Raw genomic sequence first — 56,851 nt, forward strand, 5'->3', positions numbered from 1 at the left:
ACCGCGCGCCTAGCGTGAGTACGACCGTCTACGACGACGACAGGTACGAGACGAGGAGTCGATCGATCATGTCTGAGTTCCCCGAGGGCGCTCCCTGCTGGGTGGACGCGATGTTCGCCGACGTGGAGGGGGCCAAGACCTTCTACGCGGACGTGCTGGGCTGGACCTTCGGCGAGTCGAGCAGCGAGTACGGCAACTACACGCAGGCCTACTCCGACGGCAAGGCCGTCGCGGCCGTCGTCCCGCCGATGCCTGGCGCCGACGCCCCCTCGCAGTGGTGTCTGTACTTCGCCTCGCCCGACGCGGCGGCCACCGCCGAGAAGGTCACGGCGAACGGCGGCGAGGTCCTGATGGGCCCGATGCAGGTGGGCACCTTCGGCACGATGCTGATCGCGAAGGAGCCGAGCGGCGCGGTCTTCGGCGTCTGGCAGCCGGGCGAGCACAAGGGCTTCGAGAAGACGGGCGAGGCGGGCGCGTACGCGTGGGCGGAGGTCTTCACCCGGGAACCGGCCAAGGCGGACGCGTTCCTGCCGAAGGTCTTCCCGTACGGCGCGCAGCAGATGGACGCGGGCGACGACCCGGAGACGGCCGGCATGGACTTCAAGGTCTTCAGTGTCGGCGGCGGCGGGAACCCGGTGCTGGGCCGGATGAGCATGGGCGAGGAGTTCCCGCCCGAGATCCCGTCGTACGTCCAGATCTACTTCGGGGTACCGGACTGCGACGAGGCGGTGGCGAAGACGCAGAAGCACGGCGGGAAGCTGCACTTCGGCCCGATGGACAGCCCGTTCGGCCGCTTCGCAGCGGTCACGGACCCGCAGGGCGCGGCCTTCGCCGTGATCGACATGTCGACAACAGTGGGCGAGATGCCGAACTTCGGCTGAGCCCGGCCGCCGGCATCCGACGGCCGCGCCGAACTGCTGGACGCGAGCGATCCGGACGGCGCGGGCGGCGCGGGGCGGGAAACGACGAAGGGCCCCGCTGCAAGCAGCGGGGCCCTTCGTCGTATTGCCCGGTGAGAGCAATGGCGGAGGATACGAGATTCGAACTCGTGAGGGGTTGCCCCCAACACGCTTTCCAAATGTTCGTCCGAGGGTCCAGCGAGGGTCGTGGGCGTCCTGACCTGCGGCGGAGTGTTTGCTGTGGCCCCGTACGGATGGGGCTGGACGGGCGCGAATGAGACCCGAACCGAGACCAGAGGCAGCCACTGCGCCGCTGACCACCGACAACCTTTCAGCCTCCTGCCGCACGGTTGCCCAGCAGGACCGTGCTTTCTATCCGATCTTCTGCAGGTTTGCAGTCGGAGGTCTGAAAAGCCTTAGCACTTGGGCCGGACTCGTGGGCTTGTCACCGCTCATGCCATCAGGTTGCGCCCCGCACCCTTGATCCGCATGACAATGCCTCCTGCCGGCGCCGTTGCAGGTTTCGACGCACGCCGGCAGCCCGTCTGATCTCTGCCCCTCCTCCAGCAGGCCGAGCGAACGACATCGGCCATTAGTTGGACAGCGCCCCGCTCGCTGGGCGGCCTGGACAGGCCTGATTGCGCTACGTAACCGAGGGACGTCTGACAGACGCCCCGCGGACGGCTCCGGCCAGTTCAGTTCGCCTGCACCGGCAGAGACCAGCTGATGCCACCCAACGACGACAGCCGGATGCCCGACAGCTCCTCCACGACCTCCTCCCCAGGCACCTGCCCCCGGGTCTTCACCAGGTGCGCGAGGACCGACAGAAGGTGGTCGGGCTCCAGGAACCGGGCTACCAGGCCCTGCGCGGCCAGTGCCTCCTGGACCCCCGGTCGCCGCCCCCGGACCACGACCAGGGTGCGCTCCTCCCGGACGTCCGCGACCATTCCGGCGGTGAGGTCCGACACCGGCACCCGGACGGTCACCGCTACGCCGGCCTCCCCGGCGCTCCATTCCGCGACGTAGAACGACCCGTCGACCATCGCGTCGGTGACCTCCAGGCCCAGGCATACGGCGAGCTTGCCGAGCCGCTCCAGGTACGCGGCGGCCCCGTTGGCCTTCTCCAGGTCCTCCGACACGTCGTCGAAGATCTGGCCCTCGCCGTCGGGGATCGGCACGTCGGCCCACTCGCGGGCGATCCGCTCGCGGTGCGCCTGCTCCTGAGCCAGCCGGCTGTCGATGATCCGCCGGGCGTCGGTGCGTTCGGCGTCGGTCAGGCCCTCCTTCAGCGGGTCCATGTCCACCAGCAGGGACGGCGGGTCGGGTTGCTGTTCGTCGGGCAGGTCCGCCAGCTTCGCCAGCCGCTCGCGGTGCAGACCTGTGATCCGCATCTTGGACACCTTCGCCAGCCACGCCGGCAGCCCGGACTCCACCTGCTGGGCGATCAACTGCATCCGTGCCGAGTGGTCGACCCCGTCCTCGGTGAAGCTGATGTCTGCGGCAGCCCGGATGTAGCCGGCCATTTGTTCGCAGAGCTGCTCGACATCGGAGTAGTACAGCGACAGGGACGGTGCTTTGAACTGCCCCTTGTCCGCCTCCTCCTCCGACTTGATCGCCCCCGAGAACCGCCGCTGCATCTCGGCGAACGGCACCCCGTGCAGCCACTCGTACGCCACCAGCGCCCGCAGCAGAGCGTTGACCTCGTCGGTGGCGGCGGCGTCCTCGTCGCTGGCCAGCAGGTCCTGGAGCTCCCGCGAGACCACCGGTCGCCCGGCCTCGCGCAGCAGCCGTTCCGGCAGCGGGGCGCCCTCGGCGGCAACCCAGTCCGCGCAGTCCTGGCGCATCTGCTCGTGCTCAGCGCAGTACGTCAGGGTCATGGTGAGGACCGCCCCGTTCAGGGACGGCAGATGGCGATTGCTCCCCTCGACCGGGAGCGACACCCAGGCCGTGACCTGTTTGATGGATCGGGCCCGGGAGGCATGCCACAGAAGCTCTATCGTTCCGGCGCCGTTTCGGACGAGCCAGGCCAGCCGTTCCAGGTCGGGGGCGTCGTCCAGCTCCAGGCCGGACCGCCCGAGGGCCTGGCCCAGATCGGTGAGCTTCAGGCTCTTCGCCGCGCCGGGGCGGCTGTTCGGGCTCGCCTCGTGGATCAGCTTGCGGCGCTGCAACTCCTTCAGGATGTCCTTGGGTTCAGGTAGTGCGGGGTGGTCCGGCTCGTAGCTGATCAGCAGGTTGTCGAGGATCACCCGGACCCGCGCCAGCCATTTGTTCTCGGCGAGCTTCCGGTTGTCCTGGCAGAGCACCTGGAGCACCAGGCCGCTGATTGCCTCCAGGTCGCGGTACTGCGACCGGACGGCCAGGGACCGGTGCTTGCTCCGCACGAACTTCTTGGACACCCCCTCGACCGTGGCCAGCTCCTTGATCTCGACGGTGGTCAGCCCGTCGACGTTCTGCAGCTCAAGGTCGGAGGGAACCAGGATGTAGAACTGGCCGCGCTCGGCCACCGTCTTGCCCCGGCGGCCCGCTCGACCGCCCTTGTTGTCCAGGTCCGCGGGCAGCAGCAGCTGCCGGGCACGTTGCGGACCGGCGCCCGACAGGCCGGAGATGCTGGTCGCGACGACGGTGTCGGCGGGGAGGTTGAGGCCTACGGCGAGGGTGTCGGTGGCCACCAGCACGCGCAGCAGTCCGTCCTCGGCCCGGAATTCCTCCTCCAGCAGCCGTCGCATCGGGGGCGCCAGCGCGGCCGAGTGCGCGGCCACGCCCGTGCGCAGGCCGCGGATCACCAGCTCGTAACCGGGGATGTCCGAGGTCAGGAGCCGGTCGTACAGGTCACCCTCCCGGTCGCGGCGGGCGGACTCCGCGCTCTTGTACCGGCCGTTGGCCCAAGGCGAGCCGCCCTTGGGGCGCTGGAAGGCGGCGTCCAGGACCTGTCGGATGCCGCCCGCCAGCTGGTCGGCGGCCGTCCGGGTCGGGACGAAGCAGATGATCCGGCGCTTGTCGTTCTGCTGGAGGATGCTGAGGACGAGGGTGGCGGCGAGCTCGGCCGTGGACAGCTTGCGCTGGAGGCCGTTGAGGCCCTTGGACAGAGCCTGGGAGTACCGGCTGCGCAGGGCGGGCAGCCGGTGCTGCTCCCGCACCGGTTCCGGCGGCGTCCGGCTGCCCGGCATGTTCATGCTCAGCAAGTGGGCGTCGCGCTGGACCAGCCAGGCCCCCTGGTCCACGACATAGGTGTCGAGTGGGACGGGCCGCTCGTTGCTGCTCGGAGTGAAGGTGGTGCGTTGGTCGCCCAGCCACCGCTTCAGCGTGTCGCCCGCCTCGGGACTGAGGGCGGCCGACAGGCCGAGCAGGGCCGGCCGGTCACCGGGCCGCAGTTTGATCAGAGTGAGCAGGGCCTCCAGCTTGGCCGCGCGGGCGCTGGTCTCCGAAAGCATCTGGAGCTCGTCGACGACCACCAGGCGGGTGCGGTCCAGCGGGCGCATCCCGTTGACCAGGTATACGCCGAGCTTCTCGTAGATCGCCACGGCGACCTTGTAGTGGCCGTTGCCCACCGGCCGGTCGCTCTCCGGATAGTCGCGGGACACCCCGTACACCTGCCCCTGGAGCCGCTCCAGCGCCTCGTGGCCGCCGAGCCAGCCCTGCCACTCGGCCTCCTCCTGCGCCACCAGCGCCTTGATCGGCAGCAGCATCATGGCCGACTCGTCGTTGTTGAGGGCCATCGTCATGCCGACGCGGGCGATGGTGGTCTTGCCGCTGTTGGTCACCGCGTACACCAGGGCCACGCCGCGATCATCGATGATCTTCCGGCAGACCTGGACCAGGTCCTGCTGGAACTGGTTGAGCCCCTCCCAAGGGCCCAGCCGCTGCTCCCACACCGCCAGAATCGCCTCACGGAGGTCGGGGCGGTGGGACTTGGGCAGCAGCTCGCCGTAACCGCCAACGGTTGGCAGGCGCTCGTCGCGGGCATAGGCGGGCACGGTGGCGTACAGCTCGCCTGCCTTCCCTGTGGCGTCGGCCTCGGGACTGATCGAGGTCCGGGGCGGGATGACGGCGGTGACGGTCACTCTTTCGGGGGCGGGCACCGGCCCGGTCGCCGGCAGGGCGTCAGGGGTGAAGAGCGCGCCCAGACCGTGCTTGCCTACGAGATGTTTGATGTCCTGGTTGTGCTGGACACGGTCGTCCGTGCCCAGATACCGGACGATCCTCCGCCAGTCCCAAGGGACCGCGCCTTGCTCGGCGCGTGTGCGCACGAGGAACCAGAAGTCCTTCGCGCTCTTGGGATCGATGGGGATCTCGGACTCCGGGTATTTGAGCTCGATGAGGATCCGTCGCCACTCGTCGTGATCGAACGCCGAGCAGAGGCGGCCGGAGAGAACCTTCCAGTCCTCGAGCGGGATGTCCCAGGGGCCGGCTTTGTTGCCGTCCTCGCCGTTCAGATCTGGTTCAGGCAGGTGGGAAAGCGTCACTGCGTCTCCTTGGCCTCAGGAGGTGCGGGTCAGGACGATCAGGTCGGTACTGATGGATCGGCACACCCCGGCGCGGTTCACCACGTCTTGGGCGGCCACGTGCGCGGCGGCGACGAGCGCCTTCCGGGTCAACGGATCGGGCAATGCGGCGAGTTCCTCGTAGAAGGCGGCGGCGAAGAGCGTCGAGCAGTCCGCGTCGAGCCGGCCGCGGTGGGCGATCACCACGTCGGCCAGCTCCGTGAACCGCCCGGCGATCACGTCGCTGTCGCACGAGCGCAGGACCAGCGCCCGCAGGTGGTGGCCGTAGTGCTCGGTGGCCAGCTGGAGCGTGCGGGCGAGTTCGGCCGCGGGCAGGGTGTGGGGCTCGCCGTCCTGGTCCTCCAGCAGCAGCCCCTCCTCAGTGCCGTGGCAGGCCAGGTGCAGGATGTCGGGCAGCTCCCGCCGGATCCGGACAAGGTCCGCGGAGGTGGCCGCGGGGCCGGGGACGACCTGCAGGCGGTCGCGGGCCGCCTGCAGGATCTCGCGCAGCTCGGCGGCGGCCCGTACGGCGCCCCGCCGAGCCGGTTCGGAACCGAGCACCATGACCTTGGGTACTCCGGTGCCGGTGCCGGTGCCGGTGCCGGTGGCGGTGGCGGTGGCGGGCGCGGTAGCGGCAACCTCCAGGCCCGGGCCGGGGGCCGCCGCGAACACCGGGTTGAACGGGCGTCTCTCCCGGGCCTCGGCCAGGATCCGGCGGCGGCCGTCGGCCATGACGCCCGTCGCGAGGTTCGCTGACACCGTCTCCCAGTACTCCCGGGGCGACTTCGGCGCGTACGGCATCGCGTCGGCCGGGTAGCCGGCGGCCAGCAGCAGTACCTCAGCTGGCCCGGGGGCGTTGTAGACGGTGGCCAGTTCGACGATCTCCTCTCGAAGTAGCGGCTCAGGCTCGGCGTCGGCGCTGCTCCCGCTCACAGAGCTGCTTCCAGGCGCAGCGGACGGGGAAGGGCGCGGGTGTAGCGACGCAGCAGGGGGATCTTGACGCCGGCGGTGACCGTGCACCCCAGGTCCGTGACGGAGCCGGCGGCGGTACGGATGACGAGGCGCAGCACATGGCAGCCGGTCAGCTCGGTGGCGACGGTCCGACGGAACTCCCAGCCGGGCGTGGACTCGTGCAGCCCCAGGGCCTGGGCGAAGGGCTGGTGCGTGGTGAACTCCTGGCTCCGTCCGACCTCGCCCAGTGAGGCGTCAGCGCCGAGGAGGGAGAGCTGCGGGCCTAGCCGCCGTGTCTGGGTGACCTGGACGGCGTCCGTCAGCCGCATCGGGTCCATGGAGTGGGCCACCGGTGGCGGGGTCTCAGGCTTGGCCGAGAGGTCCAGGGCCAGGTGGGCGAATTCGAGCCGGGGCCGCTGGGGCGTGGGGGCGAAGGTGAGGGAGAGGCGGACCAGGTAGTACTCGTACATGCCGGCCTGGGCGGTGACGTAGTCGGCCAGGTCGGGATCGCCGGCCAATTGATCGTGTGTGAGGCGCTGGGCGAGGGGGCCGCCCAGTCGGACCCGGCCGCGCAGCGGTGGAGGAGCGTCGGGATTCTGACCGGCGCCGGGGTGTTCGTCGCCCCGTAAGGCCTCGTCGGGCAGGAGGACCAGGTCCTGTTCGGGCAATTGGGGGTCGTCGAATTCGATCATCCGTCACCTCTCGGGCAGTGCGAGCCACCGAGGAACCGGCCGGAAGGTATCAGGCGCGTCCCCATGGCAGCCTGTGCATCGGAAGGCTAGCGACTGCCGAGCCCCCGGAACCAGCGGGAACGCGAACTTCCACCCGACACGTGACCATGTCGCGTCCGGGCCCGCCCGTTAGTGGCTCGTCGCGCAGTCGTGGCGGGGTAGTCGGTCCAGGGCCGGATCGGTGAGTCTGGCGCGAAGGTCGCAGCCGATCACGGAACGACGAAGGCCCCGCCGCTGGGCGGTCGGGGCCTCCGTTTCGGCTGGTGAGCCGTGGCGGAGGATGCGAGATTCGAACTCGTGAGGGGTTGCCCCCGATGCGCTTTCCAAATGTCCGTATGCCTGTCCGGCGGAAGTCGTACCTGTCCTGACCTGCGGCGGAGCGTTCGGGTTGGCCTCGTCTGAGCCCCGGACGGAGGCGAACGGGACCAGAACTGAGACCAGCCTGCCCCCGCTGCCGATGATCACTGCGAGACGGTCGGAAACTGTCAGGTGAGTGAGGAATCCCCGCCCTGGAGAGCCGGCGGATGGGTCCGTCAAAGCTCGGATCCGGGTCGTTTTCGGCCCTGTGCAGGGTCACCAGGCCTAGGGTGGTCTTCAGGCATGGGCCCGTGGACCACAGCGTGGAGGAGCCGATCATGAGCACTGCCCCGAATCTGCCGCTCCCGCCGCGCAGACCTGAGGAGCCCCATCCGCTCCGGACGATCCGGGAGATCCGGGAGTCTCTGCCCGAGCAGCAGCTCGGGCACTTCGATGCCGAGCTCGCCGACACCGACATCGATGCTCTGCCCGACATGCTTCACCGCTGGGCGACCCTGGGCAGCGACGGGTTTCTCGATCGGCTCACGGCGGCTCCGTTCGAGGGGTTGGAGTTCGGGCAGCGGTCCTACGACGACGAGGCGGACGGCGGGTGATCTATCTACTCGACACCAACGTGGTCGCAGAGATCACCACCCGGCCGAAGCCTGCCCCGGCTGTTGTCGCCTGGGCTCGGTCGGTTCCGGCTCCTGCCCTCTACTTGAGCGTCATCACGGTCGCGGAGATCGAAGCGGGCATTGAGGGAACACCTGATCCGGTGCGGCGTACCGTTTTCGAGCTGGCGCTCATGGACATCCGTGATCAGTACCGCTACCGGATCGCCGCCGTTGGAGAGCGGGAGGCACTCGCCTACCTCGCTCTTCACCGGAGGCTCAAGAGTGCCGGGACCAGCATCGATCCCCCCGATGCGCTGATCGCTGCCACCGCCCTGGCGAACGGCTGGACGCTGGTGAGCCGGAACATCAAGCATCTGGCGCGATCAGGCGCACTCCTGCTGAACCCATGGGAGTACGAGGGATAGGCCATCGAGGCCGTGATCTGGTGGATCGCCCGGTTATGTGGCAAATAAATGAGACTGGAACTGAGACCATGGAACGCGAAGAGCCCCACCGCAAGCGGTGGGGCTCTTCAACGTATTGCCCGGTGAGAGCAATGGCGGAGGATACGAGATTCGAACTCGTGAGGGGTTGCCCCCAACACGCTTTCCAACTGTCCGCGTGGCTGTACGGGGGCGTCCGTGGGGGTTCGTGCGGCAGGTCAGCGAGGGTGCTCGTACGGCGGTGAACGGTGGCGGCCGTCGGTGCACTGGACAAAGACCCGGACAACGAGCGGTGCCGATGCGGCCAGGTGACAGCACATCTTCCGCAGGGGCCGGGTCTCGATAAGGACTGCGACGTCGCCCCCTTCTACGGGGGAGCGCTGTCAGCGCTGTCTGCTCGACTAGGGATGGCACCCCTCCCCTGGTGGCCTGCGCCACAGACGCATAGGCACGTGGCTTATGCCGATCCATCAACTTGCTGCCGGGACACTTCCCTATTGCGTAACAGTCGTGTCTTCAATAGCAATAGCTTCGCTGTCGTTGACCCGTCAGGTGTAATGCTGGGAGCTCATCCGCACGAGGGGGGATCGTGTCCAGGCGAAACAAGATCACTATCTGGGCTGCAGCGATTGCGGCTTCCGGCGCGATCATCGCTGCCGTGATCACGGGCTTCATGAAGGAGTCGGGCGGTGTAAAGGTAGATCAAAAAGTCGGCCGGGATGGCGAAGTGTGCGTAGGGACCTGCCGCTAGTCATGGACATGTCTTTCGCGTGCAGGAGAACGCGATCCGTCGGGACTTGCGCGGCAATCTTGCTGATCGCAGCCGTTTCCACGGCCTGTGGAGGAAAGACAACGAACGTCCATCAAGACGCAGGCCGGGACGGGGACATCTGCGTCGAATGTGTGGTGCAACCAACAAAAGAAGGAAAGTCGCTAAACCCTACTGCCACGCCGAGCAGTAGTGAGCTCATCGGAACCACTCCTTCCGTCTCGCCATCACCCACGCGTAAGCCCTCACCCTCTAGTCTCGAACCGCACGCCCCGCAACCTCCCGCCTCTCTGTCTGTCTCATCCACAAGGAAGCTGGATGTCCGTCCTGACGAGTATGTGGACCTTGACAAGCCCGAAACGGCACACAGGACCGAGGCAGGTTCATACAGCAGCGAGTTTTACGTGACCGTAGCCGGACAATCCTTTCAGTTCGATTCGGCAGAAGGCGGTCCCGGGACTGCTCCTGTCAAGTTCGGACTGCTCGATAGGAGCGACGTTCCTAACTGCGCGGCTTACGAGAGGGCTGAGCCGTACGTCCCCGTCGATGCCATATCCAACACAGGCGGGCTTTGCGTGCAAAGTAATGAAGGCCGCTGGGTGCTGATTACGATCCGCAGTAGCGACCCGTACGACAACATGGTTCGACTGGAGCTCCGTTACCTGAAACGCTGATCTCCCATGAAATCGCTTCGATTGTTCAGGCCGTCGCCGAAGATTGAACCCGCGCCCCGTTCGGCCGCTTCTGCGGACCGACCCAAATCGCCGGAAGCAATGGCCGATCTCGGCTGCAAGCTCCACTTCATCGAAGTATGCGATGTACGGAGGATCGCTGGCCGACTTCCGCGCCCTGCGCGAGGAACTGCGGCGGCGCACGAAGGTGATCCGGTCTTTTCCCCGGGACATCTGCCCCGAGTCCAAGGTGACCAGCACCCTTGCCGACAAGCGCTCGCTCGGTCTGCATCCGATCATGATCGGGGTGGATGAGTGCCAGGTGCTGTTCGAGCATGCCGAGCACGGCAAGAGTTCGAGGCGACCGCGACCGACCTGGTCAAGCGCGGCCCGGCCACCGGGATCGTGCTGCTGCTGGCCACCCAGCGGCCCGACGCCAAGTCCCTGCCCACCGGCATACCCGCGAACGCCAGTACGCGGTTCTGCCTGAAGGTCATGGGCCAGACCGAGAACGACATGGTGCTCGGTACGTCCTCCTGCAACTGTCCGCATGGCCGTACGAGGGCGTTCGTAGGAGTTCGTCGGGCAGGCCAGAGGGGGTGCTCGTACGGCAGTGAACGGTGGCGGCCGTGGCTGTACTGGACAAGAACCAGGACGACGAGCAGCGCGAAGACAGCCCCGCTAGGGCGAATCGATCAGCTTTGTAGATCTGGGCCCGTTGAAGCGCGCCTCGCGCGATGATGAGCAGGCCCGACAAGAACCGGAGGAGCAGGAACATGTATGACTGCGTGGGATGCGAACGGCCCCGGCAGGGGCTGATGTTCGGCTCCGGGATGGGGGAAACGAAGTGGTTGTGCGTGCGCTGCCGGAGCGCTGACCAGAAGGGGCTGGTCAGCTCCCTGGATGAGCGCGCCCGGGGCGTACTCAACCGGGATGCCGACGGCGTGCACTGGCCGTACGGCCCGAACATCTACGTGCAGATGCGGGCGGATCTGCTGGACTGGGCAGAGCAGCACGACCTCAAGAGCGGCAACACTGGGTGCTCGTCCGGGCTCCACTGGCTCGACAAGGGCCGCTGCGCCAAGAGGGAGTGCCACGGTAGGCCGCAGTTCTACGACCACACGACCACGTGGCTTTCCCGGACAACCGGAAGCCCCGCGTTGGTCTTCAACCAGCCGTACGGCCAGGTAGACCAGGCCAAGGTTTGGGAGTCCATCAGCGAGTACCCGTCTCTCACGGCCGAGGTCGGGCCGGAGAGCTGGTACGGCGCAGGCACCACCGGTGTTTACATCTGGAACAACGGCAACCGCTCCCGTTAACCGCGCGACACTAGCTGTCGAAGGGTCCCGCCTCGTGGTGGGGCCCTTCCATGTCTTGCCCGGTGAGGCACTGGCGGAGAACACGAGATTCGAACTCGTGAGGGGTCTTTGAGGGGTTCAGCCATGACCGTTGCACCACCCGCGTCGTCCCTATGCACCAGGTGCGGCGCGAAATTAAGCCGAAGCAACACCGACACCGTGTGCAGCCCCTGCCGCAGGGCTATCGGCCCTGCGGCCTCTGGCGGCCACCCGCAGGCTGTTTTGCCCGACCCCTCCTCGCCGCACTGGCTTGCCGGGGATACGGAGCGGAGCGCGCCTCCCGACGGCTCGAACCTCGCCGAAGTGCTAAAGGCGTATCGGGCGCTCCACAAGCTCAAGCAACAGCATCTTGCCGACCTGCTCGGTTACGACCAGTCGTACGTGTCCTTGCTCGAACGTGGCAAGCGGACCATCCGGGACATGGTTGAGCTTCGCCGGCTTGCTACCGCCCTCGCTCTGCCTGAGGAAGAGCTCGGCTTACTCCCGCCTGCCGAAGCGGTGGTCACGGTCGCCTCCGTTCATGAGACGGGCGAGCGGAGCCCACTTGCCGCTGTCGATGACCAACGTCGCTGGCGCATGACGCGTCGCGAGCTCAACCGGAACCGGGCCGAGCTGACTCAGGCCGCCGCGCGCCTGTACCCGGACGTACCCCGCGCCGGAAACAGCCCGGTGCTCACCCGTGAGTCTTGGATGTGGCCCGAGCCAGTCGACTTCGCGGACATCGAGCTGTCCTGGCTCACCCAGACGCGTCCGCCTGAGGTGAGCGGGCGGGAGAAGGAGACGGAGGGCGTTCGGCCGCTCGCGGCGAACGGCGCCAAGTTCGATCGCTACACCCAAGCCATCAGGATGATCGACCGACCGTCTCTGTTCGTGAACCGTCCGAGCTTCCGCCTGCTCGATGTCGCCCAAGCGGACGGTCGGCCGAAGTTGTCGTTCGGGTACACGACGTACTTCGACATGGCCGACGTCTGCGAGGGAGTGGCGCACGAGCTGGCGAGCGCCTGGCTGAAGACCGGCAGCGATCCTGCGTGGATTGGCGATCCAAGTTGGGCGGAACTTCCCTTCCGGGCTCTGGTCGGAGACCCCTTTGACCTGGCTCACCGGTCGTTGCTGCCGTCGATCGACACCCTGACCATCCGGCTGGGCCCCGAGGGGGCATCGTTCCCACTCCATCACCGGTCCGCGAGCAACGTTGCGTTGGCCGGCGGGAACTACCACGTCATGCCAGCGGGGGTGTTCCAGCCGTCTTCGGTGATGCCCTGGGACCAGTCGAACGACTTCAACCTCTGGCGCAACGTGCTTCGCGAGTACGCGGAGGAGTTCCTTGGCGACCCCGAAGCCGACGGCAGTAGCGGCGAGCCGATCGACTACGACGGTACGGAGCCGTTCCGAACGCTCAACCAGGCTCGCCGAGAGGGCAAGGTGCGCCCGTTCTGCTTCGGGATCGGCCTGGACCCGCTCACGCTGGCGGGCGAGATTCTGAGCGTGGTGGTCATTGACGCCGACGTTTACGACTCCGTCTTCTCGGGCATGGTGTCGCGGAACTCCGAAGGCGCGGTCGTGGCTGGCCGGGCCGGTAGCAACAGTGCCGGGATTGAGTTCACCGAGCCCAACATCCGGCGCCTGCTGGACAATGAACCTCTGGCATCCGCCGCCGCCGCGTGCCTCGACCTGGCGTGGCAGCATCGCGGGCTCATCCTGGGCTGAGAGGCAGATCAGTGCGCGTACTTGTGACCGGCGCCTACGGGTTCGTAGGCAACGCGGTTGTACGACGGCTCGCCGAAGTGGGACACGAGGTCGTGGCGCTCACGCATCGGCCAGCGGGTGCTCCCCTCCCGGAGCTGCCGGTTTTGGAGGTCGTCCGCGGCGATATCCGGGACAAGACGGCTCTTGCGGCAGCGCTCGACGGTGTCGAGGGCGTGTGCCACCTCGCGGCTCTCACCCGGGTTCGTGAATCCTTCGACCGTCCGGAGGAGTACCAGGACGTGAACGCCGGCGGCACCGTGGCACTGCTTGACGCACTGGCCGCCGCTTCCCCGAATCTGACCCCGAGGGTCATCCTGGGTTCCACCGCGGCGGTCTACGGCGCACCCGAGCGGCAGCCCATCAGTGAGGACACGGTGCCCGCGCCGAGCAACCCTTACGGCGTTTCGAAGCTGGCCGCAGACGATGCGCTTCGGGTCCGAGCCGAGGCGGGCGAGGTCGAGGCCGTGAGCCTGCGCTGCTTCAACATCTCGGGGGCTGTGTCGGGGGTGGGGGACGCGGATGAAAGCCGGATCATCCCGAAGGCCGTGGCGGTGGCGGCCGGCCGCTACCCGCACCTTGAAATGAACGGCGGCGGCGACGCGGTCCGGGATTTCGTCCACGTCGACGACTTGGCTCGTGCTTACGTGCTGGCCCTTGAGGCCAGCACGTCGGCCCCGTACCGGCTCTACAACGTCGGGGCCACTGCGGCGAGCATGCGCGAGATCGTGGCCACCGTTGAACGGGTAACCGGAAAGCCGGTGCCGGTAGTGCACCGCCCGCCTCAGCCTGAGCCTCCGCGGCTGGTCGCCGACATCTCCCGGATCACGACTGACCTGGGATGGAAGCCCGAACGGTCGAGCCTTGAAGCACTGGTCGCCGACGCTTGGTCGGTGGTCTCAAACAGCGATCGCTAAGGCTTGGTCAAGCGGCCCTTGACGCTCGCGGGCAGGCTATCGAAGGCCTCCCGCCAGTGCTCAAGGGCCGCCTCGCCGTCTGCCGAACCGGTGCCGCCCTTGCCCAGCGACTGGCGTAGCGCTGCCTCGACCTCCAGGCCTGCAAGCAGAAGCGGCAGGGCCCAATCCGCCGTACCGCGCGAGTGATCCGCGAGTCGAGGCGGAAATTGAGCGAAGACCCCCTTGCCCTGGTGGCCCACGACGTATCCCTCCGCTCGAAGCAGAGACACAGCGTTCTTCACCACGGTGCTTGAGGCGCCAGAACTTGAGATCAACTCCTGTGCCGATGGCAGCGCGGCGCCCGTGGCGAGCTTGCCGCTGCGAATCCGTTCACGCAGGTCATCGGCCAGCTGAAGGTACGCCGGCTGTCCTCGAAACTCGGTCATCGGGATAGTCCTCCAGTCAGGGTTGTCGTACCTAGTACACCAGTCTCCCCGCATCCATTCCCTTCAGGTAGGCCGAGCCCCTTGCCAACATGGTGCACTAGGTGCACCATGTTTGTCGTGAGGCCAACACATCTGTGGTGGGCCTCATATGACAAGCCGTCATTCGATTTCGGCACCCAACGCGGAGAGGCTTGTCAACAAGCACGGCGCCCCGGAAACGGCGGCCCAAGTGCTGATCAACGACTCCAGAGGGGCCTTCTTTGGGCTGCTCTGAGCTGCGCGAATGCACCGCTGACAACTCCACAGCGTGATCCACCGCAGCACGACGGCCGTGACCGCACCAGCCGAGGCGAGTGGAGACCAGCCGACCGAGAACGGGCCCGCGTCACAACCGGGCCCCACACCCCAGCAGGGGGACACGCCATCGGCTCTAAAGAACCACCCGGCCGACATTGGGCCGCCACGACATCCGGAGACAGGGACCGCCTCCGGATCGAGCGGAACCGGGTGAAGCCCGCTCCCACAGACATTGGCCACCTACAGAGGAGCTGCCGTGAGCCGCTTAAGACCCTCGGCGGTCGCCGCACTGGACCGGTGCGGCGGCCTTGCCCTTCGCGTCACCGCTCAACCGCCACGCGAGGCGGCCCCGGACTTCCGTCCGGTGCCGCTCGCTCGGCCTCTCCACCTTCCGCGGCGTTCGCGCTGCGGCCGGTTGCCCGCCCTGCCCGTCCAGTACGGGCGGGGTTGAGGGGAGCCGCGAGTACGGGCTTCACCCCCGGGGCCGGTCGCCTCTCTCCAAAGACCGCGACCGCCCCGGTTCCCTTCGCTGATCAGGAGAGATCCACATGCGTTCGTACATCGGTAACCACCAGATCGTGAACCCCGCCGAGTTCGAGGAGCTGGCCCTCGGCTTCGACGAACTGCCGCTCGGGCTGGACCGGGACCTGTTCCGGGGCCCGCTCGCCCCGGAGACGGCCCAGGAGCGTGCGGCCCGTGAGACGGTGGCCCGCGAGGTCATCGCCGAGTTGGCGGCCCTCGGTGAGGGCGGCGATGAGATCGCCGCGTGGGACGCGCTCTACGCCGACGCGCTCACCCGCACCATCCCCTTCCTGCGGGGCGCTGCCCGTGACGCCGGCCGTTCCTCCTGGATGGGGGAAGCGGCATGAGGAACCAGGCCCCGGAGCAGGAAGAGCTGTTGGACCACAAGGGCAACCCGCGTGCCGTGGTCGAGATGGCATTGAGCTACGGGCAGTCCCGTCTGAACACGGCCTTTCACGAGGCCGGGCACGCGGTGCTGTCGATGGCGTGCGGCATGCACATCGTCAAAAGTGAGGTGATCGCCTGGGAGCGGCCCGGCGGTTGGTCGGTGACCGGCCGGACCGACCACGAGGCGCACGACGTCGACCCGTGGGAGTTCGCGGCTGAGTGCGCGGCTGGGGAGCTGGCGAGCCTGCATTTCCTGCGGGTTGAGGGGCTGTGGACCCCGGAGCGGGCTGCGGCCTGCGCCGCTGACCATGACCGTGAGCTGGCCATCGACGTGCTCGCCGCCAACGGCTACCACCTCGGACGAGACCACACGCCCGAGGGCGGTAAGTCCTGGGCTGCCGTGCAGGCCATGGCCGTGGCCCGGATGCACCGGCTGTGGGATGAGATCACCACCGTGGCGAAGGCCATGGACGAGCGGGACGCTCTGACCGGGGCCGAGATTGCCGACCTGACCGGTCTGACCAACCGCCCGATGCCGGGCGGTGCGGCATGAGTCACACCATGGCGGCCTTGTCCGCAGCGCTTCCCCTGGCATCCGGCTGGTCCGTTCACAGCCTGTGGATGTGGCACCGGATCGCGGCTGCACGCCGCGACCCGCTCACCGGGCTGCTGACCCGGGACGGATTCACCGAGGCGGCCCGGCGCTGGCTGTCGACGATCAGGCCGAGGGCGGTCTGCCTGATCGACCTCAACAAGTTCAAGCAGATCAACGACACCTACGGCCACGCCGCCGGGGACGCGGTCATCCGCGCCGTTGGCGAGCGGCTGCGCGAGTGGGCGCTCAACAACTCGGCTGTTGTCGGGCGCTTGGGGGGCGACGAGTTCGCCGCCGTGGCTCCCGCCTACAGCGAGAGCCAGCTCACCGAGACGCTCAGCAGCCTGACCGCTCGGCTGGAGCAGCCGGTAGACGTCGGGGGACACTCGCTGACCATCAGCGCTGCGATCGGCGTGGTCCGCTTCAACCCGCGTACGGACCGGGCGGACCTGCCCGAGCTGCTGCGTGTGGCCGATGAGCAGATGTACCGGGCCAAGCGCACCGGCACCCCATGGATGCAAGCCCTCGGCTGCGCCCCGGAACGGGCGACGGTCAACGGTCGCCGCGACGGCCGCCCCGGCACCCGTGGGGAGGCGGCGTGATGGAGACCCGCAAGGCCCTGACCACGGTGCAGAAGGTCGTGTTGACGGCCGCGTTTGTGCCCATGCTCGCCACCGGCGTTGCCGGTGGGGTGGGTACTTACAGCAACATCAGCCGCGCGTACGGCTCGGGCACGGCGCTGGGCGCGGTGGCGGCCGGTGAGGGTGCGACCGCCGTTCTGGCCCTCGTGCTGCTCGGGCTGACGATGCTGGGGCAGTCCTCACCCCGTGTCATCCGGCTCGGGTTGTGGGCTCTGCCGGCCGCCGCATCGGTGATGGCGGCGATGGCTGCCGATGACCCGGGCCGCACCGTCATCTACGCCGTGACCCCGATGGGCATGTGCGTCGCAGCCGAGGGCATAGCGTTCCTGGCCCGGCGGATCGTCGTCCACCAGGACGGCCACGACGCCGAGGCAGAAGCCAAAGCGGCGAACGTGGTTCGGGCGCTGGCCTACCACCGGGCCCGCGCCGCGAACCACCCGTGGTCGTGGGTCCGCAAGCGGTCCGACCAGACGTCGTGGCGACTGGCCCGGAAAGTCGGCCTGGGGGACGCCTCACTGGGCGCCCGACTCCTGGACGTCCAGCGCGAGCGTCTCACCAGCGGCGCAGATGCCGCCCTGGCCGCCATGTTCACCACATCCACAAACCAGCATGAAACATCAGAGTTCACCATAGATCGGTTGGGGTCTGACCTGCACGAGTCGACCGCCGAGGCCCCGACCGCGACGGCCGAACTCATGGCTGCCGAGTCGGCCGACCCGATGCCGGTCATCGCGCCGGTGAAGCTGCCCGAGTCGGTTCCGGTAGTCGACCCGGTCGAGCTTCCTCAGTTGGCTCCGGTGAAGGCGGTTGCTGCTGTGGAGTCGGCTCCGCGTCGGGCGACCGGTCGGGTGCCGAAGTCGGCCCGCACGGACCGGCCGACGCGCGGTTCGGATGAGCTGCTCGATGAGGCCCGGTCGGTCACGAGCAACTGGTCCGACGCCGAGCTGACAGCTGAGGCGATCCGTAAGGCGGTCCGTACATCGTCCGCCAACGGCCGTCTCCTGCGAGACACGCTCAAGGCTGAGCGCGCCGAACAGGCGGCCGCCTGATGGGGGCTCTGACGTACGGCAAATGCTTCGACCCGGACGGGGCCCGGTTCGGGATACCCACCTACCCGTGGCGCCTGGCCCCTGAGGGCATGGCCACCCGCCGGCAGCTTCGCGCAGAAGGGCTGCGGCCCGGTGGCCAGCCGATCGCGGCGCAGCTGCTGCGGGCCCGGTTCCGGCGTGGGCCGCTGGTGGCCTACCTCTACCTGATCGAGCTGGCCAAGCCCGTGCGGCCCATGACCTCCCGCAAGTGGAGCGCGCTCGCTCTGGCGATGCTCGCCCGCCGTACCTGCCCCGAGTGCTCCACCGACGCCGGATACGTCATCCCGGCCTCGCTCGGCATGTGCGTGCCCTGCGCCTACCCCGAAGAACAGCGCGTCGCCTGAACCTCCATCAGCCCACCGCTACAAGGGAGCAGACCACCGTGTCTGACATCTACGCCACAGACCAGGCCGAAGACCTTGAGCGCCCCGGCGCCGAAGTCTTCGACATCACCACCAAGCGCCCCACCGTCCCGGCACCGGCCGCCCCGCCGGCCGACCGGTACGACGACGAAGAGGAGTCGCCGCGGCTGCGGCCGGTCGACTCCCCGGACCTGCCGCCCCCCGGCATCACGACCTACAAGCGGCTCCCGATCATCCCTTCCTGGCTGAAGTCGAAGCCGGGGTTCGTCTCCACCACGCAGCGCGCCACGAGCAACGCGTTCTACGCCACCGCCTTCCACGGCATCCGCACCCCCTGGTACGCGCTGCAGCTCGGTCTCCATGCCCCGCGCGGCATGGCCCGGCTGGTCCGCGACACCAACAGTTGGGTGTGGGACGCCGAAGCGGCCCCGCTCCGCGCGTACGAGGTCTACAGGGAGAACACCGCCGAGTACCTGAAGCTGTCGCGCCAGCGCGACAGCCGAGTACGCCTGAGGACGCTGGTCACCGTGGTCGCGCTGATCTTCGGTACCGGCTTCGCGCTGACTATGTACGTCATGGCCCCCGGCTGGCTCACGGTCCTGGCTTCGGCTGCTGTGCTCGCCGCCGGTTTCTGGGGAGCCCCGAAGGATCAGCCCGTGATCGGGCCGGCCGTCCTCAAGACGGAACTCCAGAAGCTGACCGGGACGCTGGTGCTCCGGGCACTGGACAACATCGGCAACGCGAAGCTGTCGGCCGCCATCAAGAAGGGCGGCGACATGAACGGCCTGCGCTTCACCTCGGAGATCACCCGGGACGGGCCCGGCTACCGCGCCGACCTCGACCTTCCCTGGGGCGTCACCCCGGAAGACATCATGGAGGCCCGCAAGCCGCTCGCCTCCGGCCTGCGCCGCAAAGTCGGCTCGGTGTGGCCCTCGGCCGACCCGACCGAGCACGAAGGACGACTCATCTTGTGGGTGGGCGACAAGCCCATGAACGAGACGAAGAAGCCCGCGTGGCCGCTGCTGAAGTCGGGGCAGGTGGACCTGTTCAGGCCGGTCGTCTTCGGCAACGACCAGCGCATGGCCGACGTCGCAGTCACCCTCATGTTCGCCTCGGTCGTCGTCGGCTCGATTCCCCGTATGGGCAAGACGTTCCTGATGCGGTTGTTCCTGCTCATCGCAGCACTCGACCCGCGTGCACAGCTGTACGCGTTCGACTTCAAGGGCACCGGCGACTTCGGCGCGCTGGAACCGGTCTGCCACCGCTACCGGGCCGGAGACGAGGACGAGGACATCCTCTACGTCCTCGAATCGCTGCGGGAACTGCGCCTGGAGCTGCGCCGCCGGGCGAAGGTCATCAAATCGCTGCCGCGCTCGCGCTGCCCGGAGTCGAAGGTGACCGCTGACCTGGCCAACGACAAGTCCCTCGGGCTGCACCCGATCGTCGCCGGATTCGATGAGTGTCAAGTCCCCTTCGAACACGAGAAGTACGGCAAGGAACTCGAAGAGATCGCAACCGACCTGTGCAAGCGTGGCCCCGCCCTCGGCATGGTCACCCTGTTCGGCACCCAGCGCCCCGACGCGAAGTCCCTGCCCACCGGCATCTCCGCCAACGCGGTGCTGCGGTTCTGCCTCAAGGTCATGGGCCAGCCCGCCAACGACATGGTCCTCGGTACCTCGATGTACAAGGCGGGGTACCGGGCCACGATGTTCTCCCGCACCGACCGGGGCATCTGCTGGATGGCCGGTGAGGGCGATGACCCGCGCATCGTGGCCTCGGCGTTCGTGGACGCGCTCGGAGCCGAACAGGTCGTCGTGCGGGCCCGGCGGATGCGCGAGGAGTACGGCAACGTCACCGGCCACGCCATCGGCCAAGAACCCGAGAGCGGCGAAGCATCCTTCGACCTCCTCGCCGACATCCTCAGGGTCGTGCCGGCCGATGAGGACAAGGTCTGGAACGAGAAAGTCGCCGCCCGCCTCGCCTCGCTCCGCCCCGAGGTCTACACCGGCTGGAAAGCCGAAACGGTCACCACCAACCTGAAGCCGCACGGCATCACGGCGCAGGACGTGTGGGGCTCCACCACTGCCGGCAAGGGCACCACCCGCCGCGGTATCGCCCGCGCCGACATCAGCACCGCCATCACCCTCCGTGACAGCAGGTGGTCCGGGAGCTGACGCGCACCGCTGCTAGACCTAGCGGCCATCGCTGCTAGGTCTAGCACCCTCGCTAGCACCCCGAACCGCTCCCCATCAGCGATCTCGCACCTAGCAGCCGACCTGCGAAAACACCGGAAACCCTGCCCGGAAGGCACCCCATGAGCTCCATCCTCCTTGCTAGTGCCTGCCTGCTCATCATCACTCTCGGTTACGTCAGCAAGTGTGCGTCCAGCCCGTTCGGGACCTGCCGCAAGTGCAAGGGCTTCGGCTACGCGATGAAGACCGACCGCAAGGGCCGTCTCAAGCGCGGCAAGCACTGCCGCCGCTGCGACGGCCACGGCAAGCGGATCCGCACCGGCCGCCAGCTCTACAACCTCTGGCTTCGCACTTACCGCGACGCCACCCCCGCCCCGCGCAAGACGTTCGTCCCGAAGGGATAACCCCATGGCCATCACCGTCTCGCTCGTCTTCCTGTTCGGCCTGGTCCTGTTCTTCCTGCTCCGTTCCAAGACCCTCGGCTACGGCTCCGCGTTCATCGCCATGATGTTCGGCTTCTTCCTCGCCTCCACCGGAGCGTCGGGCCCCATCAACGAACTCACCACCGCTGTCGTCAACGCTGTTACGGACCTGGGGAGCCAGTCATGAGCGAGCCCATCACCTACCGGCACTGGGCCCTCGACCTTGCCCCCAAGGCAGCCCCCGCCCTCGCCACCACGACGGTCCTGATCCTGGGCCGGATCTGGAACGCCAACGGCGCCGAACACTCCGTCGGAAATGCGGCCCTCATGGTCGTGCTCGCCGCCGGGGCCGCGACGGCCGGCGCCTTCTCGGCTGGCAACCACTCCGGCGGCAGCGTCATCGCCGGAACTGCCTTCGCCGCGTCCGGCGGGCTGGCCCTGGCCGGAGTCGCCGGATACGCCGATGGCCTCTCCCTCCCCGTGCTGCTGTGGGCCCTGGCCACCGCCGTGGCCTACGGCCTGGCCGCCCGCTACTGGCGCACCGACCGCCGCGAGGAAGTCGCGCACGAGTGGCAGACCGACGGCCGCCGCGAAGTCCACGCGCACGTCGAGCGTGTCGAAGCGCTGCGTGCCGGAGCACAGATCGAGGTAGCCCGCTCCGGCGCCGTCTACGCCGAGCAGCTCGCCAGCGCGCTCATCACCCGCGCCGGCCTCCCCGGCTTCAGCCCGCAGGCCCTCACGGACGCGGGACTGCCCGAACTCCCCTCGGTCGAGGGGAGGGGCTGGTGACCGGGCCCGAGGCGGCATACGCCACCGCGCCGAGCGTCATGAGCGAGATCGGTTGGACCGTGCGCGGGGCCCGCGACTGCCACAGCGGCATCCGCGTCCGGGAGTTCTGGCTCCGTAAGGCCGCGCTCCTGGACCGCATCGCCCTCACCGACGACGACCCCGTCGGCGGCGACGCGGGGACCTGCGCGACCGAAGCGGCCCGGCGGCTCATCGAGATCGACCACGTGGATGGCCCCCGCGCCGCAGACCCCCGCGGCTACGTCCGCCAGGAATACGCCCTCTGGCTCCACCACCACTGAGGAGAGACACCTTGAGTTCCAGTCCCGCCTTGAGCACCACGCAGCACCCGACGATGCACACGCAGGTCGACGGTCTCAGCTACCGGCCCGAGCGCGTCAGCGTGGTCGCGGCCCTGTCCCACATCCGCAGCGCCCGCAAGAGCCCCAAGAACGTAGACGCGGTCAACGTCTACGCCTTCATCGGCCGTGACGGAATCCCGCTGCACGTCGCCTACATCCACTACACCCCGGGCCGCTGGCACGGCGTGAAGGACGTCATCGACGTCTACGAAATCCCCACCGCCGCGCTCACCGACTTGTAGCTGTGCCCGGGGCGGTCGCCTCTCTCCAAAGACCGCGACCGCCCCGGTTGCCCAGTCCCTTCGCAGAAACAGGAGCACCCCAGCATGACACCAACCCCCACCCCCCGACTGCTCAGCGCAGCTCTAGCCGCCGCCGAGCGCGGCTGGCCCGTCTTCCCGCTCCGCCCCGGAGACAAGCGGCCCGCCGGACACCCCGAACGCAACTGCCCCCGTACGGGCCGCTGCACGGATGGTCACCGCACCCCCGAACAGCGCGCCACCCTCGACCCCGAGAGCATCACCGCGTGCTGGCAGGCGGCCCCCTACAACGTTGGCATCGCCACCGGCCCCGCCGGACTCCTCGTGGTGGACCTCGACCTTCCCAAGGACGACGACGGACCCGCGCCCCGGGAATGGGCGGGGGCGACCGATGGCCTGGACGTGTTCGCGATGATCTGCGAGCGCGCCGGTGAGCGGATGCCGACCGAGACGTTCACGGTGCGTACCCGCCGCGGCGGACAGCACCTGTACTTCACCGCCCCCGCCGAAAAGCAGCTACGTGGGAGTGCAGGACGCCTGGGCTGGAAGGTTGATACGCGAGCCTGGGGCGGGTACGTGGTCGCGGCCGGCAGCACCGTGGGCACCGGCTCGTACGAGATCATTCACGACGCGCCCCCGGCTGGTCTCCCCACGTGGCTCTGTGACCTGCTCGTCACGCCGTCCGCACCCGCCCCGGTCCCCGTTGCCGTGCTCCGCGCCCGCATCGGCAAGGCGGACCGGTATGCCACGGCCGCGCTGAACGGTGAGGTGGCCAAGGTTGAGGCTGCTGCCACCGGCGCCCAGAACACGACCCTCTACAACGCGGCCTACGCCCTCGGCCGCCTCATCACCGCAGGGGCTCTCACGGAGACGGAAGTCACCGACGCGCTCACCGCCGCCGCGCCGGAAGGCCTCGCGCCTTCCCGCGTCGCGGCCAGCATCCGCGACGGCATCCAGCGCAGCGCCCGCAACACCCTGGGAGGGGCTGCATGACCACTCAGCCCGTGGACAGCAGCGAGCTGTGGGCGGGGTTCGAGGCTCTGGACGCTCAGCAGGCAGCCGCAGCACCGTGGGAGGAGCCGGTCCCGCTCATCGCCCGCCGCGAACTGCCGACGTTCCCCACCGAGGTCTTCCCGGCCTGGCTCGGTGACTTCGTGCGGGGTGTGGCGGAGGAGACGCAGACGTCCGTGGACGCTGCCGCCTCGCTGGCCCTGGCGGTTCTTTCCACGGCCGCCGGGGGCCGCGCGGTGGTTCACGTCCGAGGCCGGTGGCGCGAGCCGGTCAACGTGTTCGTCGTCATGGCCCTGCCCCCGGGCAGCCGGAAGTCAGCGGTGTTCGCCCTGATGACCAACCCGCTCTATAAGTGCGAGGCGCTGCTTGCGGCAGCGTCGGCCGGAGCGATCATCGAGGCCGAGCTCACCGCGAAGCTTGCCAAGGAAGTCGCGGACAGCGCAGCCGCGAAAGCGGCCCGCGCGGAGTCGGACAAGCGTGAGCAGCTCGTGGCGGAGGCCATCGGCCTCGCGCAGGTCGCGGAGTCCATCGTCGTGCCCACCAAACCCCGTCTGCTGGCGGATGACGCCACGCCCGAGGTCATCGCCTCACTGCTGGCGGAACAGGGCGGCAGGCTCTCGGTCATGTCCGCCGAGGGCGGCATCTTCGACATCATCGCCGGACGCTACTCCGGCACCCCCAACATGGAAGTCTTCCTCAAGGGCCAGGCCGGCGACCGGCTGCGCGTCGACCGCCGGGGGCGCGAAGAGTTCATCGAAGCCCCCGCCCTCACCATGGGGCAGACGGTCCAGCCCTCGGTTCTGGAGGACATCAGCCGCATCAAAGGCGCTGGGGACAGGGGACTGCTGGGGCGGTTCCTGTACTCCCTGCCCGAAGACCTTGTGGGCTACCGGGAAGTCCTCCCCGAACCCCTCTCCGAGGACGTAGCCGACACCTACGAGGAACGCGTCACCGCACTGACGATGTCCCTCGCGGGCTGGACCGATCCGGCCGTTCTCCAGCTCACCCCGGAGGCGAACGAAGGGCTGGCCGCCTACGAGCGGCGACAGGAACCGCGGCTGCGCAAGCGCGGCGGGGACCTCGGGCACATCAGGAACTGGGCCGCGAAACTCGGCGGTGCGACCTGCCGCCTCGCGGGACTGCTGCACCTGGCCACGCACACCGAGAACGGGCACACCCAGCCCATCACCGCCGACACCATGCACGACGCGGTCAAGCTCTCGGACTACTTCACCGTCCACGCCCTCGCAGTCTTCGACCTCATGGGCGCTGACCACACCGCCTCCCGCGCGCACTCCGTACTGGAGCTGCTGCGCACCCAGAAGTGGAGCGAGGTCAGCAAGCGCGACCTCATGGTGAAACTCTCCCGCTCCGAGTTCCCCACCGTCGCTGATCTGGACCCCGCGCTGGACCTGTTGGAAGACCACGGGTACGTCCGCTGCCAGGCCACCCAGCGCACCGGAGGCAGGGGCCGGCCGCCGTCCCCGCGCTACCTCATCCACCCCCAGCTGAGCGAACCCACCCTCTGAACCCCGCCACAGAAACCACAGAATCACAGAAATAGCCCCACCAGGGCCCTGACCTGCGTGAACGCCCTCAACGAGCACGCCCAGGCGGCCGCCACAGAAACCCGCAGAAGAACCACAGAAATAGGCGCCCACCCCGGCCCCCTTATTTCTGTGGGACTTCCCGCCCTTTCTGTGGCAGCCCACCCACGGGCCTCAACCCCACCGTTCGAGCAGGTCAGCGGCCCTGCCCCGTCTTTCTGTGTATTTCGTGGTTTCTGTGGCGGCCCGCCAAGGAGCGAGCCCATGCACGACACCCATGTCGCCGCGTCCCACGCGGCAGATCCAACGCTGGTGCTGCTGACCGTCGAAGAAGCTGCCCGCCGACTCCGCGTCGGCAGAACCACCTGCTTTGCGCTCATCCGCACCGGCGCACTGGAGTCCGTCTTGATCGGCGGACTCCGCAGGGTCCCGGTTGATGCGCCGGCCAAGTACGTGACTCGTCTCCGCACCACCCAGCACGCGGCTTGACGACGTCGAGACGGTGGCGCCGCGTAGGGCAGCCCGCCGTCCCGACCCACCTGAGACAGGAGTCTGCCTGTGGCAGAGAAGAGCAAGAAGGGCACCCGCCGAGCCAACGGCGAAACCTCGATCTACTTCGGGAAGGACGGCCGCTGGCACGCCAGAGTCCCGATGGGCTACCGGGACAACGGCGAGCCGTACCGGAGGCACATCACCCGGACTACAGAGGATCTCCTCATGGAGGAGGTAAAGCGGCTGGAGAAGCAGCGCGACCAGGGGACTGCCCAGCAGCCCGGGAAGCTGTGGACGGTCGAAAAGTGGCTGTGGCACTGGGTCGAGAACATCGCCAAGGAAGTCGTCAGCGAGAACACCTACGACGGCTACGAGGTGGCCGTCCGGGTGCACCTCGTTCCCGGTATCGGCAGGCACAGGATTGACCGCTTGGAGCCGGAACACCTGGAGAGCCTCTACCGCCGGATGAAGGCGAAGGGCAGCAAGCCCGCCACGGCGCACCAGGCCCATCGGACCGCGCGTACGGCCCTCGGCGAGGCGGTACGGCGCGGCCACGCGGCAAAGAACGCCGCCGCGCTGGCCAAGCCGCCGAGGGTGGAGGAGGCCGAAGACGAGATCGAGCCGTATTCGGTCGAGGAGATCCAAAGCCTGCTGATCGAGGTGAACAAGCGCCGCAACAGCGCCCGCTGGATGCTCGCCCTCGCGCTCGGCCTGCGGCAGGGGGAGACGCTGGGGCTCCGATGGGCCGACGTGGATTTGGAGAACGAGTACCTGAAGCTGCGCCGGAACCGGCTGCGGCCGAAGTACGCGCACGGATGCAAGGAAGCCGATCCGTGCGGCCGGAAGGCCGGGTACTGCCCCCTGCGCAGCCAGGTGCGGCGCGAGACGAAGAACACCAAGTCGCGCGCGGGGCGGCGTGCGGTGCCCCTGCCGGGCCCTCTGGTTCGGATGCTCCGGGCGCACAAGGTGGTGCAGGCACGCGAGCGGAAGGCGGCCGGCGACCTGTGGACTGAGTCCGAGTACGTGTTCACCAAGCCGCTCGGCGGTCCGCTCAGCCCGAACACGGACTACCACGACTGGAAGAAGCTCATCGGAGATGCGGGGGTGAGGGATGCGCGCCTGCACGACGCACGGCACACCGCCGCGACCGTGCTCATGCTGCTGGGGGTTCCGGACCGGGTCATCGACCAGATCATGGGCTGGGAGCCGGGGACGTCTGCACGGATGCGCGCACGGTACCTGCACGTGCCCGACGCCATGCTGAAGGACGTGGCGCAGAAGATCGCTGAGGCCATCTGGGGCCCCTCGGAGAGGGTCCTTGTGGACAAAGACCAGGACAACGAGGTCTGAGGAACGAAGAAGAGCCCCACCGCAAGCGGTGGGGCTCTTCGACGTATTGCCCGGTGAGAGCAATGGCGGAGGATACGAGATTCGAACTCGTGAGGGGTTGCCCCCAACACGCTTTCCAAGCGTGCGCCCTAGGCCACTAGGCGAATCCTCCGCCGCAAACAATACAAGACGTTGAGGGGTGCTCGCGAACGTGATCGTCGGGCGGAGGTCGGGTCGGGGTCCGGCTCGATTCCGGGGGCTTCCATCCGCTAGGGTGGGGCCAGCCCCTCACGTGGCGCTATCTCACCCAATTCCCCCAGGGCCGGAAGGCAGCAAGGGTAAGTGGGCTCTGGCGGGTGCGTGGGGGGCGCTTTGCGTTCCGGGCGGTCTCCTGGGGCATCGGCGGGCCGCTGATGTCGGTGGGCCCGGATAACCTCGTATACGTGTCGTCCCTTGCGCTGTACCGCCGCTATCGCCCCGAGTCGTTCGCCGAGGTCATCGGGCAGGAGCATGTCACTGCACCGCTGATGCAGGCCCTGCGAAACAACCGGGTCAATCACGCGTACCTGTTCAGCGGGCCGCGCGGCTGCGGCAAGACCACCAGTGCGCGCATCCTCGCCCGGTGCCTGAACTGTGAGCAGGGTCCCACCCCCACTCCCTGCGGGGAGTGCCAGTCCTGCCGCGACCTGGCCAGGAACGGGCCCGGGTCCATCGACGTCATCGAGATCGACGCCGCCTCGCACGGTGGTGTGGACGACGCCCGTGACCTGCGCGAGAAGGCCTTCTTCGGGCCGGCGGCCAGCCGCTACAAGATCTACATCATCGACGAGGCCCACATGGTCACCTCGGCGGGCTTCAACGCCCTGCTGAAGGTGGTCGAGGAGCCGCCGGAGCACCTCAAGTTCATCTTCGCCACCACGGAGCCGGAGAAGGTGATCGGGACCATCCGGTCCAGGACGCACCACTACCCCTTCCGGCTCGTGCCGCCCGGCACCCTGCGGGACTACCTGGGCGAGGTCTGCGGCCGCGAGGGCGCCAAGGTCGAGGACGGCGTGCTGCCGCTCGTCGTGCGCGCCGGCGCCGGCTCCGTGCGTGACTCGATGTCCGTCATGGACCAGCTGCTCGCCGGCGCCGCCGACGACGGTGTGACGTATGCCATGGCCACCTCCCTGCTCGGCTACACCGACGGTTCGCTGCTCGACTCCGTCGTGGACGCCTTCGCCGCCGGGGACGGGGCGGCCGCGTTCGAGGTCGTCGACCGGGTCGTCGAGGGCGGGAACGACCCGCGCCGGTTCGTCGCCGACCTGCTGGAGCGGCTGCGCGACCTGGTGATCCTGGCCGCCGTGCCGGACGCCGGGGAGAAGGGGCTGATCGACGCCCCCGCCGACGTCGTGGAGCGGATGCAGGCCCAGGCGTCCGTGTTCGGGGCCGCGGAGCTCTCGCGCGCCGCCGATCTGGTCAACACCGGTCTCACCGAGATGCGCGGGGCGACCTCGCCCCGGCTGCAGCTGGAGCTGATCTGCGCCCGGGTGCTGCTGCCCGCCGCCTTCGACGACGAGCGGTCCTTCCAGGCCCGGCTCGACCGCCTGGAGCGCAGCGGCGCCGCCGCGGCCTTCGCCGCGCCGCCGGTCGCGGGGCCCGCCCTGGGCTACGTACCCGGGCCCGAGGCGCATCCCATGGCGCCCGCCGGTCCCGGTGGGGGTGTGGCTGCCGTGCGCGCCGCCGCCGGGGTGCCGGCTGCCGAGCCGGTTCAGGCCGCGCCCGCGCCCACTCCTGCCGCGCCCGTGGCCCCCGCGCCTGCTCCGGCCGCCGGGCCTGCGGCTCCTTCGGCTCCCGCCCCCGGCGCCTGGCCCGGGGCCGCGCAGCCCGGCAGCGGTTCCCCCGGCGCCTGGCCGGGAGCCGTGGCCGCCGCGGCTCCGGCGCCCGCTCAGGCCCCCGCGGCTCCTGCCGCCGGTGCCTGGCCCAGTGCGTCCGCACCGACGTCCGCCCCCGCTCCTGCCGCCCCGGCCGCCGCGCCCGCGCCGGCTCCCGCGGCCGCCGCCCCCTCCCCCGGTATGGCCGCCGGAGCCGGGCAGGTGCAGGCGATGTGGCCCGGCGTGCTGGAGGCCGTCAAGAACCGTCGCCGCTTCACCTGGATCCTGCTCAGTCAGAACGCCCAGGTCACCGGCTTCGACGGAACCACCCTCCAGCTGGGCTTCCCCAATGTCGGTGCCCGCGACAACTTCGCCAGCAGCGGCAGTGAGGACGTGCTGAAGGCGGTTCTGGCCGAGCAGTTCCAGGTCAACTGGAGGATCGAGGCGGTCATCGGCGGCGGATCCCCGGCCCCGATCCAGACCGCGCCGTACGGTTCCTCGTACGGGGCCCCGGCCGCGCCCGCCCCCGCCTACAGCCCGCCGCCCCCTGCGCAGCAGCAGTCCTCCGCCCCGCAGGCCCCGCCGGCCCAGCAGTACCCGGCGCAGCAGCACTCCCAGCAGTCGCCTCCCGCCCCGCAGCCCCCCGCCCAGCAGGCGCCCCCGCCGGTGGCCCCCGAGGACGACTTCGCGGAGGAGGACGATCCCGACCTCGTCGAGAGCGCCCTGACCGGACACGACCTGATCGTGCGTGAGCTCGGAGCGACGGTTGTAGAGGAATATCCAAATGAGTAGCAGGCCCTGATTGGGTGGCCGCACGAAGGTGAGCGCGCCGTCCCGGCTAGGCTGAGCAGCGTGAAGGTCCTCGTCATCGGCGGCGGCGCCCGCGAACATGCCCTGTGCCGCTCTCTGTCCCTCGACTCCGCCGTCTCCGCGCTGTACTGCGCTCCCGGCAACGCCGGCATCGCCGACGTGGCCACGCTGCGCCCAATCGACCCCCTCGACGGCGACGCCGTCGCCACTCTCGCCACCGAACTCGCCGCCGACCTGGTCGTCGTCGGCCCTGAGGCCCCGCTGGTCGCCGGTGTCGCCGACGCCGTGCGCGCGGCCGGAATCCCCGTCTTCGGCCCGTCCGCCGAGGCGGCGCAGCTCGAGGGCTCCAAGGCCTTCGCCAAGGATGTGATGGCCGCGGCCGGGGTACCGACCGCGCGCAGCTACGTCTGCACGACCCCCGAAGAGGTGGACGAGGCCCTCGACGCCTTCGGCGCCCCGTACGTGGTCAAGGACGACGGCCTCGCGGCCGGCAAGGGGGTCGTGGTCACCGACGACCTGGCCGCCGCCCGTACGCACGCGCTCGCCTGCGACCGCGTGGTCATCGAGGAGTACCTCGACGGCCCCGAGGTCTCCCTCTTCGCCATCACCGACGGCGTCACCGTGGTCCCGCTCCAGCCGGCGCAGGACTTCAAGCGCGCCCTGGACGGCGACCGGGGGCCCAACACCGGCGGCATGGGCGCGTACTCGCCACTGCCGTGGGCCGACCCGAAGCTGGTCGACGAGGTCATGGAGCTGGTCCTCCAGCCGACCGTCGACGAGCTCCGCCGGCGCGGCACCCCCTTCTCCGGGCTGCTCTACGCCGGCCTCGCGATCACCGGCCGCGGTACCCGGGTCATCGAGTTCAACGCCCGCTTCGGCGACCCCGAGACCCAGGTGGTCCTGGCCCGGCTGCGCACCCCCCTCGCGGGCGTCCTGCTGAACGCGGCCAACGGCACCCTGGACGTCGTCCCCCCGCTCGTCTGGCGCGAGGACGCGGCCGTCACGGTGGTCATCGCCTCCCACAACTACCCCGAGACCCCCCGCACCGGGGACCCGATCGAGGGTCTGCTCGAGGTGGCCGCCGAGGACGAGCCCGATGCCTACGTGCTGCACGCCGGGACCCGCCGCGAGGGCAACACAGTGGTCAGCGCGGGCGGCCGCGTGCTGTCGGTGACGGCGACCGGATCCGATCTGGCGCAGGCCCGAGCGAAGGCGTATAAGGCGGTGGCGCGCATCCGCCTCGACGGCTCGCAGCACCGTACGGATATTGCCGCCAAGGCGGCCCAGGGCCGCTGACCAGCAGCTCCGCAGACCCGCGGGCCCGGTGCGCACCTCGTGCGCCCGGGCCCGCGGGCGTGTCCGCGTGCGACTGCATCCGGCCGCGTTCGAACGCATACACCTTTACCCAAAGCCATTCCATCGGGTGATCGTCACCCGGTCTGCCTGACGCCCGCGCGTGCCCCAACTAGGGTGCGATGCCAAGCATTCCGGCACTTGGCCCACCGGCATTGCGATGTCAGTGGCGGGTGTCAGAGTGGGGGAGTGAGCAACGTCGCCGCAGGGCAGAGGGGGTGAGGTCCGGCCGTGTCCGGAACCGGTTCGATCATGGAAGCGAGCGTGCCGTCCGCGCGTTCCCGCGCTCTGGCCGTGCTGCGCGTGCGCAGCAGGGCCTTGGCCGTCGGGCTGCTGCCCGCCGCCCTCGCGGTGGTGCTGGTCGCCGCCGTGACGACGGGCCGGCTGGCCGGTGATCCCTGGCCTGCGGTGACCCTTGTCGTGTGCGTGGTCGCCGCGCTGGTGCTGCTCGTCGGCGGTGCCTTCGCCGCCGTGGTGCTGCGGGCGAGCCCCGCCGTGACGCCGACGGTGCCGCTCTCGGAGGCCGCCGCGCCCGATCTCTACCGGCTGGTGCGGGACCTGGCCGACCGGATGGACGTGCCGCCGCCCTCCGCGATAGCCCTGACGCCCGACTGCGACAGCTGGCTGGAGGACCGCACGCACGTGGCCCACCGCCGCCGTGCCGCGCGTACGTGCGCCGGCGCGGCCGGACCTGCCGGGCCCGCGGGAGCGGAGTCCGCGCCGGGCGCCGCCCCCGTGCTGGTGATCGGCTCGCCCTTCCTGTGGTGGATGCGGGTCGCGGAGCTACGGGCGGTCCTCGCGCCCGTCGTCGCCGGTACGGGCCCTTCCGCGCACCCGGACATAGCCGACGCGCGTGGTTTTGTACGGGGCCTGGACGCGGCCGTGGACGTGGGCGGCCGGCGCGGCCTCGGCTGGATCGCCCCGCCGGCCCGGCTGCTGCTGCGGCTGTGCCGGACGGACGCCACCGAGATGGAGCGCGGGGTGGCCGCGGCCGCCTCGGAGCGCGCACAGGGTGTGGACTACGGGCTGCGCATCATCGCCCAGGAGCAGGTCGGCCTCGCCTACGCGGGCTGGGACCGGCTGCTGACCCGGGTCGCGCTGCCCGCCTGGCGGATGGGCCGCTGGCCGGCGCACCTCGACGCCGGGGTGGTCTCCGCGCTGACCGAGCTGTCCCGGCGGGACCGGCTGGCCGAGGGGTTCACCTCGCGGCTCGGCGAGCGCCCCGCCTGTGACCTGCTGGAGCAGCCCGGGCTGATCGACGAGGCGACCTCGCTGCTCGCCGCGCGGCTCTTCCACGGAGGTCCGGCCGAGGCAGGTCCGCACTGGTCCCCGGTGGACTGGACGGCGTATCCGGAGGAGGTCGTGGACCGCAAGTGGCGCACGGAGGCGGCCCGCCTGCACGCGGCGCTGGACGCCCTGGCCGTTGCGGCGGGTCGGCCGCCTGGCCCGTCCGGCGCAACGGCTGCCACGGCTCCCTCCGCTCCCTCCGCTCCGGCCGCGTCGAGCGGTTCCGCCGGTTCCGCGGCGCGGCCCGGTTCCTCGGGCCCCACCGTGCTCGCTGCCGCCGACTCCCCGCCGCCCACCGCGGACGGCTTCGCCAGGCCCACCCTGGAGCGGGTGCTGGGCTACCTCACGGACCTCGGCGGCGAGGGCGCGCCCGGCGAGGCGCTGGCCGACCGCATCAGCGGTGAGCTGGCCCGCGAGGAGCGGGCGGCCGGACCGGCCGGCGACGCCGGGAAGGCGCGCGGCGCGGACGCCGTCCCGCTCTTCCCGCTCCAGCCGCCGCGCAGCGGCCGGGACCTGCTGGCCGACCACGTCACGGCGATGGTGTGCTGCGCGGCCGTGGACTCGGCCGGGGCCGCCCCCGGCCTGGACTGGCTCGACGGGCCGGTCCTGCTGGTGGGCGGTGACCGCCGCTCCGACCTGGCGCCCCGCGTGCTGTGCCTGGTCGAGGAGGGGAACCCGGAGCCGCTGCGGGACTGGCTCTCGGCTCTCGGCGTCCGCCCGGAGAAGCCGGTCCGCCTGGTCTGAGCCCGGGTCGCGCGGCGCCCCCTCGGGAGTCTTCCCCGGCCACCCCCGACGACCCCCGGAGGCCTTCGGCCCGTACAGGCAACCGGATGCCAATGTTCCGATCCCGTCAATTCGCGACGAACAGTGACGGAGTGCGTGCGTTATGTGATGTGCTGGGACCGGTCGCGGCTGGGTGTCCTGAAGCGGTTGGCGAAAAAGCCGCCTCGGATCGGCCACGAGCCGCCCACCGAGGCGATGTACGCCCGTTCGGGGGAGCGAGGGAGGGGAGCGGTTATGGGTGCGGACCAGATCCGGCGTTGGGAGTCAGGTGCGCTCGCGCACGCGGTGACCGACCCTTTCGGACAGGGCCCCCTGCCCTGGTTCCGGGGCAGTGAGCTCTACTTCGACGACACCGGCCACGTCGTTCCCTGGTACGTGGACCCGGCCGCCGCGGCCGCCGGTACCGGCCAGATCCCCCGTGCCCGCGGCAACGGCGGCCCCCGTACCGCCGACGACGTGCACCGCCAGATCAAGGGCTTCGCCTCCACCGGCGCAGTGACCCCCGGCGAGGCCATCGACTTCCACATCACCGTCGACCCGCCCCAGCAGTTCTCCGTCGACGTCTACCGGATCGGCCACTACGGCGGCGACGGAGCCTCCAAGATCACCACGAGTCCGCGGCTCGCCGGCATCGTCCAGCCCGCCCCGCTCGCCGCCGACCGGACCGTCTCCTGCCACCACTGGTGGCTGTCCTGGCGCCTCCAGGTCCCTTCCTACTGGAGCGTCGGCGCGCACGTCGCCGTCCTCACCACGGCCGACGGCTACCGCTCCCACATCCCCTTCACGGTCCGCGACGACCACCCCGCCGACTTCCTGCTCCTGCTTCCGGACATCACCTGGCAGGCCTACAACCTCTATCCGGAGGACGGCCGCAGCGGCGCCAGCCTCTACCACGCCTGGGACGAGGAGGGCCGGCTGCTCGGCGAGCAGGACGCGGCCGTCACCGTGTCCTTCGACCGCCCCTACGCGGGCGCGGGCCTGCCCCTGCACGTCGGACACGCCTACGACTTCATCCGCTGGGCCGAGCGCTACGGCTACGACATCGCCTACGCCGACACCCGCGACCTGCACGCCGGCCGCGTCGACCCGACCCGCTACCGGGGCCTGATCTTCCCCGGCCACGACGAGTACTGGTCGGCCCCCATGCGCCGCACCGTGGAGCGCGCCCGCCGGCACGGCACCTCGCTCATCTTCCTCTCCGCCAACACCATGTACTGGCAGGTCGAGCTCGGCCCGTCCCCCTCCGGGGTCGACGACCGGCTCCTCACCTGCCGAAAACGGCGCGGCCCGGGCCGCTCCAGCCTGTGGCGCGAGGTGGACCGCCCCGAGCAGCAGCTGCTCGGCATCCAGTACGCGGGCCGGGTGCCCGAACCGGCCCCCCTGATCGTGCGCAACGCCACGCACTGGCTCTGGGACTCCACCGGCGCCGGCGAGAACGACGAGCTGCCCGGCCTGGTCGCCGGGGAGGCCGACCGCTACTTCCCGCGCACCCAGCTCCCCGAGCACGACGACCGGATCCTGCTGGCGCACTCCCCGTACCTCGACAGCGAGGGCCACCGCCGACACCAGGAGACCTCTCTCTACCGGGCGCCCAGCGGCGCCCTGGTCTTCGCCTCCGGCACCTTCGCCTGGTCCCCGGCCCTCGACCGCCCGGGACACGTCGACGAGCGGGTGCAGCGGGCCACGGCCAATCTCCTCGACCGGATCTGCAAGCGCGACTGAATCCCGGACTGAATCCCGGACCGAATCCCGCGACCGAACCGGCCACGGAACCGGCGACCGCACCCCGCTGCCGAAGCCCGCGGCCGACCCCGCGAGCGACCCGCAGCACGGACCCCTGTCCGCGGCAGGGGACGCAGGTGCGCGAGAATCGGGGTGCGCTTCATACAGAACCACAGGGAGACCCCGTGTCCGGATTCGTCGAAAAGCCCGAGCCGGTTCAGGTTCCGGGCCTCGTCCACCTCCACACCGGCAAGGTGCGCGACCTCTACCGCGACGAGGAGGACCGCCTCGTCATGGTCGCCAGCGACCGCATGTCCGCCTTCGACTGGGTGCTGCCCACCGAGATCCCGGACAAGGGCCGCGTCCTGACCCAGCTCTCCCTGTGGTGGTTCGACCAGCTCGCGGACCTCGTCCCGAATCACGTCATCTCCACCGACCTGCCCGCCGGCGCCCCCGCCGACTGGGCCGGCCGCACGCTGATCTGCCGCAACCTCGACATGGTCCCGGTCGAGTGCGTGGCCCGCGGATACCTCGCCGGCTCCGGCCTCGCCGAGTACAACGAGACCCGTACGGTCTGCGAGATCGGCCTTCCCGAGGGCCTCGTGGACGGCTCCGAGCTGCCCGCCCCGATCTTCACCCCGGCGGCCAAGGCCGCCGTCGGCGAGCACGACGAGAACGTCTCCTACGAGGAGGTCGCGCGCACCGCCGGCGCCGAGACGGCGGCGCTGCTGCGCCAGACCACCCTGGCCGTCTACGGCCGCGCCCGGGACATCGCGCGCGAGCGCGGGATCATCCTGGCCGACACCAAGTTCGAGTTCGGATTCGACCCGAAGGACGGCACCCTGGTCGCCGCCGACGAGGTGCTGACCCCGGACTCCTCCCGCTTCTGGCCGGCCGACCAGTGGGAGCCGGGCCACGCGCAGCCCTCCTACGACAAGCAGTACGTCCGCGACTGGCTGGCCTCCCCCGCCTCCGGCTGGGACCGCAAGGGCGAGCTCCCGCCGCCGGCCCTGCCGGCGGAGGTCGTCGCCCGGACCCGCGCCAAGTACATCGAGGCCTTCGAGCGCCTCACCGGCCAGTCCTGGTCCTAGGGATACGAGAGAAGCCCCCCGGTCCGAGGACCGGGGGGCTTCTTCGTTACAGAGCGGACAACGCGACTCGAACGCGCGACATCCACCTTGGCAAGGTGGTGCTCTACCAACTGAGCTATGTCCGCAGGTGCGCCGTAACGCGAGAACTACTATACCCAACCTCGCTCGCGTGCGAGACGCACTGCCGTGTGCCGGTTCTCCGCGCCCAGCTTGGTCGCCGCCGACGACAGGTAGTTCCGCACCGTCCCCTGCGACAGCGAGGCCCGCTCGGCGATCTCCGCGATCGGTGCCCCGTCCGCCGCGAGTTCGAGCACCTCCGCCTCCCGTGCGGTCAGCGGCGAGTCCCCCGCGCTGATCGCGTCGGCCGCCAACTCCGGGTCCACATAGCGGCCTCCCGCGTGCACGGTCCGGATCAGCTCGGCCAGCCGCTGCGCCGAGACGGTCTTCGGGGCGAAGGCGCGCACCCCGGCCGCGAGGGCCCTCTTCAGGTGTCCCGGGCGGCCGTGACTGGTCACGATCATGGTCCGGCAGCCCGGCAGTTCGGCCCGCAGGGATGTGGCGACACTCACACCGTCCGCCCCCGGCATCTGCAGGTCCAGCACCGCCACGTCCGGCCGGTGGGCCCGCGCCATCGCCAGCGCCTCGGGACCCGAGGCCGCCTCCGCGACGACGATCAGGTCGTCCTCCAGCGCGAGCAGCGCGGCCAACGCGCCCCGGATCAGGTGCTCGTCATCGGCGAGCAGTACGCGTACGGGGCTCACGCCCGCACCTCCAGTTCTTCCAGTCGTGCGTCCGGGATCTGCGCCTTCAGCCGGAACCGGCCGTCGCCGACCGGGCCCGCCTGCAAAGTCCCGTCCAGGGCCGCGAGTCGTTCCCGCAGCCCGGCCAGCCCCGAGCCCGGAGGCCCGGCGGGGGCCTCGGGAGCCCCGTCGTTCTCCACCACCAGCGTCACCGGTCCCGCGTCCGGTGCGGTCAGCCGGATCCGGCAGCGCTGTGCGTCCCCGTGCCGCAGCACGTTCGTCGTGGCCTCCCGCACCACCCAGCCGAGCGCCGACTGGACGTCGGAGGCCAGCTCCCGATCGGTCCGGAAGTCGACCCGGCAGTCCATTCCGGCCGCGCTCAGCACCCCGCGCGCGCCCTCCAGCTCCACCGCGAGGTCCGCCTGCCGGTAGCCGCGCACCACGTCCCGTACCTCTCGCTGGGACTCCTGGGCTATCCGCTGCACCTCGATCATCTGCTCCACGGCCTCCGGGCGTTCGCGCCGGGCCAGCTGCACGGCGAGCTCGCTCTTGAGGGCGATCACGGCCAGATTGCGGCCCATCACGTCGTGCAGGTCACGGCCGAAGCGCAGCCGCTCCTCCGCCACCGCGAGGCGGGCCTGGACCTCGCGGGAGCGGTCGAGCTCGTAGACGGTGGTCAGCAGCCAGGCGGAGAACCCGCAGGTGGCGCCGAAGAACAGGCTGCCCAGCAGTACGCCGACGGCGTACCCGAGGGCGGTCATGACCGGAACGCCGAAGCCGAGCGCGGCCAGCCCCGTGGCGACGGCCGCGGCCGCCACGACGTACCACATCAGCCGCACCGACCTCAGGCACAGGACGAGCGATCCGGAGGTGAACCAGGTCAGCCCCGCCACCAGGGTCGGTGCGATGGTCGTCTGGGATATGTGGCCCGTCGCCCGGAGCGTGAGGACGGCCACGATGCACGCCGCCGTCACCAGGGCGGTGGCGACCGCCAGCCGGGTGGGGCGTTCGCGCCGCCCCACGATCCAGTGCAGCGCCTTGGAGGTGAGCACCCCGCAGAGCACCGCGTGGGCGCACATCATCAGGAACAGCGAGAGGGGTACCACCAGGGAGGTCCGCTCGGCGGCCGCGGCGGCCATCGGGGTCAGCGCGAAGGACAGGATCTCCAGGATCACGAAGAGATGGAACGACCCCCGTGTGTAGAGCTCGATCTTCCCCGCACTGCTGCGGTTCTTCCACCACCCGGTCATCTTCGACACGGTCCCCGTCCCCCGACTCGCCCTACCGGCGCGGTTCCCAGCGGAACCACCGCTGAACAGCAAACACGGAGTTGACCGTCCAGGCCAGCGTGACCAGGGCGGCCTGCACCAGGTCGGCGTCCCCCGGGCCGCTCCACCCCGCCCGTACGAGGGTCATCACTGCGCTCAGCGGCAGCAGTTCGCACAGCGAGGCCGCCAGGCTCGGCAGCGAGTCCGTCGGGACGAACAGGCCGGAGCCGAGCACGGTCGCCAGGAACAGCGGCAGCGTGGTGAGGCCCGCGGTCTCCACCGTGCGGGTGAAGGAGCTGGTCAGCGCGGACAGGGCGGCCAGCAGCAGGATGCCGGCGAGGACGGACGCCAGCAGCAGCAGCGGGTTCTGCGGCATGGGCACGTCCAGGACGGCCCCGGCCACGGCGAGGACGGTGATCTGCCCGAGCGCCAGGACGGCGGCGGGCAGGGCGGTCCCGGCGAGGATCTCCAGATCGTTCGCCTCGCCGGTGCGCAGCCGCTTGAGGACGAGCTCCTCGCGCCGGGCGACGTAGGCCGAGACCAGGTTCATGTGGACGACGAGGATCAGCACCATGCCGATGCCGCCGGTCAGGGTGGCCGCTCCGAGCGCCTCGGCGCCCTCGGTCCCGCTCAGCGCGGAGCGCAGGACGAAGACCATCAGCAGGGGCATCAGCACGGCCAGGCTGAGGGCGGCCCGGTTGCGCACCAGCAGGGTGAGCTCGGAGCGGCCGAGCGCGGTGAGCCGGCCGGGGTTCAGGGTGAGTGCGTTCATCGGGTGGTCCCCGCCTTCGTGTCCTCGGTGCGGGCGCCTTCCGCGGTGCGGCGGCTCTCCGCGATCTCCAGGAAGGCCTCCTCCAGGGAGGCGGTCCGGGCGTCGAGCCCGACCAGTTCCACGCCGCACTCCCTGGCCCAGCCGAGCAGTTCGGTCAGGTCGGACTGGAGGTTCTCGGTACGGATCTCCACGCGCTGCCCGTAGGCCGCCGCGCGCAGCGCCAGCGGGAGCCGGGCCGCGGGCACTGCGGCCGGCAGGGTGAAGCGGATCCGGGCCGGCCGGGTGGCGGTCACCTCGGCCGGGGTGCCGGACAGGACGAGTTCCCCCTCGTGGAGGATCGCGAGGCGGTCCGCGAGCTCCTCGGCCTCCTCCAGGTAGTGCGTGGTCAGCAGCACCGTGGTGCCCTGGGCGCGCAGCTCCCGTACCAACGCCCACGTGTCCCGGCGCCCTTCCGGGTCCATTCCGGTGGTCGGTTCGTCCAGGAACAGCACCTCGGGCCGGCCCAGCAGGGCCAGCGCCAGGTCCAGGCGCCGCCGTTCACCGCCGGAGAGCTGCTTGACGCGTACGGAGGACCGCGCGGCCAGGCCGACCAGTTCCAGCACCTCCGCCGCCGGGCGGGCGCCGCTGGTGACCCCGCCCCACATCCGGACGGTCTCGGTCACCGACAGGTCGGAGGGGAAGCCGCCCTCCTGGAGCATGACCCCGGTGCGCGGGCGGACCTCGGCCCGCCGCCGGTACGGATCGAGCCCGAAGACGCGGACCTGCCCCGCGGTCGGCGCGGCCAGCCCCTCCAGCAGTTCGACGGTGGAGGTCTTGCCCGCGCCGTTGGTGCCGAGAAGGGCGAAGACCTCGCCCCGGGCCACGGAGAAGGAGACGCCCCGTACGGCCTCGAATCCTCCTGCGTAGCCGCGGCGCAGGCCCTCGGCTTCGATCACGGTGTCAGTCATGGTCCAAGGCTCGCGGCGCCGGGACCGGGCGGGCAGTGCGCGCTGTCACCGCCGACGATGACATTTGTCAGGGGCCGCGGGTATGCGGGTACGGGAACACGAAGAAGGCCCCGATCGTAATGATCGGGGCCTTCTTCATACAGAGCGGACGACGCGACTCGAACGCGCGACATCCACCTTGGCAAGGTGGTGCTCTACCAACTGAGCTACGTCCGCATGCACTGCATTGCCCTGGGGCGATGCGTGCATCACTCTACCCGATCCACAGCAGTGGTCCGGAAGTGATGCAGAGCGGGTGACAGGGATCGCACACTGCGCCTTCCCTCTGGAAGAGGGATGTTCTGCTACTGAACTACACCCGCACGACCTCGGAGGCTTTGACCTGCGGTCTGGCCCCTTGGCGTGATCCACACACTAGCCGACGGATGGGGGTGCATGGCAAATCGACTCTCAGTGGGCCGCGTTGTAGGCCTCGTAGATCTTCTTGGGGATGCGGCCGCGCGGCGGCACCTCGTACTGGTTGGACCGGGCCCAGGCGCGGACGACCGCCGGGTCGGGGGCGACGGAGGTGTGCTTGAAGGCCTTCCCCGAGCGGGACTGGCGACGGCCGGCGGCCACGAAGGGGGCCAGCCCCTTCCGCAGTTTCTTTGCGTTCGCCACATTGAGGTCGATCTCGTACGACTTACCGTCCAGAGCGAACACGACCGTTTCCGCCGCTTCCCCGCCGTCGATGTCGTCGGAGAGCGTGACTACTACGCGCTGCGCCACGGATATCGGTCCCTTCGTGCGACGTCGCCGCCTGCTGACGTGCGGTGATGTCGCCTGTGTGGATGTTTTGGGGCAATGCAACTTTCATCCGGAATCCGGAGTGATTCCTTTGTACCTCGATTCCCATTGCATTGCGAAGCCCAGTTAATTCTCTCCGCGTGTCCCGCCGCAATGCCGGGCGCGTGGTTTTCCGGCGGATTTTGCGAAGCGTTGGTGAAGCCGAAACGGCCCGGTGATCGGGGCCCCACGATATCTACCCGCGTAGAAATTTTGGCCGGGTACGCTGATGGAACCGCCTTCGCACCAACCACCACACGGGAGTGCCCGATGGCACGCGTCGTAGTCGACGTCATGCTCAAGCCGGAGATCCTCGACCCCCAGGGCCAGGCGGTGCAGCGTGCACTGCCGCGCCTGGGCTTCGAGGGGATCGCCGACGTCCGCCAGGGGAAGCGCTTCGAGCTCGAGGTGGAGGGGCCGGTCGACCAGGCCGCCCTCGACCGCATCCACAAGATGGCCGAAACGTTCCTCGCCAACACCGTCATCGAAGACTTCACCGTGAAGGTCGAGGCCTGACGGTGACCACTCGCATCGGAGTCGTCACGTTCCCCGGAACGCTCGACGACCGTGACTCGCTGCGCGCCGTCCGCCTCGCGGGGGCCGAGCCGGTCTCCCTGTGGCACCGCGACAAGGACCTGCACCAGGTCGACGCGGTCGTCCTCGCCGGCGGCTTCTCCTACGGGGACTACCTGCGCGCCGGAGCCATCTCCCGCTTCTCGCCGGTGATGGAGACCATCATCGAGCAGGCCAGGGGCGGCATGCCCGTCCTCGGCATCTGCAACGGCTTCCAGGTCCTCACCGAGGCCCACCTGCTGCCGGGGGCGATGCTCCGGAACAACCACCTGCACTTCATCTGCCGCGACCAGAAGCTGCGGGTGGAGAACGCGGAGACCGCGTGGACCGGCGACTACACCGCCGGCCAGGAGATCTCCGTACCGCTCAAGAACATGGACGGCCGCTACACCGCCGACGAGCACACGCTCGACGAACTGGAGGCCGAAGGCCGAGTGGCCTTCCGCTACCTGGACGGCAACCCGAACGGCTCGCTGCGCGACATCGCCGGCATCACCAACGCCGCGGGCAACATCGTCGGCCTCATGCCGCACCCCGAGCACGCGGTCGAGCCGCTGATCGGGACGGGCCGCACCGACGGCCTCCCGTTCTTCACCTCGGTCCTGAAGAAGCTGGTCAGCGCATGAGCCTCGACACCGTCAAGAACGCCACCGAGACCCCGGAAGCCTCCCAGCCGTGGAAGGAACTCGGCCTCAAGGAGGACGAGTACGCCCGGATCCGGGAGATCCTCGGCCGCCGTCCCACGGGCGCCGAGCTCGCCATGTACTCCGTCATGTGGTCCGAGCACTGCTCGTACAAGAGCAGCAAGGTCCACCTGAAGCAGTTCGGTGAGAAGGTCCCCCAGAACGACGCCATGCTCGTCGGCATCGGCGAGAACGCCGGCGTCGTCGACGTCGGCCAGGGCTACGCGGTCACCTTCAAGGTCGAGTCGCACAACCACCCGTCGTACATCGAGCCCTACCAGGGCGCGGCCACCGGCATCGGCGGCATCGTCCGCGACATCCTCGCGATGGGCGCCCGTCCGGTCGCGGTCGTGGACCCGCTGCGCTTCGGCGCCGCCGACCACCCCGACACCCGGCGCGTGCTGCCCGGCGTCGTCGCGGGCATCGGCGGCTACGGCAACTGCCTGGGCCTGCCCAACATCGGCGGCGAGGTCGTCTTCGACGCCTGCTACCAGGGCAACCCGCTCGTCAACGCCGGCTGCATCGGCGTCATGAAGCACGAGGACATCCACCTCGCCAAGGCCTCCGGCCCCGGCAACAAGGTCATCCTCTACGGCGCCCGCACGGGCGGCGACGGCATCGGCGGCGTCTCGGTCCTCGCGTCCGAGACCTTCGACGACACCAAGCCCACCAAGCGCCCCGCGGTGCAGGTCGGCGACCCCTTCCAGGAGAAGCTCCTCATCGAGTGCACCCTGGAGATCTTCAAGGAGAAGCTGGTCGCGGGCATCCAGGACCTCGGCGGCGCCGGGCTCTCCTGCGCGACCTCCGAACTCGCCTCCGCCGGTTCCGGCGGCATGCGGGTCGAGCTGGACACCGTGCCGCTGCGCGACGCGACGCTCTCGCCCGAGGAAATCCTCATGAGCGAGTCGCAGGAGCGCATGTGCGCGATCGTCGAGCCGCAGTACGTCGACCGCTTCATGGAGATCTGCGAGAAGTGGGACGTCATCGCCACCGTCATCGGTGAGGTGACCGAGGGCGAGCGCCTGGAGATCTTCTGGCACGGCGAGCAGATCGTGGACGTGCCCCCGGGCACCGTCGCCCACGAGGGCCCCGTCTACAACCGCCCCTACGCGCGCCCCTCCTGGCAGGACGCGCTCCAGGCGGACGACGCGGGCAAGCTCCCGCGCCCGCAGACCTCCGAGGACCTGCGCGCGCAGGTCCTCGCGCTGGTCTCGTCCCCGAACCAGGCGTCGAAGTCGTGGGTCACCGACCAGTACGACCGCTTCGTGCAGGGCAACACCGTGCTCTCGCAGCCCGAGGACGCGGGCATGGTCCGCATCGACGAGGAGTCCAACCTCGGCGTGGCCATGGCCACCGACGGCAACGGCCGCTTCGCCAAGCTCGACCCGTACACGGGCGCGCAGCTGGCGCTCGCGGAGTCGTACCGCAACGTGGCGGCGACCGGCGCCAAGCCGCTGGCCATCTCCGACTGCCTGAACTTCGGTTCCCCCGAGGACCCGGACGTCATGTGGCAGTTCGCCGAGGTCTGCCGCGGCCTGGCGGACGGCTGCCTGGAGCTGGGCACCCCGGTGACCGGCGGCAACGTCTCGCTGTACAACCAGACGGGCGACATCGCGATCCACCCGACCCCGGTTGTGGCGGTCCTCGGTGTGATCGACGACGTCAACCGCCGTACGCCGATGGCGTTCGCGGAGGCCGGCCAGCTGCTGTACCTGCTGGGCGACACGGCCGAGGAGTTCGGCGGTTCGGCCTGGTCCCAGGTCGTCCACGACCACCTCGGCGGCATGCCGCCGAAGGTGGACCTGGGCCGCGAGAAGCTGCTCGCCGAGATCCTGATCTCCGCCTCGCGCGACGGCATGATCGACGCCGCGCACGACCTGTCCGACGGCGGCGTGATCCAGGCGCTCACCGAGTCCTGCCTGCGCGGCGGCAACGGTGCCCGGATCGTGGTGCCCGAGGGCCTGGACGCCTTCACCTTCCTGTTCTCCGAGTCCGCGGGCCGTGCCATCGTGGCCGTTCCGCGCAGCGAGGAGCTCCGCTTCACCGACATGTGCGGTGCGCGGGGCCTGCCGGTCGCCCGCATCGGCGTGGTGGACGGCGAGGAGATCGAGATCCAGGGCGAATTCACCCTCCCGCTGGCCGAGCTCCGCGAGGCCCACGAGACGACGATCCCGGCCCTGCTGGCCTGATCGCGGCGCTCGCGCCACCTCGTACGACGAGCCCCCGACCGGTCCTTCCGGCCGGGGGCTCGTCGCGCGCAGTAGGGTCGGGCCCATGCCGCCCCGAGGGAAGAAGCCACGTACCTACGACCCCGCCCGGATCCGTACGGCCGTCACCGCGCAGTTCGCGCATATCGGCCGTGCCGTCGGGGAGTTGGGGCCCGAGCAGTTGGCGCTGCCCAGCGGGCTCGGTGACTGGAGCGTCGCCGAACTCGCCGCGCACATCGCCTGGATCGCCGATTCCTTGGCCGGCGGGCTGGCCCGGCCGCCCGCCGCCGTGGCCGAGCTGTCGGCCGTCGAATGGCCCTTCGCCACCGCCTCCCTCGCGGGGAAGATCTCCGAGGCGGCCCGGGAGACCCTGACCGGGGCCCCGCTGCCCGAGCTGTACGCCACGGCGGCCGCCCGGATGGACGAGGCCCTCGCGGCGCATCGGGGCGACCGCGTGCTGGACCTGTGGATCGGGGACATGACCCTGGCCGACTTCCTGGTCACCCGCACCGTGGAACTCGTGGTCCACACCGACGACCTGAACCGGGCGGCGGGGCTGGACATCCCGATCGACCGGCAGGCGCTGGCCGCCTGCACCCGGCTGCTCGCCGACGCCCTCGCGCTGAGGGCGCCGGGCGGTTCGGTCGAGGTACGCGTGCCGCCCTTCGCGGTGGTCCAGTGCGTCGAGGGCCCGCGGCACACCCGCGGCACCCCGCCGAACGTGGTGGAGACCGACCCGCTGACCTGGATCCGGCTCGCGACCGGGCGCACGGGATGGGACGCGGCCCTCGACGGGGCGCACGTACGGGCCAGTGGCGAGCGGGCCGATCTGTCGGCGCTGCTCCCGCTGATGAGCTGAGGGGCGGCGGCCACGGTGGAACCGCTGCGGCGCCCGGTCCGTCCCAGGGACATGCGTACCTTCCGGCACGTCCACACCTGCGCGGGCCTGGCCCTCGTACTCGCCCTCGCCGTGACCGGCTGCGGCCGGGAAGCGGCGAGCGGGAGCGCCACGCTCCCCGACCCCATGGGTTCCTGGGCCGTCGAGTCCCTGACCACGGGCGGTCGCACGCTGCACGCGCCCGATTCCGCCCGGCTGCAGATCGGTCAGGATCAGGCCAAGGGCAACTACGGCTGCAACGGATTCACGGCGGAGCTCGCCTTCACCGGTACCTCCGCGGTGAACGTCACGCCCGGAGTCTCGACCACCATGGCCTGTGCGGACATGGAGTTCGAGACGGCCTTCGCCAAGCTGTTCCAGGGCAGGCTGACGATCGACCGGGGCCCCGACCGGCTGACCCTGAAGACCGCCGACGGGAGCACCATCGCCATGACCTCGGTGCCCGAGGCCTCCGACGCCCCGCTCACCACGACCCCCTGGACCGTGGAGTCCCTGGTCAGCGGCGCGACCTCGGCCTCCCTGCCCGCTGAGGCGGCCGGGAAGTCGCAGTTCACCATCGCCCCGGACCTGGCGGTGAGCGGCAATCTGGGCTGCAACCGGTTCAGCGCCAAGGCCACCGTGGAGGGCTCCACGGTCAGCTTCGGACCGCTCACCGCCACCCGGATGGCCTGCGAGGGCCCGGTGGGCGAGGTCGAGCGGGCGCTCACCGAGCTGTTCGGCAGCGGCCCGCTCACCTCGAAGATCGAGGGCCGGACCCTCACCCTGACGGCTCCCGACGGCAAGGGCCTGACCGCGAAGGCGGCATCGGCCGCGGAGTGAGCCCCGCGGCCCCGCGCCCGCGGCCCCGCGCCCCCGGCCCCGCGCCCCCGGCCCCGCGCCCCCGGGCCCTCGCCCCCGGGCCCTCGCCCCCGGGGGCTCAGCCCGCGTAGGGCAGCAGTCCGGCGTCCACCTTCTCCCGGGCCGCCGGACGATCTCGGCGCTCTGCGCGGTGTCCCCGTCGGCGGTCCAAGGCCACTGCGGAGCGGTGAAGTTGAGGTTCAGCAGCCATGGCTTGCCGTGGTGGTCGCGGGGGACGTACTCGCTCGCCCGCTCGGTGATGATCCGCGTGCAGTACTCGCCGCCCGGGCCCAGCTTGGAGTAGTACTCCAGCGCCCCGCCGAAGTTGCCGGAGAACTCGTCCCATCCGGACCGGGTCGGGCTGTGGTCGGGCATGGCCCGTCGGCCTGCCCCGGGCGGCGCGGGACGGCGCGCGGCACGGCAGGGCAGGCTCCGGCGGGAAGCAGGAAAAGAAAAATACGAAAAGCGGCGTGTGACTACGCAGAACGGCGACAGATGGCGCTCGCGACACGGACAAGGTCCACGTGCCGGCGCTCGACGAGGGTGACGGTTCGGTCACCGAGAGACTGCATGGGGCGAGAGCCTGTACGAATGCCCGTGAGCCTGTCAGCAAGGGCATTCCGGATGCCGAGACGGAATGGATCGGTCACCCTCTGTGCTGTGACATTTCCCGGCCGTCCCCAATTCGGACCAGTGGTCGATCTCGCCTACACTCGGGAGCGTGCCTCGTGGTGATGGACGACTCAACCACGACCTGCTCCCCGGCGAAAAGGGCCCCCAGGACGCTTGCGGCGTCTTCGGTGTCTGGGCTCCGGGTGAAGAGGTCGCCAAGCTCACCTACTTCGGACTGTATGCCCTGCAGCACCGTGGACAAGAGTCCGCGGGAATCGCTGTGAGCAACGGTTCCCAGATCCTCGTCTTCAAGGACATGGGCCTCGTTTCCCAGGTCTTCGACGAAACCTCTCTCGGCTCGCTCCAAGGTCATATCGCGGTCGGTCACGCCCGCTATTCGACCACCGGGGCCTCCGTCTGGGAGAACGCCCAGCCGACCTTCCGCGCGACCGCCCACGGCTCCATTGCCCTGGGTCACAACGGCAACCTGGTGAACACCGCCGAGCTTGCCGAGATGGTCGCCGACCTCCCCCGTCAGGACGGCCGCGCCACCCAGGTGGCCGCCACCAATGACACCGACCTGGTCACCGCCCTCCTCGCCGGTCAGACCGACGACGAGGGCAAGCCCCTGACGATCGAGGAGTCGGCCACCAAGGTCCTCCCGAAGGTCAAGGGCGCCTTCTCCCTCGTCTTCATGGACGAGGGGACCCTCTACACCGCCCGTGACCCGCAGGGCATCCGCCCGCTGGTCCTCGGCCGCCTGGAGCGCGGCTGGGTGGTCGCGAGTGAGACCGCCGCCCTCGACATCTGCGGCGCCAGCTTCGTCCGCGAGGTCGAGCCGGGCGAGCTCATCGCGATCGACGAGAACGGTCTGCGCACCTCACGATTCGCGGAAGCGAAGCCCAAGGGCTGTATCTTCGAGTACGTGTACCTGGCGCGCCCGGACACCGACATCGCCGGCCGGAACGTCTACCTCTCGCGTGTCGAGATGGGTCGGCGCCTGGCCAAGGAAGCCCCGGTCGACGCCGACCTGGTGATAGCGACGCCGGAATCCGGCACGCCCGCCGCCGTCGGATACGCCGAGGCCAGCGGGATCCCGTTCGGCGTCGGCCTGGTCAAGAACGCCTACGTCGGCCGGACCTTCATCCAGCCCTCGCAGACGATCCGCCAGCTCGGCATCCGGCTCAAGCTCAACCCCCTCAAGGAAGTCATCCGGGGCAAGCGCCTGGTGGTCGTCGACGACTCGATCGTCCGCGGCAACACCCAGCGCGCCCTGGTCAAGATGCTCCGCGAGGCCGGCGCGGCGGAGGTCCACATCCGGATCTCCTCGCCGCCGGTGAAGTGGCCGTGCTTCTTCGGCATCGACTTCGCCACCCGGGCCGAGCTCATCGCCAACGGGATGACGGTCGACGAGATCGCCACCTCCATGGGCGCGGACTCGCTCTCCTACATCTCGCTCGACGCGATGATCGAGGCGACCACCATCCAGAAGCCCAACCTCTGCCGTGCCTGCTTCGACGGCGAGTACCCGATGGAGCTGCCCGACCCGCAGCTCCTGGGCAAGCAGCTCCTGGAGACCGAGCTGGCCGGCGGTTCGGACGCCGCCGACGCGCTCCGTCGCCCGTAGCCCTGGCTCAACCTGCGCCGGGCCCTGTCTTTGAGGCTTCTCCCAGGGCCCGGCACCACATGCAGTAACGACACGAAAGCTCTCTCCTGTCATGACAGAGAAGACCACCGGTGCCAGCTACGCAGCCGCAGGCGTGGACATCGAAGCGGGCGACCGCGCCGTCGAGCTGATGAAGGAGTGGGTGAAGAAGACGCAGCGCCCCGAGGTCCTCGGCGGCCTCGGCGGCTTCGCCGGCCTCTTCGACGCCTCCGCCCTCAAGCGCTACGAGCGCCCGCTGCTGGCCTCGGCCACCGACGGCGTCGGCACCAAGGTGGACATCGCCCGCCAGCTCGGCGTGTACGACACCATCGGCCACGACCTGGTGGCGATGGTCATGGACGACATCGTCGTCTGCGGCGCCGAGCCGCTCTTCATGACCGACTACATCTGCGTCGGCAAGGTGCACCCCGAGCGTGTCGCGGCGATCGTCAAGGGCATCGCCGAGGGCTGCGTCCTCGCCGGCTGCGCCCTGGTGGGCGGCGAGACCGCCGAGCACCCCGGCCTGCTGGGCCCTGACGACTTCGACGTGGCGGGTGCCGGAACGGGCGTCGTCGAGTACGACCGCCTGCTCGGCGCGGATCGCATCCGTACGGGTGACGCCGTCATCGCGATGGCTTCGTCCGGCCTTCACTCGAACGGGTACTCGCTGGTCCGGCACGTCCTCTTCGACCGCGCCGGCATGTCCCTCGACCAGCACGTGGAGGAGCTCGGCCGGACCCTCGGCGAGGAGCTCCTGGAGCCCACCAAGATCTACTCGCTGGACTGCATGGCTCTCACCCGTACGGCCGAGGTGCACGCCTACTCGCACATCACCGGCGGCGGCCTCGCGGCGAACCTGGCCCGGGTCATCCCGGACCACCTGCACGCCACGGTCGACCGTACGACCTGGGCCCCCGGCGCGATCTTCGACCTGGTCGGCAAGGCCGGGCAGGTGGAGCAGCTGGAGCTGGAGAAGACCCTCAACATGGGCGTCGGCATGATGGCCGTCGTGCCCGCCGAGTCGGTGGACGTGGCCCTGACCGCGCTGGCCGACCGGGGTGTCGACGCCTGGGTCGCGGGAGAGATCCTGGACCGCGGCGACCGCACCGAGGGTGCGACCCTGACCGGTTCCTACGCGAGCTGAGCAGCACTGAAACCCGGCCCGGGGCGATGCCCTGGACCGGGTTTCAATCTTTGTGCCTTATGCCTTGTGCCTGTCGTGCAGACGCCTAGGGGCGTCAAGCGCCGCGACGTTGTGCCGACGGACCGGACTCTTCGTCCTCGTCGTCGTCATCGCTGTTGTAGAGGTCCGCGTACCGTGCGTACGGGTCGTCCTCGTCCAGCTCGTCGTCGTCCACCTCGACCGGCTCGCTGACAGGCAGCGGTTCTGCGGTCGATGCGCCCAGCTCGTTGGCCAGACGCGACAAGTCAGTCCCGCCGCTGCTGTACTTCAGCTGGCGGGCGACCTTCGTCTGCTTGGCCTTTGCCCGGCCGCGCCCCATGGCTCGACCCCCTCGGTGACGGGGCTCGACGGCCCCAGAGTCTGACACGCGTTCATGGTTCAGAGCGGGCTCTCCGTGGAGAGACCGTCCGTAGGGGTTTAACGGTACCTGCTTCCGCGGCCATACGGTACGCCGCCCGCATGACGCGCCCCGGTGCAGAACCAACAAGGCGCCCCGTCCTCGCTGGTCAGCTGCGATTTTAACCCTTTCCTGGCGGGCGACCCGCCGAAGTGCAGTGAGTTCCGTCTCGCCGCACCCCGGCGGGGCGCTCCAGAAGGCTCGTCAGGGGCTAGACCGTGCGGGCCGCGCGGCCGTCCGCCATCCGCTGTTCGGCGATCCGGTCGGCCGCCGCGGCCGGCGGGATGCCGTCCGCCTTCGCGCGAGCAAAGATCTCCAGGGTGGTGTCGAAGATCTTCGTGGCCTTGGCCTTGCAGCGGTCGAAGTCGAAGCCGCGCAGCTCGTCGGCGACCTGGATGACACCGCCCGCGTTGACGACGTAGTCCGGCGCGTAGAGGATCCCGCGGTCGGAGAGGTCCTTCTCGATGCCCGGGTGGGCGAGCTGGTTGTTCGCCGCGCCGCACACGATCGTCGCGGTCAGCGCCGGGACGGTGTCGTCGTTCAGGGCGCCGCCGAGCGCGCAGGGGGCGTAGATGTCCAGGCCTTCGGTACGGATCAGCGCGTCCGTGTCGGCGACCGCGGTGACCTTGCCCGGGTGCTTGTCGAGGATCCGGCGCACGGACTCCTCGCGCACATCCGTGATCACGACCTCGGCGCCGTCCTCCAGCAGGTGCTCGACCAGGTAGTGGCCGACCTTGCCGACACCGGCCACGCCGACCTTGCGGCCGCGCAGGGTCGGGTCGCCCCACAGGTGCTGGGCGCTGGCGCGCATGCCCTGGAAGACGCCGAAGGCTGTCAGGACCGAGGAGTCGCCGGCGCCGCCGTTCTCGGGGGAGCGGCCGGTCGCCCAGCGGGTCGCGCGGGCCACGACGTCCATGTCGGCGACGTAGGTGCCGACGTCGCAGGCGGTCACGTAGCGGCCGCCGAGGGACTCGACGAAACGGCCGTAGGCCTCCAGGAGTTCCTCGCTCTTGAGGACGTCCGGGTCGCCGATGATCACGGCCTTGCCGCCGCCGAGGTCGAGGCCGGCGAGGGCGTTCTTGTACGACATGCCGCGCGAGAGGTTCAGCGCGTCGAGGACGGCCTCCTCGTCGGAGGCGTACGCGTGGAAGCGCGTACCGCCGAGGGCGGGGCCCAGGGCGGTGGAGTGGATGGCGATGACGGCCTTCAGGCCGGTGGCGCGGTCCTGGCACAGCACGACTTGCTCGTGGCCGCCCTGCTCCGTACGGAACAGGGTGTGCAGGACGCCGTCGGTCATTTCGGTCACGGTGGTGACTCCCATGGAAGAGATGCGGCGGAAAGACGCCCGCCCTGCGGGTGGGGGAGGGCGTGCTGGGAGCAGAGTAAGACCTGTCGGCCGCCCGTAGGGGACCTGTCCGAGGATCGAAACACTCCCGGAGTACGGGAGGGCGCGGGGGCCCGGGAGGTGAACCGCGTCCCGGATCAGGGCAGTACGAGAGCGTGAGCGAATCCTCCGATCTCCCGCTGCCGTCCGCGCGCTCGGCGCCGACCGTCCCGTACGCCTCCTACCTGCGCGTCTACGAGCCCCTGGCTGCCTTCGCCGAGCCGGAGCGCACGCACTGGTCCGACTACGCCCGGCGCGGGGCGGCCCCGTCCGCCCAGGACGAACTGCGCCGCTCGCTGGTGGATTTGGTCCGGGTCCCGGTGGTGGGGGTGCCGGCCCATGAGAGCGCGGACGCCTTCACGGCCGTGGTCGACGGGGTGCTGCTGGTCTGCCCGTGGCGCACCCGGCTCCGCGGCTGGCTCGCCCTGGAGGAGCTGGTCGAGTGGTTCCCCCGCCCGGTGCTGGACGCGGCGCTCCCGCCGGGGCTGCGCAGGCAGGCCGCCGAGGACTACGAGCGCTGGCGCGAACGGAACCCGGACGCGCGCCCCTGGATCCGTACGGGGGTGTGGCAGATCCCGCTGCGCTGGTTCGTCCTGGTGGCCGACGAGGAGCGGGACTACGTGGCGGGCGAGCGGCTGCGCTACCGCACGCCGATGGTGCAGGCGCGGCGGCGCCTGGCCCGGGCGCTGCGGACCCTGCGGGCCGCCGAGGGGTACGGGATGCTCGCCGACGGGCTGGTGGAGGTCGGGAGCTGGCTGGAGGAGTTCCATCCGCGCTCGATGGTCGAGCTGGATTACGGCGGGCTGCTGCACGCGCTGCCGGCGGACCGGCTGGCGGCCGACCGCTCGGCGGGGGACCTGGCGGCGGGGATCGCGGCCCTGCGGGCCGGGGACACGGAGGGCGCGACGGAGGTGTACGTGGAGCTGGCGGAGCGGTGGCGGGCGGTCCGGGAGCGACTTTTCGCGAATTAGGCCGAAAGTGTCCTGTGTGGCTGGTTTCACCTTTGAGCAGCCCGTACGTATCGTCAGGTATCGGTCGATCGGTCAATACTGGCTGATCAGAGGCCTGATCGTGCCATTTGGGACCTAGTGCCAGGACCTACGTCCCGATACGGGCCATTGGCCCAAGCGTGACGGACCGCACTAACTTCACCCTTGCGCCCTTCCCCTACCCTCGTGCCAAAATAGGACAAGGAGTCCGGGGAGGGTTCCTTCCGCCCAACTAAGGGCGGAATGCTCGGCATTGCGCTCTACGGGGGGTCTGACGACTCCTGATCGCTCTGTGACTGATCGTCACAGTGGGGTGACTGTCCGTTATGGGACGGTCCATCGGCTTCCGCCGCTGATGAACACCTCGGAGGGCAATTCCGTCGGTTTGGCCGTCGAGGCTGGACGGATGGTGTAGTTGTAGTGCCGAGGACAAGCCGTTCGTCCTATAACCGACTCGGCCCGCGTATGTCCATTTCGGGCAACGCGGGCCAAGGTGCAGAATTTAGAGGAAAGAACCGAGATGGTTCGGTTCTCCCGAGGAGGCCGCTCATGACCGCTCGCACCCCTGATGCCGAGCCGCTGCTGACCCCGGCTGAGGTTGCCACGATGTTCCGCGTGGACCCGAAGACGGTCACTCGCTGGGCCAAGGCTGGCAAGCTCACGTCCATCCGCACCCTGGGTGGACACCGCCGGTACCGCGAGGCCGAGGTTCGCGCACTGCTCGCGGGAATTCCGCAGCAGCGCAGCGAGGCCTGAGGTCGCGTTAACACCCCGCTTTACCGGGTTTATATCGGGTCCCCCAATCCGATGAAACCCACATGGCTTCATACGGCCGGGCCTGCCCCAACAGGTTCACCGGGCGTTGGATCGCGCTGGACTCCGCCGGGTCCAGCGCGATCTTTTTTATGCCCGGGTCAGGGGCGATCGCGGGCTCGCGAGGGGACGCCGACGAGGTAGGTGCCATTGCACATATTCTATCGAGCGGGCGTATGGGTGCGATAAAAGTATGAGTCCCAAAAACTCATGCGGTGACTCCCGTCACAGATGATCACTCTTGTCCATCCGGCAATGCACCCCGTAAAGGGGATGTACTTCGCGAGGCGCCTCATGCGAACGGGGGATTCCGGTTCGCGGGCGATCTGCCGGCGGTGGATCAGCGCTCCCGAGGTTTCCCGTGGGGGCCTCGTGGGGTCCCCGAGGGCTCTCCAGGTGTCCCGAGGTGGTGCCCCGAGGGGTCCAGGCAGTGGGGCTGTGCTCGCGGGCGCCCCGTCGACGCTCGGAGGCGCTCGGAGGCGGCCCGGAAGCGACGCGTGCGCGGCCCGGTGGCGTTGACGGGTGACGCGGATGCCCCGCGGGCCCGGGGCGGCCCCAAGGGCGCCCGGGCGGCGCACGCGCCAACGCGTCAGGGCCCGTATCCCCAGAGGGATACGGGCCCTGACGTTTCTGCGAACCTGACGGGACTTGAACCCGCGACCTCCACCTTGACAGGGTGGCGAGCTAACCAACTGCTCCACAGGTCCTTGATTTGCGGCCGCTGGGCGGCTACGAATCAGACTGTACCGCAGCTCAGGGGGTGCAGTCGAACCCGATCTCGGCGACGGTCACGGCGCCGCCGCATCCACCGCCTTCACGATCCGTTTGTCGGAGATCGGGTACGCCGTCCCGAGCGCGTGCGCGAAGTAGCTGACCCGCAGTTCCTCGATCATCCAGCGGATGTCGGTGACCGTGGACGGGACCGGCCGCCCCTTGGGCAACTGCTCCAGCAGCCAGGCGTACTCGTCCTGCATCTCGTGGACCTTCTCCATGCGCGTGGTGTCGCGCTGGACGCCCGTGGGCATCTGCTGGAGCCGCCGGTCCACCGCCACCAGGTAGCGCATGAGGTCCGGCAGCCGGCGCAGCCCGGTGAGCGTGACGAAGCCGGTCGGCACGAGGGCCGCCAGCTGCGTCTTGACGTCCTGGATGTTCGCGACCAGCGCCAGGCTGCCCGTGGCCTTCAGGCGGCGCTCACAGGCCTGCCAGGCGGCCAGCACCTGCTGCACCTGGCCGACCGTACGCACGGTCGTGTCCACCAGGTCGGCGCGCACGGCCTCGTAGAGCTTGCGGAAGCCCGCCTCGTCCCAGGCCGGTCCGCCGTGGTCGGCGATCAGCCGGTCGGTCGCCGCGGTCGCGCAGTCGTCGAAGAGCGCCTGGATGGAGCCGTGCGGGTTCCTGGACAGGGCCAGCTTCTGCTGGTTGCCCAGGTGGTCCGAGGCGAACTTCGCCGGATTCACCGGGATGTTCAGCAGGATGAGCCGCCGTGTGCCCAGCCACATCGCCTGCTGCTGCTCGGCCTCGGTGTCGAAGAGCCGTACGGAGACGGTCGCGCCCTCGTCCACCAGCGCGGGGTACGCCTTGACCGGCTGGCCCGCGCGCCGGGTCTCGAAGACCTTCGTGAGCGCGCCGATCGTCCATTCGGTCAGCCCGGTGCGCTCCACCGACTCCCCGCCCGCCCGCTCGGCGGTGGCCGCGGCGGCCTTGGAGAGCGCCTGGCGGGCCTTCGGCTTCAGCCTGAGCCGCAGGGCCTCCAGGTCCTTGTCCTCGGCGAGGTTCTTGCGGCGCTCGTCGACGATCCGGAAGGTGATCTTCAGGTGGTCCGGGATCCGGCCGAGGTCGAAGTCCTCGGCCGAGACCGGGACGCCGACCATCCGCTGGAGCTCGCGCGCCAGCGTGACCGGCAGCGGCTCCTGCAGCGGCACCGCCGTGTCCAGGAAGCGGCCGGCGTAGTTCGGCGCGGGTACGTAGTGCCGGCGGATCGGCTTCGGCAGCGAGCGGATCAGCTCGGTGACGATCTCCTCGCGCAGGCCCGGGATCTGCCAGTCGAAGCCCTCGTCGGTGACCTGGTTCAGCACCTGGAGCGGGATGTGGACGGTCACGCCGTCGGCGTCCGCGCCCGGCTCGAACTGGTAGGTCACCCGGAACGTGAGCTGACCCTGCCGCCAGGAGTCCGGGTAGTCGGCCTTGGTGACCCCGGCCGCCTTCTCGGTCAGCAGCATCGCGCGCTCGAAGTCGAGGAGTTCGGGCTCCTCGCCCTTCTTGTGCTTCCACCAGGAGTCGAAGTGCGCCCCGGAGACCACGTGGTCGGGGATCTTCTGGTCGTAGAAGTCGAAGAGGGTCTCGTCGTCCACCACGATGTCGCGGCGCCGGGCCCGGTTCTCCAGCTCCTCCACCTCGGTGAGGAGCTTGCGGTTGTCCGCGTAGAACTTGTGGTGCGTGCGCCAGTCGCCCTCGACCAGCGCGTTGCGGATGAACAGCTCGCGCGCGACCTCGGGGTCGATCCGGCCGTAGTTGATCTTGCGCTGGGCGACGATCGGCACGCCGTACAGCGTGACCTTCTCGTACGCCATCACGGCTGCCTGGTCCTTCTCCCAGTGCGGCTCGCTGTAGGTGCGCTTGATCAGGTGCTGGGCCAGCGGCTCCACCCATTCGGGCTCCACCTTGGCGTTCACCCGGGCCCACAGCCGCGAGGTCTCCACCAGCTCGGCCGACATCACGAACTTCGGCTGCTTCTTGAAGAGCGAGGAGCCCGGGAAGATCGCGAACTTGGCCGACCGCGCGCCCAGGTACTCGTTCTTGTCGGTGTCCTTGAGCCCGATGTGCGAGAGCAGGCCGGCCAGCAGCGAGACGTGGATGACCTGCTCGGGGGCATCGGCCTCGTTGACGTGGATGCCCATGCTCCTGGCGACCGTGCGCAGCTGCGAGTAGATGTCCTGCCACTCGCGGATCCGCAGGAAGTTCAGGTACTCCTGCTTGCACATCCGGCGGAACGAGGACGAGCCGCGCTCCTTCTGCTGCTCGCGCACGTAGCGCCACATGTTCAGGAACGAGAGGAAGTCGCTGGTCTCGTCCTTGAAACGGGCGTGGTTCTGGTCGGCCTGGGTCTGTTTGTCCGAGGGCCGCTCGCGCGGGTCCTGGATGGACAGGGCCGCCGCGATGACCATGACCTCGCGGACACAGTTGTTCTTGTCGGCCTCGATGACCATGCGGGCCAGCCGCGGGTCCACGGGGAGCTGCGAGAGCTGGCGCCCCATCTGCGTCAGGCGCTTCGTGGGATCCTTCTCGGCGGGGTCCAGCGCGCCGAGCTCCTGGAGCAGCTGCACGCCGTCGCGGATGTTGCGGTGGTCCGGCGGATCGAGGAAGGGGAACTTCTCGATCTCGCCGAGGCCGGCCGCGGTCATCTGGAGGATGACGGACGCCAGGTTCGTCCGCAGGATCTCGGGGTCGGTGAACTCGGGACGGGCGTCGAAGTCGTCCTCGGAGTACAACCGGATGCAGACGCCGTCGCTGGTACGGCCGCAGCGGCCCTTGCGCTGGTTGGCGCTGGCCTGCGAGATCCGTTCGATGGGCAGCCGCTGGACCTTGGTGCGGTGGCTGTAGCGGGAGATCCGGGCGGTGCCCGGGTCGATCACGTACTTGATGCCGGGGACGGTCAGCGAGGTCTCGGCGACGTTGGTGGCCAGGACGATCCGGCGGCCGGTGTGCTGCTGGAAGACGCGGTGCTGCTCGGCGTGCGAGAGGCGCGCGTAGAGGGGGAGAACCTCGGTGAAGCGCAGATTGCGCTTGTTCAGGGCGTCGGCCGTGTCGCGGATCTCCCGCTCGCCGGAGAGGAAGACCAGGATGTCGCCCGGTCCCTCGGACTGGAGCTCGTCCACGGCCTCGCAGATCGCGGTGATCTGGTCCCGGTCGGCGTCCTCGGCGTCCTCGGCTCCTTCGTCGAGCAGCGGCCGGTAGCGCACCTCCACCGGATACGTGCGCCCGCTGACCTCGACGATCGGCGCCTCGCCGAAGTGCCGCGAGAAGCGTTCGGGGTCGATGGTGGCCGAGGTGATGACGACCTTGAGGTCGGGACGCTTCGGCAGCAGCGTGGCCAGGTAGCCCAGCAGGAAGTCGATGTTCAGCGACCGCTCGTGGGCCTCGTCGATGATGATCGTGTCGTACGCGCGCAGCTCGCGGTCCGTCTGGATCTCGGCGAGCAGGATGCCGTCCGTCATCAGCTTCACGAAGGTCGCGTCCGGGTCCACCTGGTCGGTGAAGCGGACCTTCCAGCCGACCGTCTGGCCGATCTCGGACTTGAGTTCCTCGGCGATCCGCTCCGCGACGGTGCGCGCGGCGATCCGGCGGGGCTGGGTGTGCCCGATCATGCCGCGGACGCCGCGGCCCAGCTCCATGCAGATCTTGGGGATCTGCGTGGTCTTGCCGGAGCCGGTCTCGCCCGCGACGATCACGACCTGGTGGTCGCGTATCGCCTCGGCGATCTCGTCCTTCTTCTGGCTGACGGGCAGGTTCTCGGGATACGTGACCTCCGGCATCCGCGAGGCACGGCCGGCCAGTCGCTCGGCGGCCTTGGTGGCCTCCGCGGCGATC

48 protein-coding genes, 5 tRNA genes, 1 other RNA gene and 2 pseudogenes (1 of these 56 running past the window's edge) are annotated in these 56,851 nt (G+C 69.8%); 37 read left to right on the forward strand and 19 right to left on the reverse strand.

What is annotated here, in order from left to right; translation table 11 throughout:
* Positions 1-68 precede the first annotated feature (68 nt).
* A complete protein-coding gene (locus ACIQZO_RS25925) occupies positions 69-881 on the forward strand; it encodes a VOC family protein (RefSeq protein ID WP_403630319.1) in 813 nt (270 codons plus the stop codon).
* 713 nt (positions 882-1,594) lie between these two features.
* On the opposite strand, the gene ACIQZO_RS25930 is transcribed toward ACIQZO_RS25925, so the two are convergent.
* Genes ACIQZO_RS25930 through ACIQZO_RS25940 form a run of 3 tightly spaced genes read right to left on the reverse strand, consistent with a single transcriptional unit; the run spans position 1,595 to position 7,023 of the window.
* Positions 1,595-5,362 (reverse strand): DEAD/DEAH box helicase, encoded by a 3,768-nt coding sequence (locus ACIQZO_RS25930; RefSeq protein ID WP_403630322.1) that lies wholly within the window; start codon positions 5,360-5,362, stop codon positions 1,595-1,597.
* Between the two features lie 15 nt (positions 5,363-5,377).
* Positions 5,378-6,313: an effector-associated domain EAD1-containing protein gene (locus ACIQZO_RS25935; protein WP_403630325.1), complete on the reverse strand. Its 936-nt coding sequence runs from the start codon at positions 6,311-6,313 to the stop codon at positions 5,378-5,380.
* Positions 6,310-7,023 (reverse strand): hypothetical protein, encoded by a 714-nt coding sequence (locus ACIQZO_RS25940; protein WP_403630327.1) that lies wholly within the window; start codon positions 7,021-7,023, stop codon positions 6,310-6,312. The genes ACIQZO_RS25935 and ACIQZO_RS25940 overlap by 4 nt, the downstream gene beginning before the upstream one ends.
* A 674-nt stretch (positions 7,024-7,697) precedes the next feature.
* Here ACIQZO_RS25940 and ACIQZO_RS25945 point away from each other — a divergent pair.
* The 6 genes and pseudogenes from ACIQZO_RS25945 (at position 7,698) to ACIQZO_RS25970 (ending at position 13,874) form a co-directional block, all read left to right on the forward strand.
* A complete protein-coding gene (locus ACIQZO_RS25945) occupies positions 7,698-7,973 on the forward strand; it encodes a hypothetical protein (RefSeq protein ID WP_403630330.1) in 276 nt (91 codons plus the stop codon).
* Positions 7,970-8,398, forward strand: a complete 429-nt coding sequence (locus ACIQZO_RS25950; protein ID WP_403630333.1) for a type II toxin-antitoxin system VapC family toxin — start codon at positions 7,970-7,972, stop codon at positions 8,396-8,398. The genes ACIQZO_RS25945 and ACIQZO_RS25950 overlap by 4 nt, the downstream gene beginning before the upstream one ends.
* A gap of 1,615 nt (positions 8,399-10,013) precedes the next feature.
* Positions 10,014-10,393: pseudogene (locus ACIQZO_RS25955) on the forward strand (cell division protein FtsK); the annotation flags it as partial.
* A gap of 239 nt (positions 10,394-10,632) precedes the next feature.
* Complete coding sequence (locus tag ACIQZO_RS25960) at positions 10,633-11,175, forward strand: hypothetical protein (RefSeq protein ID WP_403630336.1); 543 nt, start codon at positions 10,633-10,635, stop codon at positions 11,173-11,175.
* Between the two features lie 261 nt (positions 11,176-11,436).
* Positions 11,437-12,921 carry a helix-turn-helix transcriptional regulator gene (locus ACIQZO_RS25965; RefSeq protein ID WP_403630339.1) on the forward strand — a complete coding sequence of 495 codons (1,485 nt, stop codon included), beginning with the start codon at positions 11,437-11,439 and terminating at the stop codon, positions 12,919-12,921.
* A 23-nt stretch (positions 12,922-12,944) separates the two neighbouring features.
* A complete protein-coding gene (locus tag ACIQZO_RS25970) occupies positions 12,945-13,874 on the forward strand; it encodes an NAD-dependent epimerase/dehydratase family protein (protein ID WP_403630601.1) in 930 nt (309 codons plus the stop codon).
* Here ACIQZO_RS25970 and ACIQZO_RS25975 read toward each other — a convergent pair.
* Positions 13,871-14,299: a winged helix-turn-helix domain-containing protein gene (locus tag ACIQZO_RS25975; RefSeq protein WP_403630342.1), complete on the reverse strand. Its 429-nt coding sequence runs from the start codon at positions 14,297-14,299 to the stop codon at positions 13,871-13,873. The two genes, ACIQZO_RS25970 and ACIQZO_RS25975, sit on opposite strands and share 4 nt — an antisense overlap.
* An 845-nt stretch (positions 14,300-15,144) precedes the next feature.
* On the opposite strand from ACIQZO_RS25975, the gene ACIQZO_RS25980 reads away from it, so the two are divergent.
* From ACIQZO_RS25980 to ACIQZO_RS26050, 15 genes are all read left to right on the forward strand, one after another.
* Positions 15,145-15,465 (forward strand): hypothetical protein, encoded by a 321-nt coding sequence (locus tag ACIQZO_RS25980; protein ID WP_403630345.1) that lies wholly within the window; start codon positions 15,145-15,147, stop codon positions 15,463-15,465.
* Positions 15,462-16,058, forward strand: a complete 597-nt coding sequence (locus ACIQZO_RS25985) for a hypothetical protein (protein ID WP_403630347.1) — start codon at positions 15,462-15,464, stop codon at positions 16,056-16,058. The genes ACIQZO_RS25980 and ACIQZO_RS25985 overlap by 4 nt, the downstream gene beginning before the upstream one ends.
* 8 nt (positions 16,059-16,066) lie before the next feature.
* Entirely contained in the window at positions 16,067-16,702 is a 636-nt protein-coding gene (locus ACIQZO_RS25990) for a GGDEF domain-containing protein (RefSeq protein ID WP_403630603.1), read from the forward strand.
* Positions 16,702-17,790 carry a conjugal transfer protein gene (locus ACIQZO_RS25995; protein ID WP_403630350.1) on the forward strand — a complete coding sequence of 363 codons (1,089 nt, stop codon included), beginning with the start codon at positions 16,702-16,704 and terminating at the stop codon, positions 17,788-17,790. The genes ACIQZO_RS25990 and ACIQZO_RS25995 overlap by 1 nt, the downstream gene beginning before the upstream one ends.
* Complete coding sequence (locus ACIQZO_RS26000) at positions 17,790-18,173, forward strand: RRQRL motif-containing zinc-binding protein (RefSeq protein ID WP_403630353.1); 384 nt, start codon at positions 17,790-17,792, stop codon at positions 18,171-18,173. The genes ACIQZO_RS25995 and ACIQZO_RS26000 overlap by 1 nt, the downstream gene beginning before the upstream one ends.
* Positions 18,174-18,211: 38 nt before the next feature.
* Positions 18,212-20,365 (forward strand): cell division protein FtsK, encoded by a 2,154-nt coding sequence (locus tag ACIQZO_RS26005; protein ID WP_403630356.1) that lies wholly within the window; start codon positions 18,212-18,214, stop codon positions 20,363-20,365.
* A 140-nt stretch (positions 20,366-20,505) separates the two neighbouring features.
* Positions 20,506-20,787 (forward strand): hypothetical protein, encoded by a 282-nt coding sequence (locus ACIQZO_RS26010; protein WP_403630359.1) that lies wholly within the window; start codon positions 20,506-20,508, stop codon positions 20,785-20,787.
* Between the two features lie 4 nt (positions 20,788-20,791).
* The gene (locus ACIQZO_RS26015) at positions 20,792-20,992 is read left to right on the forward strand and encodes a hypothetical protein (RefSeq protein WP_390033399.1); all 201 of its coding nucleotides are present in this window, start codon (positions 20,792-20,794) and stop codon (positions 20,990-20,992) included.
* Positions 20,989-21,594, forward strand: a complete 606-nt coding sequence (locus ACIQZO_RS26020; protein WP_403630362.1) for a hypothetical protein — start codon at positions 20,989-20,991, stop codon at positions 21,592-21,594. Before ACIQZO_RS26015 ends, ACIQZO_RS26020 begins: the two co-directional genes overlap by 4 nt.
* Positions 21,591-21,893, forward strand: coding sequence for a hypothetical protein (locus tag ACIQZO_RS26025; protein ID WP_403630365.1), 303 nt, complete (start codon positions 21,591-21,593; stop codon positions 21,891-21,893). Before ACIQZO_RS26020 ends, ACIQZO_RS26025 begins: the two co-directional genes overlap by 4 nt.
* 29 nt (positions 21,894-21,922) lie before the next feature.
* Positions 21,923-22,195 (forward strand): hypothetical protein, encoded by a 273-nt coding sequence (locus ACIQZO_RS26030; protein ID WP_403630367.1) that lies wholly within the window; start codon positions 21,923-21,925, stop codon positions 22,193-22,195.
* A gap of 84 nt (positions 22,196-22,279) precedes the next feature.
* A complete protein-coding gene (locus ACIQZO_RS26035) occupies positions 22,280-23,206 on the forward strand; it encodes a bifunctional DNA primase/polymerase (protein ID WP_403630369.1) in 927 nt (308 codons plus the stop codon).
* On the forward strand, positions 23,203-24,753 hold the full coding sequence (locus ACIQZO_RS26040) for a YfjI family protein (protein WP_403630372.1): 1,551 nt from the start codon (positions 23,203-23,205) through the stop codon (positions 24,751-24,753). The genes ACIQZO_RS26035 and ACIQZO_RS26040 overlap by 4 nt, the downstream gene beginning before the upstream one ends.
* Before the next feature lie 282 nt (positions 24,754-25,035).
* Positions 25,036-25,260, forward strand: a complete 225-nt coding sequence (locus ACIQZO_RS26045) for a helix-turn-helix domain-containing protein (protein ID WP_403630374.1) — start codon at positions 25,036-25,038, stop codon at positions 25,258-25,260.
* 69 nt (positions 25,261-25,329) lie between these two features.
* Positions 25,330-26,613, forward strand: a complete 1,284-nt coding sequence (locus ACIQZO_RS26050; RefSeq protein WP_403630377.1) for a tyrosine-type recombinase/integrase — start codon at positions 25,330-25,332, stop codon at positions 26,611-26,613.
* Between the two features lie 63 nt (positions 26,614-26,676).
* Here the strand turns inward: ACIQZO_RS26050 and ACIQZO_RS26055 are convergent.
* Positions 26,677-26,764: transfer RNA gene (locus tag ACIQZO_RS26055), tRNA-Ser, on the reverse strand.
* A 107-nt stretch (positions 26,765-26,871) separates the two neighbouring features.
* On the opposite strand from ACIQZO_RS26055, the gene ffs reads away from it, so the two are divergent.
* The 6 genes from ffs (at position 26,872) to ACIQZO_RS26085 (ending at position 35,491) form a co-directional block, all read left to right on the forward strand.
* Positions 26,872-26,970, forward strand: an RNA gene (gene ffs, locus ACIQZO_RS26060) — signal recognition particle sRNA small type.
* A gap of 65 nt (positions 26,971-27,035) precedes the next feature.
* Positions 27,036-29,237 carry a DNA polymerase III subunit gamma and tau gene (locus ACIQZO_RS26065; RefSeq protein WP_403630380.1) on the forward strand — a complete coding sequence of 734 codons (2,202 nt, stop codon included), beginning with the start codon at positions 27,036-27,038 and terminating at the stop codon, positions 29,235-29,237.
* A gap of 60 nt (positions 29,238-29,297) precedes the next feature.
* Positions 29,298-30,551, forward strand: coding sequence for a phosphoribosylamine--glycine ligase (gene purD / locus ACIQZO_RS26070; protein WP_403630383.1), 1,254 nt, complete (start codon positions 29,298-29,300; stop codon positions 30,549-30,551).
* 309 nt (positions 30,552-30,860) lie between these two features.
* Positions 30,861-32,639, forward strand: coding sequence for a hypothetical protein (locus tag ACIQZO_RS26075; protein ID WP_403630606.1), 1,779 nt, complete (start codon positions 30,861-30,863; stop codon positions 32,637-32,639).
* A gap of 273 nt (positions 32,640-32,912) precedes the next feature.
* Entirely contained in the window at positions 32,913-34,400 is a 1,488-nt protein-coding gene (locus ACIQZO_RS26080) for a N,N-dimethylformamidase beta subunit family domain-containing protein (RefSeq protein WP_403630386.1), read from the forward strand.
* Positions 34,401-34,585: 185 nt separating this feature from the next.
* A complete protein-coding gene (locus tag ACIQZO_RS26085; protein ID WP_403630388.1) occupies positions 34,586-35,491 on the forward strand; it encodes a phosphoribosylaminoimidazolesuccinocarboxamide synthase in 906 nt (301 codons plus the stop codon).
* Positions 35,492-35,543: 52 nt separating this feature from the next.
* Here the strand turns inward: ACIQZO_RS26085 and ACIQZO_RS26090 are convergent.
* From ACIQZO_RS26090 to ACIQZO_RS26125, 8 genes are all read right to left on the reverse strand, one after another.
* A tRNA-Gly gene (locus tag ACIQZO_RS26090) sits at positions 35,544-35,616 on the reverse strand.
* Between the two features lie 24 nt (positions 35,617-35,640).
* Positions 35,641-36,252 (reverse strand): response regulator, encoded by a 612-nt coding sequence (locus ACIQZO_RS26095; RefSeq protein ID WP_403630391.1) that lies wholly within the window; start codon positions 36,250-36,252, stop codon positions 35,641-35,643.
* Positions 36,249-37,481, reverse strand: a complete 1,233-nt coding sequence (locus ACIQZO_RS26100) for a sensor histidine kinase (protein WP_403630609.1) — start codon at positions 37,479-37,481, stop codon at positions 36,249-36,251. Before ACIQZO_RS26100 ends, ACIQZO_RS26095 begins: the two co-directional genes overlap by 4 nt.
* Before the next feature lie 31 nt (positions 37,482-37,512).
* Positions 37,513-38,271: an ABC transporter permease gene (locus tag ACIQZO_RS26105; protein WP_403630394.1), complete on the reverse strand. Its 759-nt coding sequence runs from the start codon at positions 38,269-38,271 to the stop codon at positions 37,513-37,515.
* Positions 38,268-39,218, reverse strand: coding sequence for an ABC transporter ATP-binding protein (locus ACIQZO_RS26110; RefSeq protein WP_403630397.1), 951 nt, complete (start codon positions 39,216-39,218; stop codon positions 38,268-38,270). Before ACIQZO_RS26110 ends, ACIQZO_RS26105 begins: the two co-directional genes overlap by 4 nt.
* 143 nt (positions 39,219-39,361) lie before the next feature.
* Positions 39,362-39,434: transfer RNA gene (locus ACIQZO_RS26115), tRNA-Gly, on the reverse strand.
* Between the two features lie 74 nt (positions 39,435-39,508).
* Positions 39,509-39,580, reverse strand: a tRNA-Gly gene (locus ACIQZO_RS26120).
* A gap of 88 nt (positions 39,581-39,668) precedes the next feature.
* A complete protein-coding gene (locus tag ACIQZO_RS26125) occupies positions 39,669-39,986 on the reverse strand; it encodes an Lsr2 family protein (protein WP_362802554.1) in 318 nt (105 codons plus the stop codon).
* Between the two features lie 327 nt (positions 39,987-40,313).
* Between ACIQZO_RS26125 and purS the strand changes: the two genes are divergently transcribed.
* The 5 genes from purS to ACIQZO_RS26150 all read left to right on the forward strand — a co-directional run bounded on the left by purS (position 40,314) and on the right by ACIQZO_RS26150 (position 45,223).
* The gene (gene purS / locus ACIQZO_RS26130; protein ID WP_030009438.1) at positions 40,314-40,559 is read left to right on the forward strand and encodes a phosphoribosylformylglycinamidine synthase subunit PurS; all 246 of its coding nucleotides are present in this window, start codon (positions 40,314-40,316) and stop codon (positions 40,557-40,559) included.
* A gap of 2 nt (positions 40,560-40,561) precedes the next feature.
* A complete protein-coding gene (gene purQ, locus ACIQZO_RS26135; protein WP_403630399.1) occupies positions 40,562-41,242 on the forward strand; it encodes a phosphoribosylformylglycinamidine synthase subunit PurQ in 681 nt (226 codons plus the stop codon).
* Entirely contained in the window at positions 41,239-43,488 is a 2,250-nt protein-coding gene (gene purL / locus ACIQZO_RS26140) for a phosphoribosylformylglycinamidine synthase subunit PurL (protein WP_403630402.1), read from the forward strand. The genes purQ and purL overlap by 4 nt, the downstream gene beginning before the upstream one ends.
* Positions 43,489-43,573: 85 nt before the next feature.
* Entirely contained in the window at positions 43,574-44,365 is a 792-nt protein-coding gene (locus tag ACIQZO_RS26145; protein ID WP_403630405.1) for a sterol carrier family protein, read from the forward strand.
* A 51-nt stretch (positions 44,366-44,416) separates the two neighbouring features.
* The gene (locus ACIQZO_RS26150) at positions 44,417-45,223 is read left to right on the forward strand and encodes an META domain-containing protein (protein ID WP_403630408.1); all 807 of its coding nucleotides are present in this window, start codon (positions 44,417-44,419) and stop codon (positions 45,221-45,223) included.
* A gap of 141 nt (positions 45,224-45,364) precedes the next feature.
* On the opposite strand, the pseudogene ACIQZO_RS26155 reads toward ACIQZO_RS26150, so the two are convergent.
* Positions 45,365-45,616: pseudogene (locus ACIQZO_RS26155) on the reverse strand (twin-arginine translocation pathway signal protein); the annotation flags it as partial.
* 101 nt (positions 45,617-45,717) lie between these two features.
* Positions 45,718-45,813 (reverse strand): putative leader peptide, encoded by a 96-nt coding sequence (locus tag ACIQZO_RS26160; protein ID WP_403630411.1) that lies wholly within the window; start codon positions 45,811-45,813, stop codon positions 45,718-45,720.
* 149 nt (positions 45,814-45,962) lie between these two features.
* Between ACIQZO_RS26160 and purF the strand changes: the two genes are divergently transcribed.
* Complete coding sequence (purF, locus tag ACIQZO_RS26165) at positions 45,963-47,480, forward strand: amidophosphoribosyltransferase (RefSeq protein ID WP_403630414.1); 1,518 nt, start codon at positions 45,963-45,965, stop codon at positions 47,478-47,480.
* A gap of 91 nt (positions 47,481-47,571) precedes the next feature.
* On the forward strand, positions 47,572-48,642 hold the full coding sequence (gene purM / locus ACIQZO_RS26170) for a phosphoribosylformylglycinamidine cyclo-ligase (protein ID WP_189972406.1): 1,071 nt from the start codon (positions 47,572-47,574) through the stop codon (positions 48,640-48,642).
* Between the two features lie 94 nt (positions 48,643-48,736).
* Here purM and ACIQZO_RS26175 read toward each other — a convergent pair whose 3' ends face one another.
* Positions 48,737-49,048 carry a DUF3073 domain-containing protein gene (locus ACIQZO_RS26175; protein ID WP_403630417.1) on the reverse strand — a complete coding sequence of 104 codons (312 nt, stop codon included), beginning with the start codon at positions 49,046-49,048 and terminating at the stop codon, positions 48,737-48,739.
* A 241-nt stretch (positions 49,049-49,289) separates the two neighbouring features.
* Complete coding sequence (locus tag ACIQZO_RS26180) at positions 49,290-50,399, reverse strand: Leu/Phe/Val dehydrogenase (protein ID WP_403630419.1); 1,110 nt, start codon at positions 50,397-50,399, stop codon at positions 49,290-49,292.
* A 179-nt stretch (positions 50,400-50,578) separates the two neighbouring features.
* Between ACIQZO_RS26180 and ACIQZO_RS26185 the strand changes: the two genes are divergently transcribed.
* Complete coding sequence (locus ACIQZO_RS26185; RefSeq protein WP_403630422.1) at positions 50,579-51,433, forward strand: hypothetical protein; 855 nt, start codon at positions 50,579-50,581, stop codon at positions 51,431-51,433.
* A 567-nt stretch (positions 51,434-52,000) separates the two neighbouring features.
* Positions 52,001-52,207, forward strand: a complete 207-nt coding sequence (gene bldC / locus ACIQZO_RS26190; RefSeq protein WP_003949541.1) for a developmental transcriptional regulator BldC — start codon at positions 52,001-52,003, stop codon at positions 52,205-52,207.
* A 690-nt stretch (positions 52,208-52,897) separates the two neighbouring features.
* Here bldC and ACIQZO_RS26195 read toward each other — a convergent pair.
* Both ACIQZO_RS26195 and hrpA read right to left on the reverse strand, forming a co-directional pair.
* Positions 52,898-52,971 (reverse strand) — tRNA-Asp (locus ACIQZO_RS26195).
* An 81-nt stretch (positions 52,972-53,052) separates the two neighbouring features.
* On the reverse strand, positions 53,053-56,851 hold the 3' portion of the coding sequence (gene hrpA, locus ACIQZO_RS26200) for an ATP-dependent RNA helicase HrpA (RefSeq protein ID WP_403630425.1). It continues 134 nt past the right edge of the window; 3,799 of the gene's 3,933 nt are visible here — the last part of the coding sequence; its start codon lies beyond the right edge, outside the window; it ends in the stop codon at positions 53,053-53,055.

The organism is Streptomyces sp. NPDC097617 (assembly GCF_044761485.1).
Taxonomy (GTDB): Bacteria; Actinomycetota; Actinomycetes; order Streptomycetales; family Streptomycetaceae; genus Streptomyces.

Excerpts from the sequence above, each read along its gene's own strand:
- ACIQZO_RS25925 (WP_403630319.1), top strand. The coding sequence starts at position 69 with ATGTCTGAGTTCCCCGAGGGCGCTCCCTGCTGGGTGGACGCGATGTTC.
- ACIQZO_RS25940 (WP_403630327.1), bottom strand. The coding sequence starts at position 7,023 with ATGATCGAATTCGACGACCCCCAATTGCCCGAACAGGACCTGGTCCTC.
- ACIQZO_RS25945 (WP_403630330.1), top strand. The coding sequence starts at position 7,698 with ATGAGCACTGCCCCGAATCTGCCGCTCCCGCCGCGCAGACCTGAGGAG.
- ACIQZO_RS25960 (WP_403630336.1), top strand. The coding sequence starts at position 10,633 with ATGTATGACTGCGTGGGATGCGAACGGCCCCGGCAGGGGCTGATGTTC.
- ACIQZO_RS25975 (WP_403630342.1), bottom strand. The coding sequence starts at position 14,299 with ATGACCGAGTTTCGAGGACAGCCGGCGTACCTTCAGCTGGCCGATGAC.
- ACIQZO_RS25980 (WP_403630345.1), top strand. The coding sequence starts at position 15,145 with ATGCGTTCGTACATCGGTAACCACCAGATCGTGAACCCCGCCGAGTTC.
- ACIQZO_RS25985 (WP_403630347.1), top strand. The coding sequence starts at position 15,462 with ATGAGGAACCAGGCCCCGGAGCAGGAAGAGCTGTTGGACCACAAGGGC.
- ACIQZO_RS25990 (WP_403630603.1), top strand. The coding sequence starts at position 16,067 with ATGGCGGCCTTGTCCGCAGCGCTTCCCCTGGCATCCGGCTGGTCCGTT.
- ACIQZO_RS25995 (WP_403630350.1), top strand. The coding sequence starts at position 16,702 with ATGGAGACCCGCAAGGCCCTGACCACGGTGCAGAAGGTCGTGTTGACG.
- ACIQZO_RS26000 (WP_403630353.1), top strand. The coding sequence starts at position 17,790 with ATGGGGGCTCTGACGTACGGCAAATGCTTCGACCCGGACGGGGCCCGG.
- ACIQZO_RS26010 (WP_403630359.1), top strand. The coding sequence starts at position 20,506 with ATGAGCTCCATCCTCCTTGCTAGTGCCTGCCTGCTCATCATCACTCTC.
- ACIQZO_RS26015 (WP_390033399.1), top strand. The coding sequence starts at position 20,792 with ATGGCCATCACCGTCTCGCTCGTCTTCCTGTTCGGCCTGGTCCTGTTC.
- ACIQZO_RS26020 (WP_403630362.1), top strand. The coding sequence starts at position 20,989 with ATGAGCGAGCCCATCACCTACCGGCACTGGGCCCTCGACCTTGCCCCC.
- ACIQZO_RS26035 (WP_403630369.1), top strand. The coding sequence starts at position 22,280 with ATGACACCAACCCCCACCCCCCGACTGCTCAGCGCAGCTCTAGCCGCC.
- ACIQZO_RS26040 (WP_403630372.1), top strand. The coding sequence starts at position 23,203 with ATGACCACTCAGCCCGTGGACAGCAGCGAGCTGTGGGCGGGGTTCGAG.
- ACIQZO_RS26045 (WP_403630374.1), top strand. The coding sequence starts at position 25,036 with ATGCACGACACCCATGTCGCCGCGTCCCACGCGGCAGATCCAACGCTG.
- ACIQZO_RS26075 (WP_403630606.1), top strand. The coding sequence starts at position 30,861 with ATGGAAGCGAGCGTGCCGTCCGCGCGTTCCCGCGCTCTGGCCGTGCTG.
- ACIQZO_RS26080 (WP_403630386.1), top strand. The coding sequence starts at position 32,913 with ATGGGTGCGGACCAGATCCGGCGTTGGGAGTCAGGTGCGCTCGCGCAC.
- ACIQZO_RS26100 (WP_403630609.1), bottom strand. The coding sequence starts at position 37,481 with ATGACCGGGTGGTGGAAGAACCGCAGCAGTGCGGGGAAGATCGAGCTC.
- ACIQZO_RS26105 (WP_403630394.1), bottom strand. The coding sequence starts at position 38,271 with ATGAACGCACTCACCCTGAACCCCGGCCGGCTCACCGCGCTCGGCCGC.
- ACIQZO_RS26110 (WP_403630397.1), bottom strand. The coding sequence starts at position 39,218 with ATGACTGACACCGTGATCGAAGCCGAGGGCCTGCGCCGCGGCTACGCA.
- purS (WP_030009438.1), top strand. The coding sequence starts at position 40,314 with ATGGCACGCGTCGTAGTCGACGTCATGCTCAAGCCGGAGATCCTCGAC.
- purL (WP_403630402.1), top strand. The coding sequence starts at position 41,239 with ATGAGCCTCGACACCGTCAAGAACGCCACCGAGACCCCGGAAGCCTCC.
- ACIQZO_RS26145 (WP_403630405.1), top strand. The coding sequence starts at position 43,574 with ATGCCGCCCCGAGGGAAGAAGCCACGTACCTACGACCCCGCCCGGATC.
- ACIQZO_RS26150 (WP_403630408.1), top strand. The coding sequence starts at position 44,417 with ATGCGTACCTTCCGGCACGTCCACACCTGCGCGGGCCTGGCCCTCGTA.
- ACIQZO_RS26160 (WP_403630411.1), bottom strand. The coding sequence starts at position 45,813 with ATGCAGTCTCTCGGTGACCGAACCGTCACCCTCGTCGAGCGCCGGCAC.
- purM (WP_189972406.1), top strand. The coding sequence starts at position 47,572 with ATGACAGAGAAGACCACCGGTGCCAGCTACGCAGCCGCAGGCGTGGAC.
- ACIQZO_RS26180 (WP_403630419.1), bottom strand. The coding sequence starts at position 50,399 with ATGGGAGTCACCACCGTGACCGAAATGACCGACGGCGTCCTGCACACC.
- bldC (WP_003949541.1), top strand. The coding sequence starts at position 52,001 with ATGACCGCTCGCACCCCTGATGCCGAGCCGCTGCTGACCCCGGCTGAG.